Annotated in this window: 41 protein-coding genes and 3 pseudogenes; 25 read left to right on the top strand and 19 right to left on the bottom strand. The window is 64.5% G+C overall.

Translation table 11 applies throughout. The features are described from left to right. From NN2_RS36625 to NN2_RS27395, 3 genes and pseudogenes are all read left to right on the top strand, one after another. Positions 1-243: pseudogene (locus NN2_RS36625) on the top strand (hypothetical protein); the annotation flags it as partial. Beyond that, the gene (locus tag NN2_RS27400; RefSeq protein ID WP_063017164.1) at positions 240-674 is read left to right on the top strand and encodes a hypothetical protein; all 435 of its coding nucleotides are present in this window, start codon (positions 240-242) and stop codon (positions 672-674) included. The pseudogene NN2_RS36625 and the gene NN2_RS27400, both read left to right, overlap by 4 nt. A gap of 103 nt (positions 675-777) precedes the next feature. Further along, complete coding sequence (locus NN2_RS27395) at positions 778-1,314, top strand: universal stress protein (protein WP_063017162.1); 537 nt, start codon at positions 778-780, stop codon at positions 1,312-1,314. 27 nt (positions 1,315-1,341) lie between these two features. Here the strand turns inward: NN2_RS27395 and NN2_RS27390 are convergent, their stop codons facing one another. Continuing rightward, a complete protein-coding gene (locus NN2_RS27390; protein ID WP_063017160.1) occupies positions 1,342-1,953 on the bottom strand; it encodes a DUF2249 domain-containing protein in 612 nt (203 codons plus the stop codon). 164 nt (positions 1,954-2,117) lie between these two features. On the opposite strand from NN2_RS27390, the gene NN2_RS27385 reads away from it, so the two are divergent. Together NN2_RS27385 and NN2_RS37445 are read left to right on the top strand one after the other, a co-directional pair. Further along, positions 2,118-2,420 carry a hypothetical protein gene (locus tag NN2_RS27385; RefSeq protein ID WP_063017158.1) on the top strand — a complete coding sequence of 101 codons (303 nt, stop codon included), beginning with the start codon at positions 2,118-2,120 and terminating at the stop codon, positions 2,418-2,420. An 875-nt stretch (positions 2,421-3,295) separates the two neighbouring features. Beyond that, positions 3,296-3,439, top strand: coding sequence for a hypothetical protein (locus NN2_RS37445; protein ID WP_156511484.1), 144 nt, complete (start codon positions 3,296-3,298; stop codon positions 3,437-3,439). A 94-nt stretch (positions 3,440-3,533) separates the two neighbouring features. On the opposite strand, the gene NN2_RS27375 is transcribed toward NN2_RS37445, so the two are convergent. Further along, a complete protein-coding gene (locus NN2_RS27375; RefSeq protein ID WP_063017153.1) occupies positions 3,534-6,434 on the bottom strand; it encodes an arylsulfatase in 2,901 nt (966 codons plus the stop codon). 1,325 nt (positions 6,435-7,759) lie between these two features. After that, positions 7,760-9,409, bottom strand: a complete 1,650-nt coding sequence (locus NN2_RS27370) for an alpha/beta hydrolase (protein WP_156511483.1) — start codon at positions 9,407-9,409, stop codon at positions 7,760-7,762. Positions 9,410-10,110: 701 nt separating this feature from the next. Here NN2_RS27370 and NN2_RS27365 point away from each other — a divergent pair. Both NN2_RS27365 and NN2_RS36610 read left to right on the top strand, forming a co-directional pair. Continuing rightward, on the top strand, positions 10,111-10,362 hold the full coding sequence (locus NN2_RS27365; protein WP_155525550.1) for a hypothetical protein: 252 nt from the start codon (positions 10,111-10,113) through the stop codon (positions 10,360-10,362). Positions 10,363-10,412: 50 nt separating this feature from the next. After that, positions 10,413-10,529 (top strand): annotated as a pseudogene (locus NN2_RS36610) (transposase); the annotation flags it as partial. Between the two features lie 172 nt (positions 10,530-10,701). Here the strand turns inward: NN2_RS36610 and NN2_RS27360 are convergent. From NN2_RS27360 to NN2_RS27350, 3 genes are read right to left on the bottom strand one after another with little or no spacing between them, the layout of a single operon-like run. Beyond that, entirely contained in the window at positions 10,702-11,460 is a 759-nt protein-coding gene (locus tag NN2_RS27360) for an MBL fold metallo-hydrolase (RefSeq protein ID WP_063017147.1), read from the bottom strand. Between the two features lie 7 nt (positions 11,461-11,467). After that, positions 11,468-12,433 carry a fumarylacetoacetate hydrolase family protein gene (locus NN2_RS27355; RefSeq protein WP_063017145.1) on the bottom strand — a complete coding sequence of 322 codons (966 nt, stop codon included), beginning with the start codon at positions 12,431-12,433 and terminating at the stop codon, positions 11,468-11,470. After that, on the bottom strand, positions 12,430-13,761 hold the full coding sequence (locus NN2_RS27350) for an alpha/beta hydrolase family protein (protein ID WP_063017143.1): 1,332 nt from the start codon (positions 13,759-13,761) through the stop codon (positions 12,430-12,432). Before NN2_RS27350 ends, NN2_RS27355 begins: the two co-directional genes overlap by 4 nt. Before the next feature lie 100 nt (positions 13,762-13,861). Between NN2_RS27350 and NN2_RS27345 the strand changes: the two genes are divergently transcribed. The 6 genes from NN2_RS27345 to NN2_RS27315 all read left to right on the top strand — a co-directional run bounded on the left by NN2_RS27345 (position 13,862) and on the right by NN2_RS27315 (position 18,945). After that, on the top strand, positions 13,862-14,467 hold the full coding sequence (locus NN2_RS27345; protein ID WP_063017141.1) for a TetR/AcrR family transcriptional regulator: 606 nt from the start codon (positions 13,862-13,864) through the stop codon (positions 14,465-14,467). A 526-nt stretch (positions 14,468-14,993) separates the two neighbouring features. Continuing rightward, positions 14,994-15,290, top strand: a complete 297-nt coding sequence (locus NN2_RS27335) for a hypothetical protein (protein WP_063017138.1) — start codon at positions 14,994-14,996, stop codon at positions 15,288-15,290. A 26-nt stretch (positions 15,291-15,316) separates the two neighbouring features. After that, positions 15,317-15,514 carry a hypothetical protein gene (locus tag NN2_RS27330; protein ID WP_063017136.1) on the top strand — a complete coding sequence of 66 codons (198 nt, stop codon included), beginning with the start codon at positions 15,317-15,319 and terminating at the stop codon, positions 15,512-15,514. Positions 15,515-16,380: 866 nt separating this feature from the next. Further along, the gene (locus tag NN2_RS27325; protein ID WP_063017170.1) at positions 16,381-17,802 is read left to right on the top strand and encodes a UbiD family decarboxylase; all 1,422 of its coding nucleotides are present in this window, start codon (positions 16,381-16,383) and stop codon (positions 17,800-17,802) included. Positions 17,803-17,848: 46 nt separating this feature from the next. Continuing rightward, positions 17,849-18,319: a hypothetical protein gene (locus tag NN2_RS27320; RefSeq protein WP_063017134.1), complete on the top strand. Its 471-nt coding sequence runs from the start codon at positions 17,849-17,851 to the stop codon at positions 18,317-18,319. Continuing rightward, complete coding sequence (locus NN2_RS27315) at positions 18,316-18,945, top strand: non-oxidative hydroxyarylic acid decarboxylases subunit B (protein ID WP_281209735.1); 630 nt, start codon at positions 18,316-18,318, stop codon at positions 18,943-18,945. Before NN2_RS27320 ends, NN2_RS27315 begins: the two co-directional genes overlap by 4 nt. A gap of 3 nt (positions 18,946-18,948) precedes the next feature. On the opposite strand, the gene NN2_RS27310 is transcribed toward NN2_RS27315, so the two are convergent. From NN2_RS27310 to NN2_RS27290, 5 genes are read right to left on the bottom strand one after another with little or no spacing between them, the layout of a single operon-like run. After that, the gene (locus tag NN2_RS27310; protein WP_063017132.1) at positions 18,949-19,848 is read right to left on the bottom strand and encodes a LysR family transcriptional regulator; all 900 of its coding nucleotides are present in this window, start codon (positions 19,846-19,848) and stop codon (positions 18,949-18,951) included. Between the two features lie 15 nt (positions 19,849-19,863). Beyond that, positions 19,864-20,685 (bottom strand): 3-(cis-5,6-dihydroxycyclohexa-1,3-dien-1-yl)propanoate dehydrogenase, encoded by an 822-nt coding sequence (hcaB, locus tag NN2_RS27305; protein ID WP_063017130.1) that lies wholly within the window; start codon positions 20,683-20,685, stop codon positions 19,864-19,866. Between the two features lie 54 nt (positions 20,686-20,739). Then, the gene (locus tag NN2_RS27300; RefSeq protein WP_156511482.1) at positions 20,740-20,946 is read right to left on the bottom strand and encodes a dihydrodiol dehydrogenase; all 207 of its coding nucleotides are present in this window, start codon (positions 20,944-20,946) and stop codon (positions 20,740-20,742) included. Then, positions 20,943-21,476, bottom strand: coding sequence for a 3-phenylpropionate/cinnamic acid dioxygenase subunit beta (locus NN2_RS27295; protein ID WP_063910890.1), 534 nt, complete (start codon positions 21,474-21,476; stop codon positions 20,943-20,945). Before NN2_RS27295 ends, NN2_RS27300 begins: the two co-directional genes overlap by 4 nt. Further along, positions 21,473-22,804 (bottom strand): aromatic ring-hydroxylating oxygenase subunit alpha, encoded by a 1,332-nt coding sequence (locus tag NN2_RS27290; protein ID WP_245658883.1) that lies wholly within the window; start codon positions 22,802-22,804, stop codon positions 21,473-21,475. Before NN2_RS27290 ends, NN2_RS27295 begins: the two co-directional genes overlap by 4 nt. A gap of 256 nt (positions 22,805-23,060) precedes the next feature. Between NN2_RS27290 and NN2_RS27285 the strand changes: the two genes are divergently transcribed. Next, complete coding sequence (locus tag NN2_RS27285; RefSeq protein ID WP_063017124.1) at positions 23,061-25,379, top strand: helix-turn-helix transcriptional regulator; 2,319 nt, start codon at positions 23,061-23,063, stop codon at positions 25,377-25,379. Between the two features lie 15 nt (positions 25,380-25,394). Here NN2_RS27285 and NN2_RS27280 read toward each other — a convergent pair whose 3' ends face one another. The 5 genes from NN2_RS27280 to NN2_RS27260 all read right to left on the bottom strand — a co-directional run bounded on the left by NN2_RS27280 (position 25,395) and on the right by NN2_RS27260 (position 30,086). Continuing rightward, the gene (locus NN2_RS27280; RefSeq protein ID WP_063017122.1) at positions 25,395-26,204 is read right to left on the bottom strand and encodes a carbon-nitrogen hydrolase family protein; all 810 of its coding nucleotides are present in this window, start codon (positions 26,202-26,204) and stop codon (positions 25,395-25,397) included. Beyond that, positions 26,201-27,361 (bottom strand): oxidoreductase, encoded by a 1,161-nt coding sequence (locus NN2_RS27275; protein ID WP_063017120.1) that lies wholly within the window; start codon positions 27,359-27,361, stop codon positions 26,201-26,203. The genes NN2_RS27280 and NN2_RS27275 overlap by 4 nt, the downstream gene beginning before the upstream one ends. Before the next feature lie 26 nt (positions 27,362-27,387). Continuing rightward, entirely contained in the window at positions 27,388-28,080 is a 693-nt protein-coding gene (locus NN2_RS27270) for a DUF2848 domain-containing protein (protein WP_063017118.1), read from the bottom strand. A gap of 65 nt (positions 28,081-28,145) precedes the next feature. Beyond that, positions 28,146-28,994, bottom strand: a complete 849-nt coding sequence (locus NN2_RS27265; protein WP_063017116.1) for an IclR family transcriptional regulator — start codon at positions 28,992-28,994, stop codon at positions 28,146-28,148. Positions 28,995-29,270: 276 nt separating this feature from the next. Further along, complete coding sequence (locus NN2_RS27260) at positions 29,271-30,086, bottom strand: 2-keto-4-pentenoate hydratase (protein WP_218022063.1); 816 nt, start codon at positions 30,084-30,086, stop codon at positions 29,271-29,273. A 210-nt stretch (positions 30,087-30,296) separates the two neighbouring features. Between NN2_RS27260 and NN2_RS27255 the strand changes: the two genes are divergently transcribed. The 10 genes from NN2_RS27255 to NN2_RS27210 all read left to right on the top strand — a co-directional run bounded on the left by NN2_RS27255 (position 30,297) and on the right by NN2_RS27210 (position 39,974). After that, complete coding sequence (locus NN2_RS27255; protein ID WP_063017114.1) at positions 30,297-31,058, top strand: alpha/beta fold hydrolase; 762 nt, start codon at positions 30,297-30,299, stop codon at positions 31,056-31,058. Further along, complete coding sequence (locus tag NN2_RS27250) at positions 31,055-31,705, top strand: pyroglutamyl-peptidase I (protein ID WP_063017112.1); 651 nt, start codon at positions 31,055-31,057, stop codon at positions 31,703-31,705. The genes NN2_RS27255 and NN2_RS27250 overlap by 4 nt, the downstream gene beginning before the upstream one ends. After that, complete coding sequence (locus NN2_RS27245) at positions 31,686-32,576, top strand: alpha/beta fold hydrolase (RefSeq protein ID WP_245658877.1); 891 nt, start codon at positions 31,686-31,688, stop codon at positions 32,574-32,576. The genes NN2_RS27250 and NN2_RS27245 overlap by 20 nt, the downstream gene beginning before the upstream one ends. A gap of 122 nt (positions 32,577-32,698) precedes the next feature. Beyond that, complete coding sequence (locus NN2_RS27240) at positions 32,699-33,619, top strand: VOC family protein (RefSeq protein ID WP_063017108.1); 921 nt, start codon at positions 32,699-32,701, stop codon at positions 33,617-33,619. Further along, entirely contained in the window at positions 33,616-35,211 is a 1,596-nt protein-coding gene (locus NN2_RS27235; RefSeq protein WP_082857303.1) for an FAD-dependent oxidoreductase, read from the top strand. The genes NN2_RS27240 and NN2_RS27235 overlap by 4 nt, the downstream gene beginning before the upstream one ends. 111 nt (positions 35,212-35,322) lie before the next feature. Further along, a complete protein-coding gene (locus NN2_RS27230; RefSeq protein WP_063017106.1) occupies positions 35,323-36,645 on the top strand; it encodes an aromatic ring-hydroxylating oxygenase subunit alpha in 1,323 nt (440 codons plus the stop codon). After that, complete coding sequence (locus NN2_RS27225) at positions 36,645-37,220, top strand: aromatic-ring-hydroxylating dioxygenase subunit beta (protein WP_063017104.1); 576 nt, start codon at positions 36,645-36,647, stop codon at positions 37,218-37,220. The genes NN2_RS27230 and NN2_RS27225 overlap by 1 nt, the downstream gene beginning before the upstream one ends. A 31-nt stretch (positions 37,221-37,251) precedes the next feature. Then, on the top strand, positions 37,252-38,424 hold the full coding sequence (locus tag NN2_RS27220) for an acyl-CoA dehydrogenase family protein (protein ID WP_063017102.1): 1,173 nt from the start codon (positions 37,252-37,254) through the stop codon (positions 38,422-38,424). 51 nt (positions 38,425-38,475) lie between these two features. Continuing rightward, complete coding sequence (locus NN2_RS27215; RefSeq protein WP_063017100.1) at positions 38,476-39,366, top strand: VOC family protein; 891 nt, start codon at positions 38,476-38,478, stop codon at positions 39,364-39,366. A gap of 5 nt (positions 39,367-39,371) precedes the next feature. After that, positions 39,372-39,974, top strand: coding sequence for an NADPH-dependent FMN reductase (locus NN2_RS27210; protein WP_063017098.1), 603 nt, complete (start codon positions 39,372-39,374; stop codon positions 39,972-39,974). Between the two features lie 106 nt (positions 39,975-40,080). Here NN2_RS27210 and NN2_RS27205 read toward each other — a convergent pair whose 3' ends face one another. Then, positions 40,081-41,526 (bottom strand): amidase, encoded by a 1,446-nt coding sequence (locus NN2_RS27205; RefSeq protein WP_063017096.1) that lies wholly within the window; start codon positions 41,524-41,526, stop codon positions 40,081-40,083. 621 nt (positions 41,527-42,147) lie between these two features. Here NN2_RS27205 and NN2_RS27195 point away from each other — a divergent pair. Then, the gene (locus tag NN2_RS27195) at positions 42,148-42,678 is read left to right on the top strand and encodes a hypothetical protein (protein WP_063017092.1); all 531 of its coding nucleotides are present in this window, start codon (positions 42,148-42,150) and stop codon (positions 42,676-42,678) included. A gap of 158 nt (positions 42,679-42,836) precedes the next feature. Here the strand turns inward: NN2_RS27195 and NN2_RS27190 are convergent, their stop codons facing one another. Further along, on the bottom strand, positions 42,837-43,016 hold the full coding sequence (locus tag NN2_RS27190) for a hypothetical protein (RefSeq protein WP_063017090.1): 180 nt from the start codon (positions 43,014-43,016) through the stop codon (positions 42,837-42,839). Between the two features lie 25 nt (positions 43,017-43,041). Then, positions 43,042-43,272, bottom strand: a pseudogene (locus tag NN2_RS38750) (group II intron reverse transcriptase/maturase); the annotation flags it as partial. Positions 43,273-43,775 lie beyond the last annotated feature (503 nt).

Here is a 43,775-nt window from a genome sequence, read left to right as displayed (position 1 = left end):
GTCGATAGTGGCCGGACGCGAATCCGGTTGCGGCACTGCCCCTTCCTCGATCTGGCTGAAACTCGTGCGAGTGTGGTGTGTCCGATCCATCTGGGCCTGATGCAGGGCGTGCTGGAGGGCCGGGCCGCGCCGCTGGCAGTCGAGCGGCTCGAGGCATTCGCGGAACCCGATCTGTGCCTGGCCCATCTCACCGCGACCGGCAGCGCCGGGCCCGCCCCGGCGCAGATGGAATCAGCGCAATGACCACCGCCGCGGCCGTTATCACCGCGACCGGGCTCAGCTGGCTCGGTATGGTGCTGGCGATCTCCTTCCTGGAAGCGCCGCTCAAATTCCGGGCGCCCGGCGTCACGGTGCCGATCGGGCTCGGAATCGGACGGCTGGTCTTCCGCGCCCTCAATAGCGTCGAAATCGTTTTTGCGGCAACGATTGTCGTCGCCATCGCGATCGACCCGCCCGGCACCGGCGCCATCACAGCCCTGATGGTCGCCCTCGCCGCACTGCTCGTGCAGTTGACGTTGGTCCGGCCACGGCTGACCCGCCGCAGCGATGCCGTGCTCGCCGGCCACGACGCGCCCCGCTCGCGCGGCCACTACGAGTATGTGATGTTGGAAATCCTGAAAATCGCTGCATTGCTCGGCGGGGCCATCCTGCTACTGGCCCACAGCGTGTCATGAACACCCCTCGCACCGCGGGCCGTCCCGTGTCGACGACACACCCGCCGCGTTGGGGCCACCACCCCACGCCAGGCACCGTCGTGCACATCCTGGCTCTACGACCATGACGGGCTCGGCCGAATCACGCCCCGAACATCCGCGACGCTCCCGCGGTCAGCACCTCGACGCGCTGATGGAACAGATCGCGCATCGCCGCGATCGCCACGACAGGGTAGGCGGGGCGCTCATCGTCGTCGGCATCGACACCTCCGAGTCATCCCCGCATGCGCTCGCCTATGCCGCCGGCGCCGCGCGCCGCATGCATGCCACCCTGCTGGTTGCCTACATCACTACGCTCGGAACCGGTGCCTACCTGACCAGCCTGGCACCGATGGGCGCCGACGCCGACGTCGCACTCGCCGCCGAGCAGATCACCACCGTCCGCGAGTTGGCTACCGAGATCCTCTACGACCTGCCCCTGCCGTGGTCGTTCACCGTCCGTCGCGGCGACCCCGCGGTGGAACTGGCGCGCCTGGCCGAGGAGAACAGTGCCGACAGCCTCATTGTCGGCCAAACGAGAGGCCGATTGCACCGCCTGACCGGGTCCACCGCCGCCCGGCTACTGCGCCGGGCCCGCTGTCCGGTCACTGTGGTGCCGTGATAGCGGGCCGATCCCAAACGATCCGCCTCAGCTGATCGGGTCCAGTGCCAGCGCCTGGCGGCGTTGATGCACGGTCAGATACCGCAGCCCGTGCGGGCCTGCGGTGAACGCGCGGCGCGACCGGCGCGGCAGCCACACCAGCGCACCCGACGTCAACTCCAGCTCACCGAGTTCGGTGGTGAGGGTGCCCGTGCCGTCGAGCACGTGGATCAGCACATCCAGGTCCGGGCCGGTGTGCGCATCGATGCGCCCCCGCGCGGCAAGGCAAATGATATTGGCATCCAGATCGCGTCGGCGCACCGGCAACGTCCATATCGCTCCCGTCGTATCCGGATGCCCCGGCTCAAGGGCGGAGGTGTCGGTCAGGATCCGCGGCAATGACGTCGAGGCCAGCTTCCCAATCCGCACCCGCCACACACGCGGCCCGTCCTCGACGACATCCCAGCTGTACCCACCGGGATGCTCGACATCGAACTCATCGCGCAGATGCCGCGGATAGTGGTTGTTCACCAGCACGAACGACTCTCCGGCAGCCAGGGCGTCGAACCGCGCGAAGATCGCCGGATGCTTGTCCGGCTTGCGCAACTCCCGCACATCCAACTCCGACGGTCCCGTCTGTGTCAGATCCGTGTCGGGCATGTGACCCACCTCCTGTTTTTTACAATATTCTATTGTATAAACTAATCCTGCGATGCACGCCAGCCAAGCCACCCCGGTTATGACACGCGTCATCCACGACCCACCGGCCCGGCCGAGCGGCGACTCGACACAACCGCCCATACCGGAGATTCGAGGAGAATGCGATGACCACCGCGATGCTGCCCCCGATCCATCACCCGCTCGAGATCCCGCAGCGCGCGGTCAGCGTGATCCGCCAGGTGCAAGACGCCGTGTCCGCGTTACCCGCTCCGACACTTCCGCGGGACGTGCTCGCGGCAACGACGACGGGCGATCTCGCCTTCACTCACGTCATCGACGCCCGCACTCTCGCCGTCGTCGCCCGCAAAGACCGCGACATCCAGCCGATCGCCGCGATGATCACCGAACACCTGCTCGGCGTCACCGCGACCGTGGTCGGCAGCGCGGTCACCGTCACTCTCCGCTGACCCTTCCGTCACTTCCGCAGCGACGCCACGATGATCCCGGCCCCGGCGGGCTCGAACCGGCAGGGGTCGGCAAGTGTTTTCCGCACTGAATCGAATGTAGGGGCGTTCGGAATCGTGGTCCGGACGAAGGAGTCGCACTTGGCTTGACCGGCCTTTCCGAGGCTGTCCCATCGCCAATGATTCCGCGACGTCCTGTCGACGTTCTGTGGGGGCGAAAAAATCGGTGATCGCGAGTGAATCCAGTCGTTCCCGAGGCATCGACAATCCCGTTGAACTGCGGGTTTGCTTCTCACCGAAACGGAGCAGAACGGGCTGAAGGATGAAATATCCCAGTCTATTTGCGTATCGATCGCATGGAGTCGATGCTACTGATGACCGGTTGGTTTTGTCCGGCGAAGCGGCGCGACCTGCGGGTTCGCGGTTGTTGATCAGTGTTGCCGGTTGCCGTTTGTGGACCTGTGACGTCCTGAGGTTCCCCCGATGATCCGGAGAGCGGATTACCTGGTTCCAGCAGGAACTGGTGATGGTAGCTGGCTTCGTATTCGTCAGGAGATCTCCAGCCGAGCTTCTTCTGGATCCGCTGGGTGTTGTACCAACCATCGATGTAGCCGAACAGGGCGTTCTCGGCGTCATCCCTTGTCCGCCAACTGTTCCGATACACCCGCCGGCGAACCGAAAACCATGCTGGCCAAGGAATTCGGTATCAGCCGTGACACCGTCTACACCTACCTCCGAACCCCGGGCGAGGAGACCCCGGCACCCCCTTCGAGGGAAACGATCTCGGCTGCCACTATCCCGGTCGTGGCCGATGACATTCTTCTCGCATAGCTCGGGCGCCACCGCAAGTGAGCCAGAGCCGTTATCCCGACACTCCCTTGCAGCGCTTCACCGGCTTCGCGGGCTTCATCGGCCAGAAACCGGTATCCGAACTCGGGGTCGTCGCGGTGCGCGTCGAACAACGCATTGGCTCGGTACGCCTCGGCGATCTCGCCGAGGGTTACCGGTTCGGCCAGCCATAAGCCATCGTGGTGGGACGGGTCGATGTCGGCCTCCGGACCGAACGGACGACTGCCGGGAATGACACCCGAGCGGGGGCAGACGATTCAGTCACCCTCAACCGGCTGCGCCTTGGCCGACTGCTTGTGCGGCCGCGTTGTGGTGTAGCGCCCTTTCGTCGTCTACGTAGACGGGTTTGAGGTCGAACACCACTTCTTCGACCGTGCCGGTGAACGCATATGGTGCCTTGTCTTCGTAAGCTCGGTCCACGACGAGGCCGTTGTCGCGGCCGATATCCATGCCCGCGTACGAGGAGAACGCGATCGGCGCGGTCCGCGCCATCTCGCCCGCACCGATTAGTTCGCCGTCGGCCCACAGAGTGACATGTCCGCCCGAACCAGGCGCCGGTTCGGCGGATTCGAACAGCATCTTGACGGTGACGTTGCCGGTTGGAATCGGCTTGTCGGACACTTGCCGGTAGGTCTCAACACCCAGGAACGAGTAGGTGTGGCGCAGTTTGCGGTGCTCGTCGACCCACAGCCCGAACCCGCCGATGAAGTCGGCGTTGGCCACGATAACCCCCTGCGCGTCCTGCGGCACGATCAGATCGGCCTCGATCGCGTAGGAGCGTCCGTAAATACGCGGAATCATGCCGCGCTGAATGTTTTGCACGTCGCCTTTGAAGGCGAACCGTGTGGTGGTCGGCATCGGCGGCAGATCGCCGAAGACCACCGCTAAGCCACCCAACAGGGGCAGCACCCGGTTGCGCTCGGCTTCCTGCCACCACAGCTCGGTCAGTTCTGCGACCTTGTCGGGATGCTCGGCAGCCAGATCGTGGGCCTGCGAGAAGTCATCGGGCAGATAGTAGAGCTCCCATCGGTCCTCGGCGGGATCATAGACGCCAGGCGCGAAACGTTGCAGCGTGTGCGGCGAGACGTCCCACGGCGCCTTGTCCAGCCGGGCGCAGGCCCACCACCCGTCTTTGTAAACGGCGCGGCTGCCGAACATTTCGAAATACTGCACGGTGTGGCGTTCTTCGGCCGCCGCGTCGTCGAAGGTATGCAGAAAACTGGTGCCGTCCATAGGTTCTTGCTCGATGCCGTCCACGCTGACCGGCGCCGGCAAGCCGACAGCCTCCAGCACCGTGGGCACGATGTCGATGCAATGGGTGAATTGCCCGCGCACCTTCCGGTCCGGCGTGAGTCGGCTGGGCCAGGACACCACCATCGGGTTACGGTCACCGCCCAGATGGCTGGCCATCTGTTTGCCCCACTGAAACGGGGTGTTGTTGGCATGTGCCCACGCCGAGGCGAAGTGGGGGGCGGTGTGCTCATTGCCGAGCGCCTCGATGCCCCCGTACTGTTCGATCAGCTTCAATTGCTGGTCGGCGTCGAACACGAGGCCGTTGAGAAACGTCATCTCATTGAAGGAGCCCGTGAGGGTGCCCTCCATACTGGCGCCGTTGTCGCCCCAGATGTAGAAGATCAACGTGTTGTCGAGCTCGCCCAAGCCCTCGATCGCATCGATCAGACGGCCGACGTTCCAGTCGGCGTTCTCGGAGAACCCGGCGAACACCTCCATCTGGCGGGCATAGAGCTTCTTCTGGTTGTCCGACAAGATGTCCCATGCGGGGAACAGTGCGGGCCGCTCGGTCAGTTCCGTGTCGGGCGGTACGATTCCCAGTTCCTTTTGACGCTCCAAGGTCTTCTGCCGGTAGACGTCCCAGCCCTCGTCGAACTGCCCTTTGTACTTGTCGGCCCACTGTTTGAACACGTGGTGCGGAGCATGCGTGGCGCCGGTGGAGTAATACATCATCCACGGCTTCTCGGCGTCTTGGGCGCGCACAGCGTGCAGCCATTGCACGGCCTTGTCGGTCAGGTCGTCGGGAAAGTAGTACGGCTTGCCATCGGAGCCTTGCGGTACACCGATGACGGCGTTGTCCTGGGTGATGATCGGATCGTACTGGCCGGCCGCCCCGGACAGAAAACCCCAGTAATGGTCGAATCCCCACCCCAACGGCCAGTTGTCGAACGGCCCAGCCGCCCCCTGCACAGTGTCGGGAGTCAGATGCCACTTGCCGAAAGCCGCTGTCACATAACCGTTGTCACGCAGAATGCGCGGCAGCGCGGCGCAGCTTTTCGGTTTCACCGACGAGTAGCCCGGATACGGTCCGGGATACTCGGCGATCGAACCGAAGCCCACACGGTGGTGGTTCCGGCCCGTCAGCAGTGCGGCACGCGTGGGCGAGCACACGGCGGTGACATGGAAACGGTTGTAGGTCAGCCCGCCCTGAGCGATCCGGGTCAGCGTCGGGGTGCGGATCGCCCCGCCGAAGGTTTCCGGACCACCGAAGCCGGCGTCGTCGATCAAAACGATCAACACATTGGGGGCATCGGCGGGCGCCTTCGGCCCGGGCACTATGGTCCAATCGCCCACCGACTCGGCGACCGTGCGGCCGATCACGCCGCCGGACGTCCGGTCCGGCAGCGGTAGTCGAGTGCGATCCGGGTTGAACTTGCCCATAGCCTCGCCCAGGGCAGCCTCCAGCCCACCCAGCGTCGACTTGTCCAGCGGTACAACCGATTTCATCGGGGACTCGGCCAATACCTGCTCGACACCCAGTCGGCTCTCCGGCGGCAGCACAGCGATCACCGCCGCACTACCCGCCGCGAGAGCTTGCCCGATCTTTTCGCCGAGTCCGCTCTCGAGCCGGTGCCCGGCGAACACGCCTGCCAACGCGCCCGCCGCCGCGCCGATCGCCGCAGAAGCGACCAGGGCCGGTGAGAAGAACCCCACGGCCAGGCCGACTCCGGCTCCCCATGCGGCGCCCCGACGACCGAGATGGTTACCGGTATCGATCAGCACCGGTTTGCCGTCGGAATCCTTACCGACCAGGACAGCGCCTCGCACCGCCACGCTCTTGTCCTTCACCGACTTATTGAGGGTGTCGAAGTCGTGACGCGCGGCTTCCAACCCGGGGTACCCCGCCACGACGACCAGGGCATGCTCATCAGACATGGACGACCTCCCTCGTGTACGAAAATGGTCGGGTCTCCCACTGCCGTACCGCATATTGTTGTCCCGGGCTCGGTAGATCAATAGGGACGAACGGCCTTCCCGGGGAGGCCGCGGCGACGGTCCACTGCTCGGTCGGTGCACGGACGAACCCGAGGCTGCACATCGCCGTCGCCCAGCGGATTCGCAGTTGCGCGCCCAGTTTCAATCGTGGACGGCAGTCCATTGGCATGACATATCTTGGTGACCTTTTGCTGGGCTCCCCCTCGGAGGGTCGACGGTCCCCGTTGCCACATCGGCGGACTTGCGCAATGCCTCCGCACTCTCGGGACCCGGGCGGGGAGGACTCTGACTCTGGTCAGTTCTGCGGTGGGATGCGGGTGTAGGTGGTGAGCGGCACGCCCCTGCGCCGGCGGATTCCGTCCGCTGCGATACCCGTTGCCGCCGAAACGGCAACGGTCGTTCATCACTGTTACCGCTCGCCAATTTCGAGGCGCTCTGACCGCCGAGCACGCGCCTTGCTGCCGGAAGCTACACGCATGCGCGCGGCGGGCCTTCAACCTGCGTCCCGGTGGCAACCAATGATCCACGGTCTAATCAGCCGAGTGTGGGATCACCGGGCCGCGCGTTCAGGACAATGCCGGCGCCCCGGACCGCCGCCAAGGGCTCAAGACGGGTAGGAGGACAGGCTGGGTCGGCCCAATCTGCCTGCCGCGGCCGATCGGCAAGCTGTCGCGAGGTGGACGGTCTCGCTGCGGCCGCGGACCTGGGGCTCGGTCAGCGACACCAACTCGGACGAGGTGTTCACCCGGATCCGGTGGCGCTATCTCGGCGATCCGAAATCGCCGTAACGTCAACCTGTAATCACGCACGAGCAGAGACCCCCGACTCGGACTGCCGGGGGCCCTCGTTCATGCGTGGTCAGCTAGGAACCCGGCTCGTCGTCGAACAATGGGCTGTCCTGGGCACCTGGCCTTATCTCGTTTGCGGTACACCCCCACCAGCGGGGTGCGGCCGGTGGTGAACCGGCACCCTCTCTTTGCGGGCGGTCCGCTACGGCGCGGGTTCCACCGCAACCGTCGTCGGCCTGGGGCTCGTATTCCTGCAGCTACTGGTCCAGGGCCCGAGAGACTGCGGACGCATCCGGCCTGTATCCGCGGCGGTAGTCGTCGCCGGGCTTATCCCAGCCAGGGCGCCACGCCGGGGCCGCGTGAGTTCCGATATTGCTGCCGCGCAGGCGGTTTCGCCGCGTGATCTGCGGTCGGTCGTACGTTCGTGCGGAGTCCTCGCGGGATCTGCTGCGCTCGTGATCGGTTCTGCGTGGGCAATCAGCGGGTCGACGCGGGTGCTTCGGAGGCGGTATCGGTAAAAGGTGGGGTGTCTTGCCGGCAGACCGTTCCGAGCGGGGGCAGCACCCCTCGCACGAGGTAGTCACTTTCGTGGGCGTTCGCGCAGCTGCTCGGATTGAGCAGTGCGGTGTGTCCGTACCCCGCGACGGTGAGCAACCGGGCCCTGCCGAGTTCAGCGGTCATGGTCTGGGCGCTGCTGTACGGGGTGCCGGGATCGTAGGTGGTGTTGACCGTCAGGATCGGTGTTGCCGACCGGTTCCACGGGCCGGTGTAGCGGTGGGCCGCCCGGGCCGGCCAGGTGGAGCACGGTTCGGTTACCCACGTCCACCAGGGGCCCATCGTCCCGGCGCGAGCAGTGCTGAGCTTGGCCAGGGCACCGTATGCGTGTGGATCGGGCGGGTTGGGGCTCTCGCTGCAGGTAACCGCGAGGGCCTGCTCGACACCCATGTACTTCTGCTCCTGGGCCGGAAAGGGGCCGCCCGGAGGGAACGGGAGGACTCGACTCGGCGTCGGGAACCAAGCCATCGGCGGTGCCGCCATGACGGGTGTCTCCGGCGTCTGCCCCTCCCACAGCTGTTGCAGGAACTTTGCCAATACTGACCAGTTGGCAGGGCTGGGCGGATGAACGAAGTACAGGCTCCCGCGAACGGCGGCCGCGACGGCGGCGTAGGTGACCTCGCCTTGCGGGTGCACCAGCAGGCGACGCATCAGTTCCTCGTACTTCGCTCGGGTAGCCCAGGCGTTGTCGGCGGCGAACGGGCAGCGGGTGCGCCCGGCCCGGGCACAGAGGTCGAGGAACTGACCCAGGGTGCGAGCCGACCCGAGGTCGGAGTTCTCCCGCAGGAAGGTCGGCAGCCAGGGGTTCTGGTCGTACCACGCCGACGGATAGGCGTTGCCGTCGAGCACCATTGCCCGTATCCGGTCCGGGAACAGGTTGGCGTAGGTGGCGCCCAGCACCGTGCCATAAGAGATCCCCAGGTAGGTCAGCCGCTGGTCACCGAGCACACGCCGCAGCAGATCCATATCCTGCGCAGTGTCGGCGGTAGAGACGAACCGCAACAGGACCGGGTTGCGTTGCTGGCAACGCCGGCCCAGCTCGGCATACCCTTCGATCCAGCGCCGCTCCTCCTCGCGACCGACCGGGAACCCCACAGGCAACCGTTCGACCCAATTGTCGTATTCCGTCTTATTCGCGAAGCATTGGACGGAGGTCGACCGACCCACCCCGCGCGGGTCCCAGCTGACGATGTCGAACCGCTCCCGCATCTCCTGGGCGAACAGCGGATAAAGCTGCGGTAGGTCGTTGGTGCCCGATCCCCCCGGCCCGCCCGGGTTGAACAGCAGGCTTCCGATGCGGTGCTGCGGGTCGGTCGCCCGGTGCCGGATCACCGCCAACTCGATCGTGCCCTTGTCTGGATGCTCGTAGTCCAACGGTGCCGGCACGGTGGCGCATTCGAACCCTTCCAGGTCGGGAGGGTTGGGGGCAGCGCACTGCCCCCACTCCGGGGTGGGCACCGCCCCCGGCGTCGGGCCCGGCTGGGCCATGGCGGGCACGGCACCGCAGGCTACGACCGCCGCTGCGATCACGGAGGTCACCACGTACCAGGGGGAACGAGCGCGGTTCGACACGGATCCTCGCTATCGTCACGGTGAAAAGCGCGCGGGTGTCGTGCAAGAACGCCGAGTCGAACCGTAGCCGATCAACGGTCGATACCGGGTCAGCCAACCTACCGGCGTGGCTGCACTCGATACCGCGCAGCAGCGGTTCGGTGAATGATGCCGAGTTGCACCATCCGCAAATTGCGGAAGTTCCCGGCGTCGCCGCTGGTCGGGATCCGCGATAGATCGCCTGACCGCCAGTGAATCCGCGACGTCCTGTCGACGTGCTGCAAGTCCGTGTGAATCGGCGATCACGAGTGAAATCAATCGTTCCCGCCGAATCGAAAAGTGCAGTTGAACTACGAATTTTCTGTTCGTTGAAACGGAGCAGAACGGGCTGAGCGACAAAGTGGCCTAGTCTATTTGGGTATCGACAGCATCAACACCGTGAACGCCTTCTCGGCATTCCCTGGCTACACCGCCACCCTGACCCAGCGCACCAATCCCGGTGGCGAGGTGACCGTCGGGACAGCGACCGCGGCCGGCAGTATCGGCGGGGCGAATGCGTCGTTCCAATGGACACGCAATGGCGCCGGCTCTACGTCATCATCACCAAAACCAGCGGCGGCTGGGTCAGCCAGGACGGCCCTATCGACGTCAACGTCGTGTGAGGTAGCCGAGTCCTCCCGAACCACGACCGCGATCGTCGACAGCTCATTCTCCTGCCGGAAGTGAGCCTTGGTAACGAGTCGGTGCGGGCGGTCGGTGACCGCATCGAGTGGTGCGGCGACATCGACGGCCGCCCCATCGAACCCGGCGACCCCGCGGCACGGACGTACACCGGCATCGTCGACAGCGTGCACCGGCATCCCGACGACGCCGGCCGGATTGTGGCGTATCTCGTGCGCTGCAGGGGCGGGGTAAGCGGCACCTACCTGGCGACCGTGCTGCCGGAGCATCGGCCGGCAGTCGTCGACTCGTAGGCGCTGCCCGGCTTGGCAGACCGTTCGGTCGGGTCTCGTATTGTTGACGTGTGCCCTACAGCAACGGACCGATCGAAGGCGTCAACACGAAAACCAAGCTGATCAAACGACAAATGTACGGGCGGGCCAGCTTTGAGCTACTCCGACACCGGATCCTGCTCGCATAGATGGACCGCCACCGGAAGTGAGCCAGAGCCGTTGTTCCGACAGTCCCAGTCCCGGTCGTTGTCCGGCGATGCGGTAGCGGCCTGTTCAGCTCGCGTGGCTCACGGCAGCGCAGTTCGGCTGAATGACCGGCGTGAAGCCGTCTCGATGTGCGTGTGCGGTTGTTGTGCGGATCTATTGTCCGCGTCGATGGGTTGGTCGCGACTGTAAGGTCGCGGCGATGTGGGCGCGGTCGAAGCTGATGGGGAGGCCGTGGCCTGGAACGAGGATGTGGGCCTGCATCATCGCGAGATGTAGGGCGGTGTCGTGGGTGAGCTTCTCGTCGTGGTTGAACACCGCGGGGAGGAGTTGGGGTCCGGTGTGAGGCAGCAGTGGATGACCGGTGACGAGGGCGTCTCCGGAGAAGAGCACGCCTTCGGAGGGCATGAGGTAGGCGGTGTGGCCGCTGGTGTGGCCGGGGGTGGGGATCGCGAGAAGCCCGCCGGGCAGTGCCGCCAACGTGGCGGGTTCGCCCGTTTCGGCTCGAGGGACGGCCATGCCGGTGTGGCCGTGGACCGCGCGCAGGGTGTGTGCGACCCAGCGGCGTCCGCGTCGGTTGGCGAGTTGTTTGAGCATGCCGGTGGGGGTGATCTGTTGCAGGTATTCGCGTTTGGCGTGGCGGACCTCTTCGGCGCCGGTGTAGACAGGCATGCCGGCCTGTTCGATGAGTGTCGGGATCGCGCCGATGTGGTCGAGGTGGGCGTGGGTGATGAGCACGGCCCGAATGTCGGCCGGTCGCCGCCCGATCTGGTGGATCGAGTCGAGGACGTCGGCTGTGTCTGCGGGGTATCCGGCGTCTATCACGGTGACCCCGCTACCGTCGTCGATGAGCGCCCAGTTGACGTTGGTGCCGGCTACGACATGGACGGAATCGGAGACTTGATCGATTTTCATGTCGGCCCTACTCGCGGATGTCGTGTTCGATGATTCCGACGCCGTCGATCTCGAGGCGCAGCTGGTCGCCGGGGGTGAGCCAGCGACCCAGTTCCATCCCGGAACCGCCCGGCAGGGTGCCGCTGGACAGCAGTTCTCCGGGGTAGAGCTGTTCACCGCGGGACACGTGCGCGATGGCCTCGGTCATCGAGTACCGGGCGTCGTGTGTTCCGGTGCGCGCCAGGATTTCTCCGTTGACCATGACCGTGGCAGTCAGTCGGTCGAGGCGAGTGGTGAGGGCCGGCCCGGCGGCCGCGGTCGCCGACATCGAGGTGAGGAAATGTTTGGCTCGTTGCGGACCGAAACCCGAACGCATCTCGGCCAGCTGGACATCGCGGGCGGAGAAGTCGTTGATCACTACCACGGCGGCGATTGCCGCGGCCGCCTCCTCGGTGGTGGCGTCGCGCAGCGGGGCGCCGAGCACGACGCCGAGTTCGAGTTCGAAATCCAATGCCCGCGTGTAGGTCGGGGCGCTGACCGGGACTCCGGAGGGGACGATGGTCAAGGCGTTGGACATGTAGTAGATCGGTTCGCGGTACCACAGTGCGTGCGGCCGGAAGGGCGGAAAAGTGCGTCGGGTCAGTGTCTCGTAGGCGTTGGCGACACGTGCGGCCGCGGGCAGGAAACGACGGGTCAGACCGCGTGCGGCATCGACAGCGTGCTTTTCGAAGATCATGAAGTCGCGGAAGGACGCCGGGCATATCGGCAGAACAACGGCGCCGTCGCCCAGCCCGAGTGTGTCGTAGCGCGCTATTTCGAATGCGGTGGTGAACGCGGGCTCGATCACCGAGAATCCTTGACTGGCATCGGATTCGGTATAGGTGCGCCAGCCGGTGCCGCTGTCGACCTGGGTGTCGATGTGGCGTGCACTTCTATTGAGGACGCGTCGTAGCCGTGGGAGCGGGTCGACGGCGGTGTCGTGTGGTTGGTTCACGCGGTGACCTCGGCGGGGGCGATCAGGTGATCGTGAAAGAACTTCGCCGACAGTGCCGTCCACTGCTCGGCATGGCCCATGGCACAGTGGTCGTCGTCGGCGTAGAGCACCAGTTGTGCTTGCGGTGCGGCGATGGCGATATCGATCGAGTCCTGGGTGTCGGCGAGGGTGTCGCGGGCGCCGTTGATCACCAGCAACGGGATGTCGATGTGTCGATAGTGCTGGGCGAGTGAGAATTCCGCCAGTTTGCTCGACAGGTCCAGGGGACTGCCGGCACCGAGGGTCGAGACCAGTGTCGAGACCATGATCTCGGGCATCCCGATCGCGTTGAACGGCCCGAAGCTGCGGTCGGCGAGCGGGCCGTTGGATACCGCGACCGTCAACCGGGGGTCGACGGCGGCCATGCGGGTCGACCAATAGGCCCCGAAGCTGAAGCCCAGCATGCCGATCCGCTGCGGATCTATCCGCGGGTCGGCGCACAGATGGTCGATGACACCGGAGTAGATGTTCTCGGCGGCGGTGGTCAGCGGCTCGGTGTAGGAGAAGGTGCCGGGCATTTCCATCACGAACACACCCAGCCCGCTGTCGCGGAGATACAGCAGCGGCAGCAGCGCCTCGGCGACCGTGCCTTCCAGGCCGTTGGTGACCAGGATCGTCGGCGCCGACACAGCACCGGCCGGCAACATCAGCATGCCGCGCACGGTCTGGGTGCCGACCCGGATCCGCACCACTTCGATCACCCCCATCGCAGCATCGAGCGAACCCACCAGCACCTCACACAGCCGCCACGAACGTTCGTAGGCGGCCAGCCTGGCCGGGCTCCACCCGGGCCAAGCGGCAACGAACTCGTACGTCAGCGCCTTGATCAGCCCGTCGATCGCGACCGCGGCATCGGCGTCATCGGGACGGGCAGCGCAGAACCGCTCGACCGCTTCGGGATCGGCCACCGGCCCGCGGTCGGCCAGGATCGTCACCGCGGGTGCCAGCAACTTTCCCAGAGCGGGCAGATCCGGCGTCGCTGCCGGGTCGAGCAACTGTTCGGTCGTCGGTCCGCCCAGGCGCAGCAAGGCCGCGTCGGCCCGCGCGAGATGCTGATGGGCGAAGCCTTCCCAATGCCCGGCCCAGCGCGCGTCGTCGAACGACCGGCACTCATGTAATTGGCGCCGGAATTCCTCGGGGTCGATCCCCCCGAGGTGGGTGAACCTGTCGGCGAACAACCGGGGTAGGAACGCGGCCACACCGACCCGGCGCGCCGCCCGCTCGGTGGTGTGAGTCATCGCGCGCGCACTGATGAGCACCCGTTTGCCGAGCTCCCGCACTGACGTCATTGTTGTGCCTCCCGATCCCGAAAATGCAGAATGTTCTGCTTTTGTGAGCGTAACCACGCCCGGTAACCAAAAGCAAGAAGTTCTGCTTTAAGATCGGGCTATGTCGGTAGCCGAGAACGTCGAGCCGCTGCGCCGGCCCGGAGGCCGGGCCGCGAAGGTGCGCGAAGCCGTGCACCGAGCCGTGCTCGAAGCCGTCGAGGAACACGGCGTGGACAAGGTCGGCATCCCCGATATCAGCCGCCGCGCGGGCGTGCGTGACAGTTCCATCTACCGACGCTGGGGAACACGAGAGAACCTGGTGCTCGACGTGATGCTCAGCGTCAGCGAACGCACGCTCCCGCTACCGGACACCGGCTCGCTGCGCGCAGACCTCACCCTTTTCGCCACCGCGCTCATCGCCTACCTCGACACCCCGCTGGGCGCGGGCGTGGCGCGCGCTCTCGCGTTCATCACCGACTCCGAACAAGTCGCCGAAGCGCGAAAAGCCTTCTGGGACAAACGCTACGAAGCCAACCAGGCGATGGTGACCCGGGCCGTCGAGCGCGGCGAACTGCCCGCCGGCACCGACGCCAAGACAGTCATCGAAACCCTGATCGCGCCGATCCACTTCCGCCGCTTCCTCACTCACGAACCGATGGACGACCGGTTCGTAGACCAGCACGTCACCCGGGTGATCCGCGCACTGCAATCGGGCCCGACCGGATAAGCGCCGCTCGATCGCGGGGCGCGCCCCTGCCTCGAGGACCGGCACATCTCGGCCGACAATCAATCGTCCCGCGGCCGGAACGTCCAGGAAGTCATAACTCTCACTGAACGACACTTCGGCTACCGCTGAAATCGGCTTCGGACATCGACACGCTCACCAGCCGCTGGCCTCCGATTCCGCCCACTTATCGGAGGCCAGCAGCGTCAGCGACCGGGCGTTTTCGCGTGTCGCAACACGCGCTCCTGAGCTACACCGGAGTGGCCCGTGCTCGCGGCATCGCCGTTCCAGAGGGAAACGAAACAGGTATGCGAGCAGGTAGTTCTCCCGTCGTTCACCGTGCGGGTGCGATGGATGCTGGATCAGACGAATGAGGCGCTACTGCTCGAGGACGCTGATGGACTATTCACAGAATCGGCAGCGAAGCCGCTCCAGCACGGTGCGTGAGGCGCGGCCGCAGCAGCGGTTGCGAGGGGCTCGCGTCGAAGACAAGAGTCCGGCGCCGAGGGTGAGGTATGACTCTTGCTGGGTGCGCTCCTCGCTGAGCCAGCTGGACTTTCTCATGTCGGCACGATCGGTCGATACGAAACTGGTGCCATTGATCGAGTTCTCCATCCGCTGGGCGCCGTTCGGTGGTGCCGACTCCGGTGATCTGCTGATCTCGTTCGGTGTCAGCCGCCGACGTTTCGTGGAGATGGTGCGCGCTGGTCTGAAACCTCGTCGCATCGACAACGAGGAAACGCGATGGCTCAAACGTAGGCTGCTGGATGCCCTAGCGGCGGCATGGGATGTCGACAACGCGGCTTCCTGGGGCGAGGTGCGTTGAAACCGCATCGGGGACAAGGGCTTTCGGTGGATGACGATGTTCATCTGCGGATCTGGCTGAACGGCATCGCATTCGACTACCGGGCCACCGTCACCGCGGCACGTCAGTTGATTCGTGACTGGCAGCGGAGACGTTGGTGCGCGATCGAATTCATCGTCCACGTGGCGGGCGAGCGCCTGCCGGAGACCAGGTTGCCCAACGAACGGCTGTTTTCGGGCCCGTAATCGAACCGGCGTGGTGCTACGGCACGGTGAGTACCGATCTCGTCGGTTTGCCCAGAGCCCTCGAGATGATGCTGACGGCTACTGCGTGTAGCCGCTGCCTTTGGATTAGGTAGCTCTCTAGGTATTTTTCCCGTTCTGCGCAAGCGGCATAAGTGTCACTCTGTGAATGCGAAGGATTCACACGGATCGGGCCATCGGGCCGACGACGGGGTAGTCCACCTTCCCCCAACCGACAAAGGCGTCGGATGGTCGCCAAGGATGTCGGCCAGCAAGGGAGGTGGTCGGATCACAGCCGGACTGCCCGCAAGACTGAAATCCGCGCACTTTCTCTGCGGCGAGGCCTCGCAAGCGTTGAACGGCTGGGTGCGTTCGTTGTCGGCAACTCGACGAGCGAGGCGGTGGATACGATGCCGGCTGCGGCACGGCACTCACGCGAAGGCGGATGTCCACCTGAGGATCTGGCTCGGTGGCGCGCCCTTGGACTACAAAGGCGCCGGCGACTGCCGCGCGGAATTTCACAGGGAAACCGATCGAGCCCGTGCGAACCTACCCAGCGCAAGACTGCGGCACGGCAAGGGCCGGGGTGTGTTTCACAATCTTGGCGCCAACGCCGCACGGTCCCGCGCCCGTTCGGAAGGTGCCCGATCACCACCGGCTCGTCGGGCCGCTATTCGGTTTCCAGATGACGCTCAGCAGATCCAGATATTGGACATGTCGACGCCGCCCAACGAAACTCGTTGTAGGCGAAACGAATCGTGATACGAATTCTTCGCCGTCGGTTTCCGGAGCCGAACTGCTCGAACCAACGGAAGGGAAAGGCCGCGCCTACGGGAGCGTCCGAATTCGATATGACACTGTTTCGCGACTTGCGCCATTACATCGACAATCTCACCGAAAAGCTGGGTGATCAGGAGGTGCGGCTCGTCGAGGGGGCGGATTGGGATCTGGAGATCGGCGCGATCACTGAGCTCATGGCCGAAAAGGAAGGGCCGGCACTGCTGTTCGACAATATTCCGGGCTACCCTCCCGGCTATCGGGTCTTCACTAACTTCATGGGCACGGCCGAGCGGTGCGCGGTCGCGCTCGGTCTGCCGGCCGACACCTCCAAGATGGACATAATCCGGGCTTGGAAGGATCTGAGCAAGCAGATCGAGCCGATTCCTCCCGTGGAGGTCTCCTCCGGCACGGTTCTCGAAAACGTCATGGAGGGTGCGGATATCGACTTGACGGCGTTTCCGGCTCCCCGCTGGCACGACGGCGACGGCGGCCGCTACATCGGCACGGCGTGCATGGTGATCACCCGGGACCCCGATACGGGCTGGGTCAATGTCGGCACTTACCGAGGTTGCATCCAGGGCAAGGATCGTCTGTCGCTGTGGATGTTGGGCAACCGGCATGCTCGCGCGATCGCGCAGAAGTATTGGGATCGCGGCGTCGCCTGTCCCATTGCGGTTGTCGTGGGGTCGGATCCGATTCTTTCGACTGTTGCCGCGATCGCGGCGCCGGCGGGTGTTTCGGAATACGACGTGGCGGGCGGGCTCCGTGGCCAGGGCGTCGAAATCTTGTATGCGCCGGGAAGTGATATCCCGATTCCCGCTCACGCGGAAATCGTCATTCAGGGGGAGATGCCGCCAGTTGAGGAAGAGTCGGTGATGGAGGGGCCGTTCGGCGAATGGACCGGATATTTCACCCACGCCGGTCACGAAACCGTGGTCCGGGTCAACCGAATCATGCATCGCGATGATCCGATCATTCTCGGCGCACCACCCATGATTCCCACCGTGCCTGCCGGTGATCAGGCTGTTCCGTTGTACTCGGCATCGGTGACCTGGGATCATCTCGAGGCCTCCGGCGTGCAGAATATTCGGGGCGTGTGGGCCTACGCCCGGCAGTTGATGATGGTGATCTCCATCGAGCAGACCGGTGCCGGTGACGCCATGCACGCATTGCTGGCTGCCGCGGGCCGCAAACGCACAGGCGGTATGGAGCGGTACTTCGTCGTCGTGGACGACGACATCGACATCACCGATATCAACCACGTGCTGTGGGCGATGTTCACCCGGGTGGATCCCGGCGAATCCATTCACGTACTACGGACGCCCACCACGGCCATCGATCCCCGGCTGGCTCCTGCCAAGCGCGAAGCGGGCGATATGTCGATGGGCATCGTGCTCATCGACGCTTGTAAACCTTTCGCGTGGAAGGACTCCTACCCCCGCGCGAATCGGTTCGCCGAACCGTATCGAGCGGAAATCCGTGAGCGGTGGAAGTCCGCGCTTTCCCTCTGATACGTCCCATCCCGCCGTCCACCGTGTCGCACAGGAAGGTCCCGACATGATGCCACTACCTGCCGAGGTTGTCGCGCTGCTGCGCGGCTACCCGTCTATCGGAGTGCGCGAGCAGATCTATCCCTTGCTGTCGGTGGATCGGCGGGGTTTCCCGCACACTGCACTGCTGTCGCGATCAGAACTTGAGCCCACCGCTGACGGACAGGCATTGACTGCCGTCGTGGCCAGCGCAGGAACGCAGGCGAATCTGCGGCGGTCTGGTCGGGCCGCGTTGCTCGCGATACACGACACAACATGCCATCACATGAAATTGGAACTGATGGCCTCTCTGCAGCAGGACGGTCTTTTAGGCGGTCTGTTCGCAGTGGTGGAGCACAAACGCGACGATATCGGTATCCCTATGCAGCCCTTGACCTTTCACGCCACCGCGGCGCTGGCCGAGCACGAGGACTGGCGGCGCAGCTCAGCGGTGCTGATGCAACTGGAGCAGATGCACGAGGGGCGGGTGCGGCCATGAGCGAACCGATGCGTTTGATAGTCGGTGTCACCGGAGCCAGCGGGGCGCCGTTCGCCGTGCGGCTGCTGGAGACGTTGCACGCGATGGCCGGGGTGGAAACACATCTGGTCATGAGTACGTGGGCGCGATCCAATATCGAGGTCGAGACGGGCTATTCCGTGCGGGAGGTGGCCGCGTTGAGCGATGTCACCTACAAGTTCGGCGACCAGGGTGCGGCGATCTCTTCGGGCTCGTTTCGCACGGCCGGAATGATCGTGGTGCCGTGCAGTATGCGTACCTTGGCGGGGATCCGGCACGGGCATGCGGACAATCTGATTTGCCGGGCCGCGGATGTGGTGCTAAAGGAGGGGCGCCGGCTGGTCCTCACACCGCGAGAGACGCCGCTGAGCGAGATCCATCTCGAGAATATGCTTGCGTTGAGCCGCATGGGTGCACGCATCGTGCCGCCCATGCCGGCGTTCTACAACCGTCCGGAGACCATCGATGACATCGTCGACCACATTGTCACGCGGATTCTGGACCAATTCGACCTGGACGCCCCGCAGGCTCGGCGCTGGACGGGACTGGACGCCGCACGCCGTGCTCGGTCGGAATCGCCTGTCGGGGCCGGGCCCGCGCCCGGTTGAGCACTACCGGTCTGTCTGTCGGGCGGCGGTTTGTCGCACCGTGTGTTCGACGAACACGCGGGCGGCGGGGACCGCGACGCTCGGATCGCGCCACACCACTCCGAGCCTTCCGAGGGGAAGCTCCGGGACCGGGACTGCGACGAGCCGCTGGTTGTGTCGCAGCGCCGATTCCGGAACCAATGCCATGCCGAGTCCCTTTTCCGCCATCGCGACCAGGACATCGGGGTCACCGGCTTCGAACGCGATCCGGGCGCGGACGCCTGCGCGGGCCAGGGTGCGGTCGAGTTGACGCCGCAGGCCTGAGCCCTCGGGCAGCGCGATGAGAAGGCGCTCCGCACAGGCGCTCAGCGGCAGGTGTGACTCGCGCGCCAGCGGATCGGTCGGCAGCAACGCGGCCACGACGCGTTCGGTGTGCAATTCCCGCGTGCGAACGTCACCGTTCAGTTCCTCGGTGAGGCTGGTGAAGGCGACGTCGACGTTCCCCTCGGCGAGGCGGGCAAGGAGCGATGCGGCGGTGTCTTCGACCAGTGTGATGTCGACGCCCGGATGCCGGCGGTGGAAGGAGGCCAGAATTTCGGGTAGATCGATGCTGCGCGGGGAGATGGAGGTGATCGTGCCGATCCCCACGTGACCATGTAGGAGCCCGGTCAGTGCATCTATCGACGCTCTCCCCGCCGCCAGTGCGTTCATGGCGGCACGGGCATGGGGCAGCAACGCCTCGCCGGCGGCCGTGAGCTTCACAGCTCGCGGCCGCCGTTCGAAAAGTGCTTGGCCCAGTTCGCGTTCCAGCGCCTTGATATGGGCGCTGACGCCCGATTGGGCGACATGTACCTGTTGTGCGGCGCGGGTGAAGTTCTCGGTCTCCGCGACCGCGATGAAGTACTGCAGTTGACGCAGGTCCATGCTCGATAGGAAACGTTACGAGATCAGCTCGCCGCCCAGCGGGACGAGTCCACGGCTGTGCAATCCGCCATCGGAATGGATCACACATCCGGTTACCGACTTGGTGCGCTCCTTCGAGGCCAAGTACACATACGCCCATCCGTGGTCGTCTGGCTCGGAGGCGACCTGCAGCGGGTTGGTTTGCCGGATCAGCCGGGGTAGATCGGGCATATCGACCAGGCGTTGGTTGCCCGAATCCATGGCCGTGATCCCACGCAACGGCGTCACGGTTCCGCCGGGAGCTACCGCGTTGACACGAATGTCGGGTGCCAGTTCGAAGGACAGTTGCGAGAGCAGGCCGCGGACCGCGAACTTGGACCCGGTATACAACGGGCCGCCACCGCCGGGCAGGTAGCCGGCGTTGGAAATGGTCAGTACGATGTTGCCTTGGGTCGATTTGAGTTCGGGCAGTGCGGCTTTCACCGCCAGCAGCGAGCCCTTGACGTTGATGTCGAACATCTCGGTGAATGCCGCGTCGATCCGGTCCTCGGCGATCGACTCCAACGAGACGAAATAGTCGAAGATTCCGGCCACGGTGACGAGCGCATCGATGCGGCCGAACTGTTCGACGGTGTCGGCGACGGCTTGTTTGTGATCGTCCAGGCTGCGTACATCGCCTTGCGTCGCAACCACGTTCGTTCCGAGCAACGCGCGCAGATCAGCGATGGCTTCGTCCGAGCGGTCGAGCACTCCCACCCGCGCGCCTTCGGCGACGAAGCGTTCGACGACGGCGCGGCCGATACCGGTGCCACCGCCGGTGATCAGTACGACCTTGTCGGTCAGCCAACCCTCAGTCATTTCGGTCTCTTTCTGTGGTTGTGGGCCCCGCATCCGGGGCCGGAAGTGTGTGATTCAGGGGTTCACTGGGCCGATGGAGCCTTCGAGCATTCGAGTGAAGGCATCGCGGCTCTGCCAGGTGAGGGCTTCCAAGACGACCGGATCGAGTCGGATATCGGTGCCGCGACGGGGTGAGGCAATCTCGAGCCGTTCCCCGTTGCCGGTGTCGACGATGCGAAGGGTCACTTCGGCGAACTCGTTGCTCAGGCGTAGCGGTTTCACAGGAATATCCCGAGATTTGCGGTCACGAGTGTCGTATGCGCCAGATGGACCGTCCGAGCCGCGAGCTTCCATCCCTTCGGGCCTTTGTGCAGGACGTCGAAGCGCTCGCCGACGATGAGGTCGAATTCGACGCCATCGCCCTGACTGCGGTAGCACATGAAATTGCTTGCCACATCGAATTTTTCGGGGTCTTCATGGGTGGCGACCCGGATGTTGGTCACCAACCGCTGTGTTCGTGACGGCGGGTCCTCCGCGTATGCGTGTTCGGTGGCCAATCGCGAGACCCGCATTTTCATCGATGCGTAGGTCTCCTTCATGTGGAATCCCAGTGGAGAGAATTCCACGTCCCGTGATTCCGGTCCACGGGTGACGCGGATCGGCATGAGATAAATCAGTTCGGTGGAAAGGCAGTCGAGCCAGCGATCGAATTGCCGATGGTCGAGATACCCCGCTTCCCGGAACAGGAAGTCAGCGCATTCGTCGGCAATTTCCCGAGGCACACCGGTAGTGGATTCGGACGTCGTGGTCACCGGGGGCTCTCCTGTTCCGCGGCGCGATCCTCGGTTGACACCTCGCGCAGCCATCGCCGATAGAAGGCACGCTGGGGTGCTTCGCCCAGAGCGGAGGTGGTCGCCCGGCCTGGGAAACGCCATTGCGGGTCCTCGCCGTAGTCGCTCATACCGTCGAGGCCGAGTTGGAAGTTCAAGCGCATTCCGCTTTTTCGGGCGAAGACCGACTTGCCGGCTATCGGCGCGCCGGCCCAGGCGACCGGGTCGTCCTGTTCGAGGATGCCTGCGGGGCCGTGCATGCTCAGTCCGGCCACGTAGGCGTCCTCGTTGAACTGCTCCGGGGCGCTGTTCCAGCCGAGGGTCCAGTTCCAGTTCTCCATGGTGCCGAGCCCCACTGGCTGCATGAGCCGCAGATAGGTGAAGACCATCGGCGGAGCATCCGGATGGGGCGAGGCAGGAACTCGAATCAACCCGAGGTTGGGGAAGATGAGGAACGTTGTGGCGGAGTGGCTTTCGGCGAACAGGCGCTGATCGTTGGTGAGGTGGTCCAGCCGGAAGTTCTCGGCCACCTCGGGCGGGAAGCCGGTGCGATGCCACGGGGGAGGCAGGAAGCCGTCGTTGACGATCATTCCGTGTCCTTCATCGAAAAACACATGCCGGGATACGCCCTGAGGGCCGGCGCCGCCCGCTTCGATATTCGGGAACATCCCGACCTCTTCGGCCGAACGGTGAAGCGAAGGAACGTGATAGGCATCGGCCATGACGTTGTCCGCAGCCGATTTCCAGTTCGCAGGAACCCGCCAGCGGTGTGGTTCGCCGATCGCGCGCATGCCCTTCGGGTCCAGGCCCAACAGCACATCCAGATACCAGCGCATGCCACCCAGATACTCGTCGAGTGTCGGCGCGGCAGGATCCAGGCACGCGAAGATCAGTCCGTGCACCGAATCGACGTGTGGTGCGGCGACCAGCCCCCATGAGCCGGCGTCGAGGTGTTTGTACGCCTTCTTCCGGTACGGCGCACCGCTCCATTCACCGTTGTTCTTGAACAACCACGAGTGATAAGGGCAGCGGAAGTGGGAACTGTTCCCCTTTTCCACCCGACAGACCGGGCTGCCGCGATGTGTGCACTTGTTGAACAAGACGCGGACTTCACCGTCCTCGTCACGAACGACGATGAACTGGTCCTGGCCTATGTAGCGCAGGACATAGTCACCCGGCATGGGAATTTCCGACTCGTGAGCGACGAAACACCAGCATCGGGCGAAGATGCGATCCAGCTCATAGGAATAGAGCTCCGAGTCGTTGTAGATCCGTGGCGATACAATTCCTTGCTCCAGATCGCTGTCCACCGTGCGGAAGAATTTCGCGGCAGACCGTGATGTCGTGATTCGGCCGCCGGAATCGGATCTGATCATTTGATCGAACACGTGCTGTCTCCTCGTAGTGCATCCTGCGGAATTTTCGGTACGGTACGAGGCCCGCGCCGCGTTGCCAACGCACTCGGTCCGGATGCCGGAACGTCGCCGGAAGGCCGTGAAAGCGCCTGTTCTCCGGCGCTCGGATGGCTATTGTCGATGGCACCTATTGGAACGTCGAGGTGATTTGATGGCCGAGGCCGCCATTCCGCTCAGGATGCCGGGCCTTCCGGTGGAGATGAACAGTATCGTCGGGCGTACGGCCGAAACCGTGGAGGTGCGTCGGCTTCTGGCCGGATCGCGGCTGGTGACCTTGACCGGTCTTGGCGGTGTAGGCAAGACACGGCTCGCAGTGCACGTAGCGCGCATGGCGCAGCGTGGGTTCGCCGACGGAGTGGTGCTGGTCGAGCTCGCCGAGGTGGCAGGTCCTGATCTGGTGGCATTGTCCGTCGCGCAGGCATTGGGTGTCACCACCCATCAGCACGATGTGGTCGCCGCCCTGATCGACTATCTCCGCGGCAGGGAAATGCTCGTCATCCTCGACAATTGTGAACATGTGCTGGCCGAGAGCGCGGTGCTGACACGAAATCTGCTGTCCGCATGCGGGGATCTGCGGATCCTGGCCACCAGCCGGGAACCGTTGCGGGTGGCAGGTGAGCATGTCTTCGACGTGCAGCCGCTGTCGGTGCGGGCTCCGGGAACGAAAAAGGATGCCGGCGCCGCGGCTCGCTCGGAGGCGGTCACCCTGTTCGCCGAGCGGGCAGCGGCCGCAGCTCCCGGATTCGATGTCACAGCGGACAACGCCGAACAGATCGAGCAATTGTGCAGGCGCCTGGACGGTCTGCCGCTAGCGATCGAACTCGCGGCGGGCCGCATGCGGGCATTGTCCCCGCGTGAGTTGCTGCATCGTCTCGATGATCACTACCGGTTGCTCGGTGCCGGTGACCGCTCCGCCGCCCCGCGCCAGCAGTCGCTGTGGGCGACACTGGACTGGAGCTACGAATTATGTTCCGCGCGTGAACGATTGCTCTGGGAGCGGCTGTCGATATTCACCGGTCCGGTAAACCTGCAGGCCGCAGAATGTATCTGCAGCGGACCGGACCTGCCGCGCGCGTCGATCGTCGACGATATCGCGGCGCTGGTCGACAAATCTCTGCTGGCCCAGCAACCGAACGACGGCACACCGACCTATCGCATGCTGGAAACGGTTCGCGAGTACGGACTGCGCAAACTCCATGAGCGGATGGAAGGGCCCGACATCGTGGCCCGTTACCGCAGGTACTACCAGCGGCTGGCCCAAGAATTCGACGCCGAATGGTTCGGGCCCCGACAGGAGCAAATGGTCGAACGCATGCGTGGCGAGCACGCGAATCTCCAGGCTGTGCTCGATTCACTGCTCGCGGATCCTTCGGGCGGTCGCACCGCTCTGGGAATGGCTGCCGCGCTGTTCTGGTACTGGATCGGATGCGGTCGTCAACGAGAAGGCCGCCACTGGCTGGATCGCTGTCTGTCATCCGATCGCAGCCCCAGCTCCGAGCGTGCCGCGGCACTGTGGTCCAACGGCTATCTGGCGGTCGCGGAGGGCAAAGCAGTGGTTGCGCTGGAATTGTTGCGAAACAGCCAGGCGCTGGCCGAGGAACTGGGGGATTCGATGAACCTCGCGCATGCGACTCACTTTCGCGGTGTCGCTGAACACAATCTCGGAAATACGGCACTCGGCATGCAACTGATCGAGCAGGGGTCGGCCATGGAAGCCGCGGGCGGGCCGAGTCTGCTGCATGTGCTCGCCCTCGAGCAGCTGGGCTGGGCCTACTGCCGGAGGCAGGAGCCGGATCGAGCGCTGGAGGTCCTCGAACAGTGCCGCCAGGCGTGTATCGCGAAAGACGAACACTGGCTGCTGTCGTGGATTTCGACCTTTCTGGGGTTGGCGCGGTGGATGCGTGGCGAAAACGAGCAGGCAGGGACGCTGCTGCGGGACGCGCTGGCTGGCAAGCGTCCGTTCCATGACGCACTCGGAATCGCTGTGGTACTGGAAATGCTGTCCTGGGTGGCGGCAGACGACCACGACTACGTGCGGGCGGCTCGTCTGATGGGCGCGGCCCGCAGCGTATGGAAACAACTCGGCGACTATCCGGGCGGATTCGAACTCCGCGCCTGGGCCGAACGAGCCGCGGACACCGCACGAAACAGATTGGGTGCGAAAGTATTCGATGCGGAACTCACCGAGGGAGCTCGACTGGGCACCGAGCGGGCCATCGGCTACGCGCTCGGGGAGGAGGAGCCACAACGGGAGCCTCCCTCCTCCGAGGAGGTCTTGCTGGCGGGGCTGACACCACGCGAGACCGAAGTGGCGCGAATGCTGGCCGAGGGGAAGACGAACAAGCAGATCTCGCAGGCGCTGGTCGTCGCGCCGCGGACAGTGGAGACCCACGTCGAGCACATCTTCACCAAGCTGGGCGTGAACTCCCGGACTCAGGTAGCCGTGCTGCTCGCCGGTGTTCGCGGCTGACCGCGGCGCAGTCGCTCAACCCAGTGGCACGCGATTGGCGAGCACCCCTGTCGCTGCTCGCGCTCGGATCACCGAGTCGTGATCGATCTCGGTGACCAGCAGGCCGGGTTCGGCCCCGAGTCGGTGTGCGACACGACCGAGCGGGTCGACGGCGACCGAACATCCGATGCCGCTCGGAACCTTCGGGTTCACCGACAACCCGGTGGCGTCCGGGTCGGCCTGATCGCACCCGAGAATCCAGCACCCGGAGTCGAGCGCGCGCGCACGCACGAGGACCTCCCATTGCTCGAGCTTGCCCGGACCGGCGCCCCAGCAGGTAGGAAGGAGGACCGCGTCCGCGCCTCGGTCGGCCAGTTGCTGGAACAGCAGCGGAAAGCGAACGTCATAACAGATCGCCACACCCAGGACGACATCGTCCACAGTCACGGTGAGCTGTTCGGTTCCCGGCTCCACCGCGGCGGATTCGCGATGGCCGAAGGCGTCGTAGAGGTGGATCTTGTGATACCCCCGGTGATGCCCGAGCCCGGTGACCAGCACGGTGTTGCGGATTCGATCGCCCGCCGGTGTGAACATTCCCGCGACGACGAGAAGATTGTGCTCGTCGGCCATCTCGGCGACCGCGTCCGCCCAGGGGCCATCGAGCGGTTCGGCGTGGTCGGCGAGTGGACTACCGAACGAAACCATGGTCGCCTCGGGAAAGACGACCACGCGGGCACCGCGCGCGGCGGCCCGCAACACCCAGTCACTGATCTGTGCGAGGTTGTGTCCTGGATCATCGGTGGAATTGATCTGACAGAGCGCGATTCGGAGCTTCGAACCACTCATCGCCCGACCTGCTGCTCGGCTCGTGGAATCCATCCGGGACGGCTCAGCAGGTATCGCACCATGCGCGGAGGGATCGTCAAAGTGTCGGCGATTTCGGCGGGATCCGCAGGCAGCACGGTGCGAACCTGATGCGGTACACCGGCTTTGAGTTTATCGACCCATTCCGGGTCGATCAGTGCCGCGCGACCGACCGCGATCAGGTCGGCACCCGCGCTCATGGCCTCGGCCGCGTCGTCGGCCGTGCGAATACCGCCACTGGCGACCACCGCACAGCGGCCGGCCACCACATCGGCTATCGCCCGTATCGGATTGCGCGATTCGACGCGTGTTCGTGTTCTGGTCCAGTCCCGATCCTCGGGCTGGGGCGAATTCGCGCGGAAGTTGTCCATCGAAATGTGCACGTAGTCGACCCGCGCCCGGGCCAGCCGGTCGACGAGGCGAACGGAATCATCCAGTGTGTAACCGCCGGGCTCGGATTCGAACGGCGTCACCCGAAAGCCCAGTGTCACATGGGGTCCCACCGCATCGCGCACGGCGTCGGCGACGGCGAGGGGGAAGCGCATCCGGTCGATATCATCGCCACCCCACCGGTCTCGCCGCTGATTTGCCCGGGGTGAGAAGAACTGGTGAATGAGATAATGGTTGGCGCCATGGATTTCGATTCCGTCGAATCCCGCGCGCACTCCGAGCTCGGCGGCACGCGCGAAGCACGCCAGAAGGTCGATGATCTCGTTTTCCGTCAGCTCCCGGGGGACACGAGCGTTCGGCCGCGCTGAGGCAATGGCCGATGGCCCGCGAATGCCTCTCGGTCCCACGAGCTCCGGCAGCGCGATTCGTCCACCGTCATAGATCTGCAGAATCGCGAGTCCATCGCTTCCACGAGCTGCCTGGGCGACTGCGCGAAGACTGTCCAGCTGATCGGGACCAGTGGCTCCGATACCCTGCCACGAGCGGCCGTCGGCGTGGACGTAGGCACACGAGGTGATGGCGGCGCCGAATTCGGTGGCACCGCGGCGGGCAAGGTAGTTCAGTTCGGCCTCTGTCGCAGATCCTTCCGGTGTCGAGGCATCGGTGGTCATCGGCGCGAGGAGGAAGCGATTTCTCAATCTGGCACCGGATTCGAGGATCAACGGTGCCCAAGGGTCGGTAGCGTGCACGGTGGCTCCTGGTGCGGGATCGGCGGTCAGTCGATGGGTGCAGGGGTTCGGCGCACGGCATAGGCGAGCGCGATCGAACGCCCGAGCCGGTGGTCGGTGAGTTCGACACTCCACCCGGTGCCGAACTGATCGATTCCGGCGCGCATCGGAATCGTGCCGGACAACAGGACGGTGCCCGGACGCAGCAGTTCGCGGCTTCGCAGCTCTTCGACCCAGTACATCGGCGTCAGTAACTCCGCCAGGGTGCCCTGTTGAATCACCTGTCGTCCGGATTCGGTGTGCACCGCACCCGTCAGTGCGATGTCATCGATGTGATCGGCGATATCGGTCAATCGCCATGCGCGTCGCGCCAATACGTCGGGGGCGGCCTGTTTACTCCAGGCGACCCCGTGCTGTTCGAGCCGTCGATCGGTGTGATCGCAGGCGGCGGTCAGCAATAGGTCCTCGGGGTCCTCGCCGCTCACGACGAGGGCCCATTCAGCTTCCCCGGACGTGCGTTCGTGTTGCACGCACACTTCGTCGACCTGCATGGCCAGATAGGGCGAGACGGGATAGACGCACGGAATGCGTGTCGGTGCCGGCACGCCCAGTTCGGCCAGTTCGGCGACGTGTGCTGCGACATCGGCGCTGCTGCGGCCGGCGAATCCGGCGTTGAGCAGCGTTTCTATCGTTACCGGGATCTGCGTGTCGTCGGGTAGTTCGAAGGTCAAGCGGGGCATGGTGTCCTCTGCTGTGCGAGAATAGGGTGGATTGGAAAGTGCTGTGCGGCAACCACTTCGGTGGTTCAGCTGCTGAGTTGTTGCTGCCAGCTTGCTTGTTGCGCGAGCTGGGCGATGCCTGCGGCGGCTGCGCGGACCGCGGGGGCGGCCGCGGTGGGGCGGAAGCGCTGGACCGGGCCCGAGATCGATACCGCCGCAACGACGGCACCGGTCCAGGCGCGGATCGGGGCGGCGACGCAGGTCAGGCCGGGGCGGGTTTCCTGACGGTCGTAGGCGAGGCCGGAGACCCGGATTGTGTCCAGTTCCTTGGCCAGCCGGGTGGCCGAGGAGATACTCGATGACGTGGCCGGGCGGAGGTTGTCCGCGACTCGCGTGAGCACGTCGGTATCGGTGAACGCCAGAAGTGCTTTGCCGACAGCGGTATTCGTTGCGGGCAGGCGGGTGCCGACCTGTGCGGGGGAGTGGCCGCCCTGGTGTCCGTGGATCTTCTCGATGTAGAGGGTGTCGGTGCCGGCGAGGACACAGAGATTGACAGTTTCGTGCGTCATTTCGTAGAGGTCCAGCAGATGCGGGAGAGCCACTTGGCGAAGGTGCCTGGTTTCGGGATGCGTGGCGAGTGCGGCCAGCTCGGCCAGCCGGTTGCCTGGTGAGTACTCCGTTCCGCGTTTGGTGACCATCTCCCAGTCGACCAGAACCGACAGCAGTCGATGTGCTGTCGACTTCGGCAGCTGCGCGCGCCGCGCTATCTCGGACACACCCATGGTGAGGTTCTGTGGTCCGAAGCTGCTCAACAATGCGAGCGCTTTCGCAACCGAACTCGGCGACTCCTGATCGGGTCGATTCCATGGTCCGATGCCGCGGGCGGCATGAGGGGCGCTTGTGCCCAGAGTGGAGGGGAGGGAGGAGATGGACATGATTGCCTCTCGGTCGCCAGTGCCGACATGGTGGCGGCGGGCTGGGGCTGTCGACAAAAGGTGCGAGGTCGCGGCCGACCCGAACTCCGGATCGGTGTGCTGACGGTTTGTTCGCACATCGAAGCGGGTGTGGCCGGGATGTCGTCTCGTGATGGCCGGCGGGTGCGCCTCGTGACCGAGGTTAGGGCGATGGTGTCCGGCGTCACATCGGGAGAACGCCCGAGGGGGCTACCTATTTGTCGGTCTCGGGGTGGCCGGGTGACCGGAAGCAGCTGTTCAACAGTGCAATCCGAGCGACCCCAAGTGTGTGAATTGGGCGGTCACGGTGGTTCCGGGTGGTACCGCGACCGCATCGGTCAAGGCGCCGGTCATGACGATCCAGCCGGCCTCGAGTGCGTGTCCGCGGCGCCCGAGCGAGTTGGCGGCCAGCGCGAGTGCCTGCGCCGGGTGTCCTTGGACCGCTGCGCCGAGCCCGCTGGCGGCGGTTTCACCGTTGAGGTCGAGCAGGCAACCCTCGAGCGCGAGATTCAGCGTCGTGGGATCGATTCCGATCGGTCCTGTCGAGAAATACGCCGCCGACGCGTTGTCTGCGATCACATCCGGAAGAGTGAAGCGGAAGTCCACATAACGACTGTCGATTATCTCCAGGCCGGCGTACACCCGGTCGACCGCTGCGAGGGCGGTGGCCGCGGTGACTCCGGGGCCTGCCAGGCGGCGTCCCAGCACGAAGGTGATTTCGGGTTCGATCCTGGGGTGGATGAGCCGATCGTGAGGCAGGGGCGCACCCGGAGGTAACGTCATCGCGTCGGTCAGCCAGGCAGTGAGGGGGGCGGACACTCCCATCTGGCGCTGCTTGGCCGATGACGTCAGCCCGAGCTTCACTCCGACCACCGTTTCGCCGCGTTCGATTCGCTGACTCAGTGCCTCGTCCTGGACCAGGTAAGCCAGGTCGATATCCAATTCCGGGTGATCAGCGGTGAGCGGTGCACGCGCCGCGCGTCCCGCAGCGGCCGAGAGTAGGTCGGCCGCCATGGATTCGACCGATCTCGGCTGTTCCGTTTTGCGTACCGGTCCGCAGGGTTTCACATCCATCTCTGCTCCTCGCGTCGTCGAAACTCGATGCGGGGCTAACCCTGGCCGGAGACGAGAGACCGCGGAACCACTGCGGTCCGCCCCCCGGAACAGGAGGTGCGGGCGAGTGGCAGTGCTTGCCGCCCAGCGGAACATCGCCGTTGCCGTGCGGATGCGTGGCCGCCACGCTGCTGTCTCGACAAACAGCTCTGCAGTGGAAAGGAATTGCCGATGGCGACTATGACGATCGACGGGGTCGAGCTGTACTACGAGGATCACGGTGCGGGTGAGCCGCTGTTGCTGATTCACGGAGCCGCCGCCTCTGGCCGATGGTTCGGCGATGTGGTGGCTCAGCTGGCGCGGGTGTGCCGGGTGATCGTGCCGGATCTGCGGGGGCTCGGCCGCAGTCAGCGCGTCGAGCCGTTGGACCAGCCCCGGAGATGGGTGGCTGATCTGTGGCACTTGCTCGATGAGCTCGATCTCGACGACGTCCATCTTGCCGGAGTATCGCTGGGATCGCGTATCGCCGGTCGTTTGGTTCTCGAACAGCCGGACCGCGTTCGGACCCTCACCGTGGATGCGCCGATCATCGGACTGAGCAACAGCGGAAACACGTCACTGAATACCGTGTTCACCGAGATCGATCCCGACAGCGCGCAAGCTCGTGAGTGGCACACGCTGCACGGCGACGACTGGCGCGACGCCGTAGATTTCTATGCTCGCACACGCGCCACCCCGCAGTTTCAGCAGTACTTCACGCTGCGGCCTCACCTCGGCGAGCTCAGTGTGCCCACGCTGGTTTGCCGCGGTGACCACGACGATGCGATACATCCGGTCGACGATGCGTTCGTCTGGCATAAGCAGGCACCGGACACGCGGCTGTTCATCGCACCCGGCCTCACTCAATCGTCGGTGATGCTCGAACGCCCCGAACAGTTCGTCACGGAATTCGCCACGTTCCTGGCCCAGTTCACCTCCGCACGGCCGGCATGATCAGAGCACTCGTCACGGGGTTCGGCAGTTACACACAGGAAACCGACAATCCCAGTGGTGCGCTTGCGCAGCTCCTCGACGGACAGACCTTCGATAAGATCGAGGTCGTGGGCCGGGTTCTTCCGGTCGACACCATCGCGGTCCGGGAGGTGCTGACCGCCACGATCGACGCGATCCGGCCGAAAGTCATCGTCGCCACCGGGGTAGCCCCAGGGCGCGCCGCACCGGCGCTCGAGCGCGTCGCGATCAATGTGCGCGACTTCCCGATCCCGGACAACCAAGGCCAGGAACCGATCGATGAACCCGTCGAATTGGACGGGGCCGCAGCCTATCTGAGTACATTGCCGAACAAGGCGATCCTCCGTGCCTGGCGCGAAGCGGGTATTCCGGGTTACCTGTCCAACACCGCGGGCACCTATCTGTGCAATCAGACGTTCTATCTCGCCCGCATGCTGTCCGAACACACCGATGCTCGCACCGGCTTCGTGCATATTCCCGTGACACCGAATCGCGCAGCGCAGTCCGCGATGCCGCCGGCACCGTCGATGACGCTCGCTCAACTCGAACGGGCGGTGCGATTGGTCGTATCGGTCGCTGCCCGACACCGCGGCCCGGATCTACGCATCGGTGGCGGTGCGATCAGCTGACCTTCCAGTCTGGAGGAACCCCGAGATGTCTTTGCTCTCAGAACAATCCAGCGAGCGAATGCTCGAAGTGGACGGCAGCGCTGTCCACTTTCACGACGTCGGATCCGGGCCGCCCGTGGTCATCCAGCAGGCGTTCGGCCCATTGCCGGGCACCACCGCTTGGCTGACGTACCATCGCATTCTCGCGGACTTGGCGACAAATTACCGATGTATTCTGCTGGACTACCCGAACTTCGGGCGCAGCGCACCGCGCGAATTTCACGAACCCGTGCACGACTTGTATGTACGCAATACAGTCGCCGTCCTCGATGAACTCGGATTGGACTCCGTCACTGTGCTGGGCGTTTCCACCGGCGGGACGGTCGCACTCGATATGGCGATAACCGTGCCGGATCGTGTGGATCGTCTCGTCATCGGAGGATGCAGTGCCTCCACAGGCGGCGACCCGTACCTGCTGTCACCGGCGCCGACCGAAGTCGGGCGTCTGTTCGAGGAATGCCAGTCCGGCGCACCGGACCAGCGGGCGATCGCACGATTGTTGCGTGCCATCGTCTATGACGATGAATTGATCGGCGACGAACTCGTCGCCGACTACTACCGCTGGCGACTGCGCGAACCTGAGCATGCGGATGCTTGGGCGCGGTCGACGATCGTCGCTCGCGACAATTTGGCGGAGCTGTCATCGGTTGCGGCTCCCACCCTCATCGTGCACGGCCGCTACGACCGCATGGTGCCGCTGGAGGGTGCGCTGCTGTTGCTCGGCCGCATTCCCACGGCCGATCTGGTCGTTTTGAACAACTGCGGACATTGGCCCCCGTTCGAGCGACCGCGTGAATTCCTCACAGCCGTGCGGACATTTCTGGCGTCGTGAACAAAGCCGTGTTCCAGCAGGTGGATCGCACCCGTTGTGGATGGGACCGAGCATCACCGAAGCTGCGTTTCACGCCAGGGCGAAGTATCCCTCGGCGTACTAATCAGGAAGGTATCGCGATCATGACTGAAGTTGTCGGGCTGGGCTACGTCGGCCTCTACGCGACGGATCTGCAGGCCTGGCGCACGTACGGTACCGAGGTCCTCGGGCTGCAGGAAGTGTCGGCAACGGAAAGCTGTGACGAAACGGTCCTGCTGCGGGCAGACGAACAAGCCTGGCGGTTCGCGATCCATCGCGGTCCCGCGGGCGGCGCGGCCTACATCGGGTGGGAGGTGACCGACCGGAACGCACTCGACACCCTCGCCGAGCGTCTCAGCGCAGCCGGTGTGGCGGTCGCCGAGGACGCCGCATGCGCCGCTGTGCGTGGGGTGGAGGGACTGCTGCACTGCACCGATCCCGACGGCCACCGCCTCGAGTTCTTCTACGGTGCCCGCATCCCCAAGCAGCCGTTCCTGTCGCCGCGTGGAAATCGTTTCGTCACAGGCGATCTCGGTCTCGGGCACGTGTTCTTCTTCGTCACCGACCTGGCCTCGGCGAAGCAGTTCTACCTCGAGACTTTGGGCTTCCGGCTCAGCGACACCATCGAATTCCATGGACGTCAGGTGCATTTCCTGCACGTGAATCCGCGTCATCACAGCTTGGCATTCGTTCAGAACAACGAATTGGCGCCTGCACTGGGCCATTTCATGCTCGAAGTGACCGACATCGACGCGGTGGGCCGGACGCTGGACGAGGTCGAAAATCGTGGCGTGCCGTTGACCGAGACTCTCGGCCGGCACACCAACGATCTGGCGATCTCCTTCTTTATGGCAAATCCATCTGGCTCCGAAGTCGAATTCGGCTACGACGGAAGACTCGTCGACGACGCGACCTGGCGGGTGTCGAGCTACGACGCGACGAGTGTATGGGGCCATCACCGTGAGAGGACCGCCTCCATGCATCCGGGAACTACCACGGCCGATGCGACCGAAGGTGCGAAATGACCGAAACCTATGCGGTAATCGGTGCGAGCCTGGCGGGCGCCCGAGCCGTCGAGACGCTGCGTGCAGAGGGGTTCGACGGTCGCATCGTCCTGATCGGCGCGGAACACCATCTGCCCTACGACCGGCCACCGCTGTCCAAAGAGGTGATCACCGGCCGGAAACAGCCACACGAGACGCTGATCCATCCGGCCCGGTTCTACTCCGACAACGACATCGAACTACTCCTGGGAACCCGAGCCACGCGCATCGATACCGCCACCCGCACCGTCGAACTCGACAGCGGCGCAGCCCTCACCGTCGACAAACTCCTACTGTGCACGGGTACCGCACCGCGCCGGCCCGACATCGCAGGCCTGCAGCTGGACGGAGTGCATTTCCTTCGCACGATGGAGGATTCGATCGCGATCCGCGACCGGCTGGCTCACGGTGGGTCCCTTGTCGTAGTGGGTGGCGGGTTGATCGGTATGGAGCTGGCCGCCGCCGCGGTGGCGCTGGGTGCGGCGGTCACTGTGCTCGAGCGCGACAGCGGGGTGCTGCGGCGCGTGCTCGGCGAACAGGTAGGCGACCGCCTCGCCCGCTGGCACGCCGACCGCGGAGTGTGTATCCGGACCGGTGCCGAGGTCGAGCGGATCGAGGGCGATCATCGGGTGCGCCGGGTATGCACCACAGACGGATTCACCGCTGAGGCCGATGTGGTCGTGATCGGCATCGGCGTCGCACCCGCCACCGGGCTCGCCGATGACTGCGGAATCGCAATCGGCAACGGGGTGATCGTGGACGAATACTGCCGAAGCTCGGTCCCCGGGATCTATGCCGCCGGCGATATCGCTGAACACCCGGATCATCTCCTGCGCGAGAGCATTCGGCTCGAACACTGGCAGAACGCACAGAACCAGGCCATCGCAGCGGCTCGATCCATGGCGGGAAATGCACGACCCTACCGCGAGGTGCCGTGGTTCTGGTCCGATCAAGGGGACACCAATATCCAAGTGGCCGGGCACCCGCGCAGTGGCGATCGAACGGTGTGGCGGGGTGATCCGGAATCCCTGGAGTTCAGCGCATTCCATCTACGTGATGGCCAACTTGTGGGTGCCGTTTCGGTCAACCGGCGCCGCGACGTTCGTCTCGCGATGCCCCTGATCAGTCAGCGGACGCGGCCGGAACCGGCACTGCTGGCAGATCCATCCGTCGACCTTCGCAGTGTCGTCGACGGCACTGCCCCGGCCCCGACCCCCGTAGCGGTCAGGAGGAAAACAGAGATGACAACGACAAAGAAGTCGGAAAACCTTGTTCGGGTCTGCGCGATCGCGGAACTGAGCCCCGGCAACGTGACTCGGGTCGATACCCAGCCGCCCATCGCCGTATACAACATCGACGGCGAATTCTATGCGACGGCCGACTGGTGTTCCCACGACAAATCTTCACTGGCCGACGAGGGCTTCATCGAGGACGGCCAGATCGAATGTGGCTGGCATTTCGCGAAATTCTGTATCAAGACCGGGGCAGTGACGGCGCCACCCGCGTCGACGCCACTGCGCACCTACGCGGTCGAAGTCCACGACGATGCCATCTATGTCGCTGTACCGGACTGAAATTGTGTTCCGAGGCTCAGAACAGCACGTGGACCGCGGATCCGCTCACTGCTTAGCTTGACCACAGACTTCTGAACCGAAATATCGTTCTCGAAATGAAGGGAGATAGTCATGTCCGTCGACGCTGATTATCTGCGTTCGCTGGTGAATTGGGAAGAGGGCAGCATCGGCCCGGACATCTTCATCAGCGATGAAATCTACAAACTGGAACAGGAACGTATATTCGGGCGATCCTGGCTGTTTCTGGCCCACGACAGCATGATCCCCAACCCGCACGACTTCTTCGCAACCTACATGGGTGGAGATCCGGTGCTGGTGGTGCGCCAACCCGACGGCAGCGTCAAGGCGTTCCTCAACGTCTGCCGTCATCGCGGAATGCGGGTGTGCCGAGCGGAGGAGGGAAATACGCGCTCGTTCATGTGCACCTACCACGGCTGGACCTACGACAGCGCCGGCAAGTTGGTCGGTGTCCCCAATCTCGAAGACGCCTACTTCAACAAGCTCTCGCTCGACGACAACGGGCTCGTGCAGGTGGCGCAGGTCGACAGCTACAAGGGATTGATCTTCGGGAACTTCGATCCCGCGGCCCCGCCTCTGCAGGAGTACCTCGGTGATCTGAAGTACTACATCGACGGGTGGGTCGACCACGCCGAGGGCGGCATCGAAGTCCTGCCGGGGGCGATCAAATGGACGATCAACGCCAACTGGAAGCTGGCCGCCGAGCAGTTCGCCGGTGATACGTATCATGCCACGACGAGCCACCTTTCGTCGTTGCTGTCCTTCGGCCCAGGATTCGAGGCGAAGGACGGTGCGCACGTATCACTGCGCGAAGGGCACGGCGAGAGCTTCCTGTTCGAGCGACACACACGGTTCGCCGACGACCCGCTCGGGCAATACAACGAGCGCAAACGCAGGATTGCCCGCGAACGGGTCGGCGACCGGGCCGACATGGTCGCCAATTTCAATGCCTTTCCGAACTTCGCCGGCCTGCCCGGATCGGCCAACCTGCGAGTATGGCACCCCAAGGGGCCGGGCAAGTTCGAAATCTGGTCGTTCACCGTCGTAGAGAAGGACGCGCCCGAGGAAGCCAGACGCGCACAACAGATTTCGGCGTCCTTCACCGAGGGCGCAGCCGGTGTCGTGGAGACCGACGACGGCGAGAACTGGGGCATGATCGGCGGAATTCTCGAACAGGGCTACCAGGCGCGGAAGATGGCCTGGAACTACGAAATGGGTTTGGGTACCGCCACAGTCCATCCCGAGTTTCCCGGCGAGTACTTCGACTCCTTCTTCGGTGAGGCGGGACAGCGCGGTTTCTACCGGCGTTGGCTGGAGTTCATGACAACCGAGGCATGGCCGGCCATTCCGGCCGCCGAACGTGCGCGCACGTCGGCCGCGCCGGTCGCCACTGCGAGCGAAGCGGGTGGTCGGTGATGACAATCGGACAGCCTGTAGCCTCGCCGGACGCACAGCTACTGGATCGGATGGTGCTGCAGTACCGGATCGAACAGTTCCTCTATCGGGAATCCCGGCTCCTGGACCGATGGCAGTGGGGGAGTTGGCTGGAACTGTGCGCCGAGGACATCCTCTACTGGATGCCGATCCGCAAGAACCGGCTGCGCCGCCAGCGAGATCAGGACGAACTGCCACACGGCATCGAAATGGCCCACTTTTACGACAATTTCGATTCGTTGCGGATGCGGGTCGATCAGATGCACTCCGGCACCGACTGGGCCGAGGATCCGCCGTCGCGTTGTCGCCATCTGATCTCGAATGTGTCGGTGACGCCGCGCGACGAGATCACCTCGGCTGCGGGTGGGTTCGCCGAGTTCGACGTCGTATCCAACTTCGTGCTCTATCGCAACCGGTTGGAATCGGAGACCGACATCTGGGCCGGCGAGCGACGCGACGTACTGCGCCTGGTCGATGGCGATTTCAAGATCGCGAAACGCACGATCCTGCTCGACCAGAACGTGGTGCAGTCCAAGAACCTCAGCGTGCTGTTCTAGCTCGCGTCGATCACGAAGGAGACGAATTTCCATGGTAGTCACCGATATCGACAGTGCCGCCGAGGTGACGCTGCACCGGCAGCTGATCGAGCGCGCCCGAGCGCTCACACCGCGGGTGCGTGAGCTGGCCCCCGTGACCGAGGAATTGCGCGCGGTACCGCGCGAACTGATCGACGACATCGTCGCTGCCGGCCTGGGCGGCCGCATACTGGCGCCGCGCCGATTCGGCGGAGACGAACTGTCGCTGGACACCATGTACGCGGTGTCGGTGGAACTCGGCCGGGGGTGCGCCTCGACGGCCTGGTGTGCCGCGTTGCTACCTCATGACGCGCACATGGTCGGCTTCTTCCCGCAGGAGGCGCAGGAGGCCGTGTGGGCGCAGGGGCCGGATGCCTGCGTTGCCGCTTCTCTGGCGCCGGCGGCCACGGTCGAGAAGGTCGACGGTGGATATCGTTTGACCGGCCGGCACGGCTTCGCCAGCGGGGTGGACCATGCCTCATGGGTGGTCGTGAGCGGGTTGATCAAGGATGGCGGCCCGCCGGCCAATCACCACTTCCTCGTACCGCGCGGGGACTACGTTATCGATGACGACTGGTATGCCGCCGGTATGCGCGGCACCGGAAGTAAAACAATCGTGGTCGAGGACATCTTCGTGCCTGACGGGTTCGTCCTGCCGGCATCGGCGCTGGTGGCCGGAGACGGTCCCGGCTCGGAGATGAACACCGGACCGCTGTATCGACAGCCGCTCGCGGTGCACGCCGGTCTCACGTTTCTCGGACCGATGATGGGCACAGCATCCGACGCCTACGACCATTTCGTCGAGTGGGCGCGCGGGCGAGCGCAGACCGCGAACTCCGAGATCGTGCAGGAGGCAGTCGCGATGACAGCCGCCGACCTCGACGCAGCGGAGCTGTTCGTGCAGCGAGTACTCACATCGGTTCGTTCCGGCCAGCGCCTCGAGCTGGCCGATCGCGCATCCATTCTGCGCGACTACAACCGCGCCGCCGAACTGCTCGTGAATGCCGTCGACCGGCTGTTCGCCCTCAGCGGTACCTCAGGGTTCAAGGAGAGCAGCCCTATGCAGCAGAAGTGGCGCGACATCCACATGATGGCCAGCCACGTCTCCTTCACACGGGCCAATTTCCAGCACTACGGCCGCATGGTGCTCGGACTCGACCGCGATTCGAAACTGGTCGTGTACTGAACGCGCGGCACACCTCACCTCGATCCACCGGACTCGGAAAGAAGCAGATCAATGGCCGCAGTCAGCCAACTCAGTTATGTCGTGGGGACGTCCAGCGATGTCCCGGGATGGAAACAGTACGCGACCGAAGTTCTCGGCCTCGAGATCTCGCGCGACAGCGATGACAACCTGCTCTACGTTCGTGCCGACGACCGCCACCATCGGATCGGGGTCCGGGCCGGGCACGACGAAGACGTGGCATATGTGGGGTGGGACGTCAGCTCGAAGGAGGCGCTGGAGGCGGCGGCACGTCGGCTGGAGGCGGCCGGTATCGCGGTGATCGCGGGCACGCCGGAAGAGGCCGCAGACCGTCGCGTGATGGAATTCGTGCACTTCACCTGCCCGTACTCGGGAGTCCGAATGGAGCTGGCGCTAGGACACGAGAAGGTGTTCATGCCGCGGTTTCGGCCCTCACGTGACCTGGCCGGCTTCAACATGGGAGAAACGGGGATGGGGCACGTCGTGCTCTATGCCGCCGATATCCTCGGAGCTGCCGAATTCTACTCACGCGTATTGGGTTTCGGTGTCAGCGACTTCGCGCATATCCCCAAAGTCGGACCGTTCGCAGTGTTTCTGCACTGCAACACGCGCCACCATTCGTTGGCATTCATGAACATTCCGGGCGCCCCGCGTCGAATCCAGCACGTCATGTTCGAGACGATCAGCATCGATGATGTCGGCCACAGCTACGATCTGTGCCTCGAACGCGGCATCACCAGCACCTCGACCGGCCGGCATCAGAACGACCATGTCTTCTCGTTCTACTTCCGCAATCCCTCGGGCTGGCATTTCGAATACGGCTGGGGTCCGCGATCCGTCGAGCCGGAAACGTGGACCGCCGAAAACTATTCTCTCGGTTCGGGTTTCGCCTGGGGCCACGACGGCTTGATGAAGATGGTGTAATCGCTATGTCCCGAAACCACCAGCTATCGATCGTCGGCCTCGGCGGCACCCTGCGCGCCGCGTCATCGACGGAATCGGCACTCCGGCATGCGTTGGACGCGGCGGCCACACACGGTGCGCACACCGAACTGTTCGACGGTTCCGTCCTTGCGCGGCTGCCGATGTACGACCCGGACGCTACGCGAGGCGCAGACGCTCGCCGACTGGTCGACGCACTACGCACTGCCGATGGCGTCATTATCGCCTCCCCGGGGTATCACGGCTCGGTGTCGGGTCTGGTGAAAAACGCACTCGACTACGTGGAAGACCTTCGGGAGGACCGCAACCCGTACCTGACCGGCCGGGCCGTCGGCTGCGTTACCACCGCCTACGGCTGGCAGGCGGCGGTAACGACGTTGCAGACCCTGCGCAGCATCGTGCACGCACTGCGTGGTTGGCCCACACCACTCGGCGCCGCGATCAACTCGGCCACGAGCCGAATTGCCTACGGGCACAGACTCGACGACCACATCGAGTTCCAGCTGCAAACCGTCGGCCGTGAGGTGTGCATGCTCAGCGGAATGATGGACGAAAACCGGGCGGCGCTAGTGACGAACAGGCCCAGTTGACCGCTCGCCTGCCGGCACTTCCCGGATCGGCCCCACGTGGGGCCGATCCGGGACTTTTGCCGTTGGTGTGGCAGTTGGCGCACCTCGCCCGCAATGTCCGGCGGGTTCAGAATGCCGGTGGCCGGCGGAATCCGCCGACCACGTCGGCGAGGCATCGTACGAACTGGACCGCTGTGCGGTCGTGCAAGTAGGGCGCGATCACCTGGATGCCGACCGGTAGTCCGTTCCGGGTCGCGCCGATCGGCGCCACCGCTGCGGGCAGATGGTTGAGAGCGGAAGGTGCCATCCAGGTGAGCATCTCGCGATACGGCCGATCCGAGCCGTCGACGGGCAGTGTCCGGACCGACCAGCCCGGGTCGGGCCGTTGATCGTGGGCAAAAGCAGCCGTGGGACTCACCGGGCACAGCAGGACGTCGATGTCGTGGAAGAACTCGGCCCACCGGCGCCGGGAGCGTTGCCGACGTTCGTCGAGGGTATGCCAGTCGCGGAAGCGGATGGTCAGATCCGAGGCGAACCCTGCGGTGGTATCCGCGGCGGCGAGATCCACCAGCGCGGCATACGACTCATCCGGCTCGATCAGGCCGCTTTGCGCCATCAGTAACGGTTCGTAGAGGGCCATCGTCTCCTCGAGCCTGACCGGACCGCCACTCTCGACAACCAGGGCACCCGCCGCGCGCACCGCGCCCACGGCCTCCGTCATGATCGCGACGAGCTCGCTGTCGACCGAACAAAACGGATCGTCGAGCCATGCTGCAACTCGAAAACCGCGCAGACTACTTGATCTGGGGGCAGGCAAGTCCAGCCGCCATGCCGGGGCGCGCTCGTGGTCCGGTGCTGCGAGGACGTCGAGGCTGAGATCGAGATCGTCGGCGTGCCGGCCGAGCGGGCCCAGTACCGCCATGTCGAACTCCGCCAGCGTCCCGGGCGCATGCCCGGAAACGCTGCCGTATCTCGGAACAATGCCGTACGACGGTCGGAGCCCGTAGACGCCGCAGAAATGCGCCGGCACCCGAATCGAGCCCGCAGTGTCGCCGCCGAGTTCGAGGCCGGTCAATCCCGCGGCGAGGGCAGCCGCCGATCCGCCGGAGGAACCACCGGGACCCCGGCTTCTGTCCCACGGATTGACGGTGGTTCCGTACACGTCGTTGTAGGTTTGCCAGTCCCGAGCGTCTTCGGGCAAATTGGACTTGCCGAAGACGATCGCGCCGGCGTTCTTGAGTCGTGTGACAGCCTCGGCGTCACTGGTCGAGACATGATGGCCCCAGCGGGCCGAACCTCCGGTCGTCCGCATACCCGCCGCTTCGAGGCTGTCCTTCACCGTCACCGGCACGCCATGCAGAGGTCCGAGCGGTTCGCCGCGGGATACAGCGCGGTCGGCCGCACGCGCCGCAGCTGCGGCCCCTTCCTTGTCCAGCGCGACGATAGCGTTTACCTCGGGATTGAACCGCTGCACGCGTTCGAGAAAATAGTCGAGCAGCTCGACACTCGATATTTCTTTCGCTGCGACAGCGGCAGCAAGCTCGCGTGCCGAGCGGAACGCCAAGTCGGACATGGGGCCTCCAGATACTGAACTGAACGACGGTGATGCCACCGTCGGGGGAGCGGTTCAGAATTGCCGAAGCACCAGCCCACACACCATCGCGTTGTTCCGCCTGACGAGACGCTCGTAACGGCCACGCCCGTACCGTGCCGAACAGCCCGACGGCCTCTTCACGCACGGCTGTCGTCTTCCTAACCACAATCGGTTCCGGCCAACCGAAGGGGAAGTTGCAGGTGGATTGGAGGTTTGGCCGGCGCCGTGGGCGACGACCTACGCCATATCGATCCTGCCGGGATGGCTGATCGGCGAAGCTGGTGTGGATTTCGCGTTGCCGGCCATCCTTTCCTCGGCGACAGCCGACCTGTAGCCTGCGCAATCCGCGACGGGCAGCGCGTTCGCCAACATGAGCCGCCAAATCGGCACCGCACTCGGAGTCAGCATCCTCGGCACACCGAGCGGCTACGACATGGCTCACAACGGATTCCAACACGCCTGGTGGTTCCTCGCCTGCGCCGCAACGGTTGGCGTCGCCACTGCACTGGGCGTGTCCCGGGCGGCTGAACACGATGCCGCGCACCTCGGGGTGAGGATGCGCTCCGACTCCGGGTACTGATGTAGTGATAGGAAGTGGTTATGAACAGTGCGCAGCTGCGAGCGGCGTTGGCGGTACTCGGCATCGATTCCGACCACATCTCATCTCGAGCGGCGAACTCAGCGGATGTCGGTCTGCCCGATATCGAACGAGCGATGTTGGCGGGCCTGCTGTATCGAGTTGCCGGAACTGCCCTACGCCAGGCCATCACCGAGAACGGGGAAGTATCGCGGATAGAAGCGCGCGGGGCGGCCGCTGTTCCGCGCGCTCCCTGGTTCGACGGTGAAGATCCGATCGAGCAAACGGTTTTCGAGGCGTTCTGGCTTGTCAGCCGCGTGAACCACATGCAGACCGAGTCCGCGCGGACCCGGCGCACACTGATACTGGAAGCAGCACGGCGCGCCGCCGCGGCGACCAAAGATCTACTCCGGCTTCATCATTCCCTCCTGCGCAAACATCGAATCGAATCCGGCGATCGGGAATGGCCAATCGTACTCCGTCATCTCGAACAGGCACACGCACTGACGGCGAACGCGGCCTCTGCGGCCGACCCGCAGCCTGTCAGGCGATAACAAAGCACTGTGGATACCGCTGGAAGTGGGTTCCCTGGTCAAGAAGTCGGCAGATACCACGTTCTTGAGCCGCAGTGGCTGTCGGTATCAGACGGGCGCAAGTCGTCACCATGACAGCGAAGGGTGGACCGAATGCGGGAGGGAAGTTGGACTGCCCGCTACGCGGCCGGAACCTCCGCCGCCTCACCGACGACAGGCGTCGGCTTCGCGAACCCCGGCAGGAATCGGTTCACCGCAGGGATCATCACATGGATCAGCGGACCGATTCCGAAGGCGTACACCAGTGTTCCGATTCCGGCGCTGCCGCCGAGAATCAACCCCTTTAGCAACACCGTCATCTCTATCGCCGTACGCACCACCCACCCGGCGTTTCGGACGGAAACCGTAAGAACACGGCTGAAAATCCGCCTCGAAGATCGGCTCGAGCACCAGTTTCAACGCGGCCTGCACGACCCGGTCCGCGGTCGTCGGAATTCCTAGACGCCGGATCTTGCCCGACGTCTTGGGGATCGCCTTCTCCCGCACCCGTTGAGGGGCAAACCGGTTCGCCTTCAACTCTTCTCGAAGATGTCTCAGTAACTCCTCGGCACCGAGGCCGCCGGTTGCTGTTTGTTGCTGTTTGTGAACCTGTGACGTCCTGTGGACGTCCTGATGCAGACGTCGTTTTGCCCACGTCCAGTGCTATTTTCGAGATGTTTCGCGCCGACAGGTGAACCGTCCGTCGGGGTCGATTCGCCGTTTTGACCGCTTTGGCTGGCGCGCAATGTTGCGCTACGAATATATGCGCATCTAAACATTAGTTGTCACTGTGTTGCGCACGTAGTCAACGTGCGGCGGCGGGTCGGGTGAGTCTGCACCGTGGGCAGCTATACGAGGGATCTGCTTGGTTGTCGCTGTGGCGCCGTTGCTTCGGCGGGTGCCGCGGGAGGATGAGCCAGTCCACCCGTCTTTGACCGTTGTGTCCCGAGGGGGCATTCGGGTTTCGGGTGTGCTGGTGGTTGGTGTCGGGCCCGAATCGTCGATTTTGTGTGGCGCGTCGGGCTGGCGGAGCAGACGGCTGCCGTTGGACCGAGCATGGCCGCCGATGAATCGGCGGG

It is taken from the genome of Nocardia nova NBRC 15556, from assembly GCF_001613005.1.
In the GTDB taxonomy this organism is placed as follows: Bacteria; Actinomycetota; Actinomycetes; order Mycobacteriales; family Mycobacteriaceae; genus Nocardia; species Nocardia nova.
Note: the sequence above shows the minus strand (reverse complement) of the source record. Positions and strands in the feature narration are given on the sequence as shown.

Excerpts from the sequence above, each read along its gene's own strand:
- NN2_RS27310 (WP_063017132.1), bottom strand. The coding sequence starts at position 19,848 with ATGGACCTGCGTCAACTGCAGTACTTCATCGCGGTCGCGGAGACCGAG.
- NN2_RS27250 (WP_063017112.1), top strand. The coding sequence starts at position 31,055 with ATGATCAGAGCACTCGTCACGGGGTTCGGCAGTTACACACAGGAAACC.
- NN2_RS27270 (WP_063017118.1), bottom strand. The coding sequence starts at position 28,080 with ATGCCCCGCTTGACCTTCGAACTACCCGACGACACGCAGATCCCGGTA.
- NN2_RS27220 (WP_063017102.1), top strand. The coding sequence starts at position 37,252 with ATGGTAGTCACCGATATCGACAGTGCCGCCGAGGTGACGCTGCACCGG.
- hcaB (WP_063017130.1), bottom strand. The coding sequence starts at position 20,685 with ATGACTGAGGGTTGGCTGACCGACAAGGTCGTACTGATCACCGGCGGT.
- NN2_RS27260 (WP_218022063.1), bottom strand. The coding sequence starts at position 30,086 with ATGGATGTGAAACCCTGCGGACCGGTACGCAAAACGGAACAGCCGAGA.
- NN2_RS27230 (WP_063017106.1), top strand. The coding sequence starts at position 35,323 with ATGTCCGTCGACGCTGATTATCTGCGTTCGCTGGTGAATTGGGAAGAG.
- NN2_RS27280 (WP_063017122.1), bottom strand. The coding sequence starts at position 26,204 with ATGAGTGGTTCGAAGCTCCGAATCGCGCTCTGTCAGATCAATTCCACC.
- NN2_RS27375 (WP_063017153.1), bottom strand. The coding sequence starts at position 6,434 with ATGTCTGATGAGCATGCCCTGGTCGTCGTGGCGGGGTACCCCGGGTTG.
- NN2_RS27235 (WP_082857303.1), top strand. The coding sequence starts at position 33,616 with ATGACCGAAACCTATGCGGTAATCGGTGCGAGCCTGGCGGGCGCCCGA.
- NN2_RS27345 (WP_063017141.1), top strand. The coding sequence starts at position 13,862 with ATGTCGGTAGCCGAGAACGTCGAGCCGCTGCGCCGGCCCGGAGGCCGG.
- NN2_RS27385 (WP_063017158.1), top strand. The coding sequence starts at position 2,118 with ATGACCACCGCGATGCTGCCCCCGATCCATCACCCGCTCGAGATCCCG.
- NN2_RS27265 (WP_063017116.1), bottom strand. The coding sequence starts at position 28,994 with ATGTCCATCTCCTCCCTCCCCTCCACTCTGGGCACAAGCGCCCCTCAT.
- NN2_RS27195 (WP_063017092.1), top strand. The coding sequence starts at position 42,148 with ATGAACAGTGCGCAGCTGCGAGCGGCGTTGGCGGTACTCGGCATCGAT.
- NN2_RS27215 (WP_063017100.1), top strand. The coding sequence starts at position 38,476 with ATGGCCGCAGTCAGCCAACTCAGTTATGTCGTGGGGACGTCCAGCGAT.
- NN2_RS27255 (WP_063017114.1), top strand. The coding sequence starts at position 30,297 with ATGGCGACTATGACGATCGACGGGGTCGAGCTGTACTACGAGGATCAC.
- NN2_RS27285 (WP_063017124.1), top strand. The coding sequence starts at position 23,061 with ATGGCCGAGGCCGCCATTCCGCTCAGGATGCCGGGCCTTCCGGTGGAG.
- NN2_RS27360 (WP_063017147.1), bottom strand. The coding sequence starts at position 11,460 with ATGAAAATCGATCAAGTCTCCGATTCCGTCCATGTCGTAGCCGGCACC.
- NN2_RS27225 (WP_063017104.1), top strand. The coding sequence starts at position 36,645 with ATGACAATCGGACAGCCTGTAGCCTCGCCGGACGCACAGCTACTGGAT.
- NN2_RS27190 (WP_063017090.1), bottom strand. The coding sequence starts at position 43,016 with ATGACGGTGTTGCTAAAGGGGTTGATTCTCGGCGGCAGCGCCGGAATC.
- NN2_RS27400 (WP_063017164.1), top strand. The coding sequence starts at position 240 with ATGACCACCGCCGCGGCCGTTATCACCGCGACCGGGCTCAGCTGGCTC.
- NN2_RS27320 (WP_063017134.1), top strand. The coding sequence starts at position 17,849 with ATGATGCCACTACCTGCCGAGGTTGTCGCGCTGCTGCGCGGCTACCCG.
- NN2_RS27350 (WP_063017143.1), bottom strand. The coding sequence starts at position 13,761 with ATGACGTCAGTGCGGGAGCTCGGCAAACGGGTGCTCATCAGTGCGCGC.
- NN2_RS27240 (WP_063017108.1), top strand. The coding sequence starts at position 32,699 with ATGACTGAAGTTGTCGGGCTGGGCTACGTCGGCCTCTACGCGACGGAT.
- NN2_RS27390 (WP_063017160.1), bottom strand. The coding sequence starts at position 1,953 with ATGCCCGACACGGATCTGACACAGACGGGACCGTCGGAGTTGGATGTG.
- NN2_RS27315 (WP_281209735.1), top strand. The coding sequence starts at position 18,316 with ATGAGCGAACCGATGCGTTTGATAGTCGGTGTCACCGGAGCCAGCGGG.
- NN2_RS27210 (WP_063017098.1), top strand. The coding sequence starts at position 39,372 with ATGTCCCGAAACCACCAGCTATCGATCGTCGGCCTCGGCGGCACCCTG.
- NN2_RS27205 (WP_063017096.1), bottom strand. The coding sequence starts at position 41,526 with ATGTCCGACTTGGCGTTCCGCTCGGCACGCGAGCTTGCTGCCGCTGTC.
- NN2_RS27395 (WP_063017162.1), top strand. The coding sequence starts at position 778 with ATGACGGGCTCGGCCGAATCACGCCCCGAACATCCGCGACGCTCCCGC.